The sequence below is a fragment of the Paucilactobacillus kaifaensis genome (assembly GCF_005405145.1).
Lineage (GTDB): Bacteria > Bacillota > Bacilli > Lactobacillales > Lactobacillaceae > Paucilactobacillus > Paucilactobacillus kaifaensis.
The window spans coordinates 57,672-115,342 of sequence record NZ_BJDM01000002.1; the positions used below are offsets into that span (position 1 = coordinate 57,672).

The 57,671-nt window shown below is 38.1% G+C and carries 58 protein-coding genes and 1 other annotated feature (2 of these 59 cut by a window edge); of the genes, 21 read left to right on the top strand and 37 right to left on the bottom strand.

Annotation, left to right across the window (positions count from 1 at the left end; translation table 11 throughout):
• Positions 1-85 carry the final stretch of a class 1b ribonucleoside-diphosphate reductase subunit alpha gene (gene nrdE / locus FFM51_RS01835; protein WP_137596965.1) on the top strand. Its footprint begins 2,081 nt before the window's first position, so only the last 85 of its 2,166 coding nucleotides appear in the window; its start codon lies off the left edge, out of view; the stop codon is at positions 83-85.
• Positions 86-111: 26 nt separating this feature from the next.
• Complete coding sequence (gene nrdF / locus FFM51_RS01840; RefSeq protein ID WP_137596966.1) at positions 112-1,089, top strand: class 1b ribonucleoside-diphosphate reductase subunit beta; 978 nt, start codon at positions 112-114, stop codon at positions 1,087-1,089.
• Positions 1,090-1,203: 114 nt separating this feature from the next.
• Here the strand turns inward: nrdF and rplL are convergent, their stop codons facing one another.
• The 7 genes from rplL to rpmG all read right to left on the bottom strand — a co-directional run bounded on the left by rplL (position 1,204) and on the right by rpmG (position 4,663).
• Entirely contained in the window at positions 1,204-1,572 is a 369-nt protein-coding gene (gene rplL, locus FFM51_RS01845; protein ID WP_137596967.1) for a 50S ribosomal protein L7/L12, read from the bottom strand.
• A gap of 41 nt (positions 1,573-1,613) precedes the next feature.
• The gene (rplJ, locus tag FFM51_RS01850) at positions 1,614-2,114 is read right to left on the bottom strand and encodes a 50S ribosomal protein L10 (RefSeq protein ID WP_137596968.1); all 501 of its coding nucleotides are present in this window, start codon (positions 2,112-2,114) and stop codon (positions 1,614-1,616) included.
• Between the two features lie 37 nt (positions 2,115-2,151).
• Positions 2,152-2,266: a sequence feature (ribosomal protein L10 leader region), on the bottom strand.
• A gap of 36 nt (positions 2,267-2,302) precedes the next feature.
• Positions 2,303-2,995, bottom strand: coding sequence for a 50S ribosomal protein L1 (rplA, locus tag FFM51_RS01855; protein WP_137596969.1), 693 nt, complete (start codon positions 2,993-2,995; stop codon positions 2,303-2,305).
• 92 nt (positions 2,996-3,087) lie between these two features.
• Positions 3,088-3,513 (bottom strand): 50S ribosomal protein L11, encoded by a 426-nt coding sequence (rplK, locus tag FFM51_RS01860; protein ID WP_137596970.1) that lies wholly within the window; start codon positions 3,511-3,513, stop codon positions 3,088-3,090.
• A 141-nt stretch (positions 3,514-3,654) separates the two neighbouring features.
• Positions 3,655-4,203: a transcription termination/antitermination protein NusG gene (gene nusG, locus FFM51_RS01865; protein ID WP_137596971.1), complete on the bottom strand. Its 549-nt coding sequence runs from the start codon at positions 4,201-4,203 to the stop codon at positions 3,655-3,657.
• A 112-nt stretch (positions 4,204-4,315) separates the two neighbouring features.
• Positions 4,316-4,495 carry a preprotein translocase subunit SecE gene (gene secE, locus FFM51_RS01870; protein ID WP_137596972.1) on the bottom strand — a complete coding sequence of 60 codons (180 nt, stop codon included), beginning with the start codon at positions 4,493-4,495 and terminating at the stop codon, positions 4,316-4,318.
• An 18-nt stretch (positions 4,496-4,513) separates the two neighbouring features.
• On the bottom strand, positions 4,514-4,663 hold the full coding sequence (gene rpmG / locus FFM51_RS01875; RefSeq protein ID WP_137597104.1) for a 50S ribosomal protein L33: 150 nt from the start codon (positions 4,661-4,663) through the stop codon (positions 4,514-4,516).
• A gap of 277 nt (positions 4,664-4,940) precedes the next feature.
• On the opposite strand from rpmG, the gene FFM51_RS01880 reads away from it, so the two are divergent.
• From FFM51_RS01880 to FFM51_RS01900, 5 genes are read left to right on the top strand one after another with little or no spacing between them, the layout of a single operon-like run.
• A complete protein-coding gene (locus FFM51_RS01880) occupies positions 4,941-7,751 on the top strand; it encodes an NEAT domain-containing protein (RefSeq protein ID WP_137596973.1) in 2,811 nt (936 codons plus the stop codon).
• 15 nt (positions 7,752-7,766) lie between these two features.
• A complete protein-coding gene (locus FFM51_RS01885; RefSeq protein WP_137596974.1) occupies positions 7,767-8,462 on the top strand; it encodes an NEAT domain-containing protein in 696 nt (231 codons plus the stop codon).
• A 15-nt stretch (positions 8,463-8,477) separates the two neighbouring features.
• Entirely contained in the window at positions 8,478-9,365 is an 888-nt protein-coding gene (isdE, locus tag FFM51_RS01890) for a heme ABC transporter substrate-binding protein IsdE (RefSeq protein WP_137596975.1), read from the top strand.
• Between the two features lie 12 nt (positions 9,366-9,377).
• Positions 9,378-10,340 (top strand): FecCD family ABC transporter permease, encoded by a 963-nt coding sequence (locus FFM51_RS01895; protein WP_137596976.1) that lies wholly within the window; start codon positions 9,378-9,380, stop codon positions 10,338-10,340.
• Entirely contained in the window at positions 10,330-11,088 is a 759-nt protein-coding gene (locus FFM51_RS01900) for an ABC transporter ATP-binding protein (RefSeq protein ID WP_137596977.1), read from the top strand. The genes FFM51_RS01895 and FFM51_RS01900 overlap by 11 nt, the downstream gene beginning before the upstream one ends.
• 413 nt (positions 11,089-11,501) lie before the next feature.
• On the opposite strand, the gene FFM51_RS01905 is transcribed toward FFM51_RS01900, so the two are convergent.
• Positions 11,502-12,686: an ABC transporter substrate-binding protein gene (locus FFM51_RS01905; RefSeq protein WP_137596978.1), complete on the bottom strand. Its 1,185-nt coding sequence runs from the start codon at positions 12,684-12,686 to the stop codon at positions 11,502-11,504.
• Between the two features lie 502 nt (positions 12,687-13,188).
• Between FFM51_RS01905 and FFM51_RS01910 the strand changes: the two genes are divergently transcribed.
• Positions 13,189-13,581, top strand: a complete 393-nt coding sequence (locus FFM51_RS01910) for a DUF1398 family protein (protein ID WP_137596979.1) — start codon at positions 13,189-13,191, stop codon at positions 13,579-13,581.
• Between the two features lie 72 nt (positions 13,582-13,653).
• On the opposite strand, the gene FFM51_RS01915 is transcribed toward FFM51_RS01910, so the two are convergent.
• The 4 genes from FFM51_RS01915 to FFM51_RS01930 all read right to left on the bottom strand — a co-directional run bounded on the left by FFM51_RS01915 (position 13,654) and on the right by FFM51_RS01930 (position 17,169).
• The gene (locus tag FFM51_RS01915) at positions 13,654-14,124 is read right to left on the bottom strand and encodes a glutathione peroxidase (RefSeq protein WP_137597105.1); all 471 of its coding nucleotides are present in this window, start codon (positions 14,122-14,124) and stop codon (positions 13,654-13,656) included.
• A gap of 92 nt (positions 14,125-14,216) precedes the next feature.
• On the bottom strand, positions 14,217-15,125 hold the full coding sequence (locus FFM51_RS01920; protein WP_137596980.1) for a glycine betaine ABC transporter substrate-binding protein: 909 nt from the start codon (positions 15,123-15,125) through the stop codon (positions 14,217-14,219).
• A 2-nt stretch (positions 15,126-15,127) separates the two neighbouring features.
• Positions 15,128-15,976 carry an ABC transporter permease gene (locus FFM51_RS01925; RefSeq protein ID WP_137596981.1) on the bottom strand — a complete coding sequence of 283 codons (849 nt, stop codon included), beginning with the start codon at positions 15,974-15,976 and terminating at the stop codon, positions 15,128-15,130.
• Entirely contained in the window at positions 15,976-17,169 is a 1,194-nt protein-coding gene (locus tag FFM51_RS01930; RefSeq protein WP_137596982.1) for a quaternary amine ABC transporter ATP-binding protein, read from the bottom strand. Before FFM51_RS01930 ends, FFM51_RS01925 begins: the two co-directional genes overlap by 1 nt.
• A 484-nt stretch (positions 17,170-17,653) precedes the next feature.
• Between FFM51_RS01930 and FFM51_RS01935 the strand changes: the two genes are divergently transcribed.
• Positions 17,654-18,799 (top strand): cation:proton antiporter, encoded by a 1,146-nt coding sequence (locus tag FFM51_RS01935; RefSeq protein WP_137596983.1) that lies wholly within the window; start codon positions 17,654-17,656, stop codon positions 18,797-18,799.
• A gap of 56 nt (positions 18,800-18,855) precedes the next feature.
• Here the strand turns inward: FFM51_RS01935 and FFM51_RS01940 are convergent, their stop codons facing one another.
• The 5 genes from FFM51_RS01940 to FFM51_RS01960 all read right to left on the bottom strand — a co-directional run bounded on the left by FFM51_RS01940 (position 18,856) and on the right by FFM51_RS01960 (position 22,414).
• The gene (locus FFM51_RS01940) at positions 18,856-19,959 is read right to left on the bottom strand and encodes an NAD(P)-dependent alcohol dehydrogenase (RefSeq protein WP_137596984.1); all 1,104 of its coding nucleotides are present in this window, start codon (positions 19,957-19,959) and stop codon (positions 18,856-18,858) included.
• A 13-nt stretch (positions 19,960-19,972) separates the two neighbouring features.
• Positions 19,973-20,815, bottom strand: a complete 843-nt coding sequence (locus FFM51_RS01945; RefSeq protein ID WP_137596985.1) for an SDR family oxidoreductase — start codon at positions 20,813-20,815, stop codon at positions 19,973-19,975.
• A 120-nt stretch (positions 20,816-20,935) separates the two neighbouring features.
• Positions 20,936-21,376, bottom strand: a complete 441-nt coding sequence (locus FFM51_RS01950) for a MarR family winged helix-turn-helix transcriptional regulator (RefSeq protein ID WP_137596986.1) — start codon at positions 21,374-21,376, stop codon at positions 20,936-20,938.
• 163 nt (positions 21,377-21,539) lie between these two features.
• Positions 21,540-21,908 carry an iron chaperone gene (locus FFM51_RS01955; RefSeq protein WP_137596987.1) on the bottom strand — a complete coding sequence of 123 codons (369 nt, stop codon included), beginning with the start codon at positions 21,906-21,908 and terminating at the stop codon, positions 21,540-21,542.
• A 104-nt stretch (positions 21,909-22,012) separates the two neighbouring features.
• The gene (locus FFM51_RS01960; RefSeq protein WP_137596988.1) at positions 22,013-22,414 is read right to left on the bottom strand and encodes a VOC family protein; all 402 of its coding nucleotides are present in this window, start codon (positions 22,412-22,414) and stop codon (positions 22,013-22,015) included.
• Positions 22,415-22,616: 202 nt separating this feature from the next.
• On the opposite strand from FFM51_RS01960, the gene FFM51_RS01965 reads away from it, so the two are divergent.
• Positions 22,617-24,110 carry a CPBP family intramembrane glutamic endopeptidase gene (locus FFM51_RS01965; RefSeq protein WP_170999544.1) on the top strand — a complete coding sequence of 498 codons (1,494 nt, stop codon included), beginning with the start codon at positions 22,617-22,619 and terminating at the stop codon, positions 24,108-24,110.
• Here the strand turns inward: FFM51_RS01965 and recQ are convergent.
• On the bottom strand, positions 24,107-25,870 hold the full coding sequence (gene recQ, locus FFM51_RS01970; protein ID WP_137596990.1) for a DNA helicase RecQ: 1,764 nt from the start codon (positions 25,868-25,870) through the stop codon (positions 24,107-24,109). The two genes, FFM51_RS01965 and recQ, sit on opposite strands and share 4 nt — an antisense overlap.
• A 186-nt stretch (positions 25,871-26,056) precedes the next feature.
• Positions 26,057-26,641 carry a peptidylprolyl isomerase gene (locus tag FFM51_RS01975; protein ID WP_137596991.1) on the bottom strand — a complete coding sequence of 195 codons (585 nt, stop codon included), beginning with the start codon at positions 26,639-26,641 and terminating at the stop codon, positions 26,057-26,059.
• A 200-nt stretch (positions 26,642-26,841) separates the two neighbouring features.
• Here FFM51_RS01975 and FFM51_RS01980 point away from each other — a divergent pair, with 200 nt between their 5' ends.
• A complete protein-coding gene (locus FFM51_RS01980; RefSeq protein ID WP_137596992.1) occupies positions 26,842-28,218 on the top strand; it encodes a L,D-transpeptidase family protein in 1,377 nt (458 codons plus the stop codon).
• A gap of 106 nt (positions 28,219-28,324) precedes the next feature.
• Entirely contained in the window at positions 28,325-29,164 is an 840-nt protein-coding gene (locus FFM51_RS01985) for a hypothetical protein (protein ID WP_137596993.1), read from the top strand.
• 109 nt (positions 29,165-29,273) lie between these two features.
• On the opposite strand, the gene FFM51_RS01990 is transcribed toward FFM51_RS01985, so the two are convergent.
• From FFM51_RS01990 to FFM51_RS02005, 4 genes are all read right to left on the bottom strand, one after another.
• Positions 29,274-30,629, bottom strand: coding sequence for an amino acid permease (locus tag FFM51_RS01990; protein ID WP_170999546.1), 1,356 nt, complete (start codon positions 30,627-30,629; stop codon positions 29,274-29,276).
• A 362-nt stretch (positions 30,630-30,991) separates the two neighbouring features.
• Positions 30,992-32,005, bottom strand: coding sequence for an NADP-dependent oxidoreductase (locus FFM51_RS01995; RefSeq protein ID WP_137596995.1), 1,014 nt, complete (start codon positions 32,003-32,005; stop codon positions 30,992-30,994).
• Positions 32,002-32,340, bottom strand: a complete 339-nt coding sequence (locus tag FFM51_RS02000) for an ArsR/SmtB family transcription factor (protein WP_137596996.1) — start codon at positions 32,338-32,340, stop codon at positions 32,002-32,004. The genes FFM51_RS01995 and FFM51_RS02000 overlap by 4 nt, the downstream gene beginning before the upstream one ends.
• 195 nt (positions 32,341-32,535) lie before the next feature.
• Positions 32,536-35,070 (bottom strand): M1 family metallopeptidase, encoded by a 2,535-nt coding sequence (locus FFM51_RS02005; protein ID WP_137596997.1) that lies wholly within the window; start codon positions 35,068-35,070, stop codon positions 32,536-32,538.
• A 182-nt stretch (positions 35,071-35,252) separates the two neighbouring features.
• Here FFM51_RS02005 and scrK point away from each other — a divergent pair, with 182 nt between their 5' ends.
• Positions 35,253-36,128: a fructokinase ScrK gene (gene scrK / locus FFM51_RS02010; protein WP_137596998.1), complete on the top strand. Its 876-nt coding sequence runs from the start codon at positions 35,253-35,255 to the stop codon at positions 36,126-36,128.
• 87 nt (positions 36,129-36,215) lie between these two features.
• Positions 36,216-36,935 (top strand): alpha/beta fold hydrolase, encoded by a 720-nt coding sequence (locus FFM51_RS02015; protein WP_137596999.1) that lies wholly within the window; start codon positions 36,216-36,218, stop codon positions 36,933-36,935.
• A gap of 131 nt (positions 36,936-37,066) precedes the next feature.
• Here the strand turns inward: FFM51_RS02015 and nudC are convergent, their stop codons facing one another.
• The 5 genes from nudC to FFM51_RS02040 form a co-directional block, all read right to left on the bottom strand.
• Entirely contained in the window at positions 37,067-37,915 is an 849-nt protein-coding gene (gene nudC, locus FFM51_RS02020; protein WP_137597000.1) for an NAD(+) diphosphatase, read from the bottom strand.
• Positions 37,916-37,995: 80 nt separating this feature from the next.
• Complete coding sequence (locus FFM51_RS02025; RefSeq protein ID WP_137597001.1) at positions 37,996-38,769, bottom strand: Cof-type HAD-IIB family hydrolase; 774 nt, start codon at positions 38,767-38,769, stop codon at positions 37,996-37,998.
• Positions 38,770-38,916: 147 nt separating this feature from the next.
• Positions 38,917-39,957 carry a zinc-dependent alcohol dehydrogenase family protein gene (locus tag FFM51_RS02030; protein WP_137597002.1) on the bottom strand — a complete coding sequence of 347 codons (1,041 nt, stop codon included), beginning with the start codon at positions 39,955-39,957 and terminating at the stop codon, positions 38,917-38,919.
• Between the two features lie 91 nt (positions 39,958-40,048).
• Entirely contained in the window at positions 40,049-40,795 is a 747-nt protein-coding gene (locus FFM51_RS02035; RefSeq protein WP_137597003.1) for an SDR family oxidoreductase, read from the bottom strand.
• Between the two features lie 4 nt (positions 40,796-40,799).
• Entirely contained in the window at positions 40,800-41,345 is a 546-nt protein-coding gene (locus tag FFM51_RS02040; RefSeq protein ID WP_137597004.1) for a DapH/DapD/GlmU-related protein, read from the bottom strand.
• 119 nt (positions 41,346-41,464) lie between these two features.
• Between FFM51_RS02040 and FFM51_RS02045 the strand changes: the two genes are divergently transcribed.
• The 3 genes from FFM51_RS02045 (at position 41,465) to FFM51_RS02055 (ending at position 43,750) form a co-directional block, all read left to right on the top strand.
• Positions 41,465-42,355, top strand: a complete 891-nt coding sequence (locus tag FFM51_RS02045) for a LysR family transcriptional regulator (protein ID WP_137597005.1) — start codon at positions 41,465-41,467, stop codon at positions 42,353-42,355.
• 95 nt (positions 42,356-42,450) lie between these two features.
• On the top strand, positions 42,451-43,311 hold the full coding sequence (locus FFM51_RS02050; protein ID WP_137597006.1) for an NAD(P)H-binding protein: 861 nt from the start codon (positions 42,451-42,453) through the stop codon (positions 43,309-43,311).
• Between the two features lie 10 nt (positions 43,312-43,321).
• Positions 43,322-43,750 (top strand): Rrf2 family transcriptional regulator, encoded by a 429-nt coding sequence (locus FFM51_RS02055; RefSeq protein WP_137597007.1) that lies wholly within the window; start codon positions 43,322-43,324, stop codon positions 43,748-43,750.
• Between the two features lie 107 nt (positions 43,751-43,857).
• Here FFM51_RS02055 and gap read toward each other — a convergent pair whose 3' ends face one another.
• Together gap and FFM51_RS02065 are read right to left on the bottom strand one after the other, a co-directional pair.
• Entirely contained in the window at positions 43,858-44,868 is a 1,011-nt protein-coding gene (gene gap / locus FFM51_RS02060) for a type I glyceraldehyde-3-phosphate dehydrogenase (RefSeq protein ID WP_137597008.1), read from the bottom strand.
• Between the two features lie 395 nt (positions 44,869-45,263).
• On the bottom strand, positions 45,264-45,770 hold the full coding sequence (locus tag FFM51_RS02065) for a MarR family winged helix-turn-helix transcriptional regulator (RefSeq protein ID WP_137597009.1): 507 nt from the start codon (positions 45,768-45,770) through the stop codon (positions 45,264-45,266).
• Between the two features lie 139 nt (positions 45,771-45,909).
• Between FFM51_RS02065 and FFM51_RS02070 the strand changes: the two genes are divergently transcribed.
• Together FFM51_RS02070 and FFM51_RS02075 are read left to right on the top strand one after the other, a co-directional pair.
• Complete coding sequence (locus tag FFM51_RS02070) at positions 45,910-46,851, top strand: ATP-binding cassette domain-containing protein (RefSeq protein WP_137597010.1); 942 nt, start codon at positions 45,910-45,912, stop codon at positions 46,849-46,851.
• Between the two features lie 13 nt (positions 46,852-46,864).
• Complete coding sequence (locus tag FFM51_RS02075; protein ID WP_137597011.1) at positions 46,865-47,641, top strand: ABC transporter permease; 777 nt, start codon at positions 46,865-46,867, stop codon at positions 47,639-47,641.
• A gap of 175 nt (positions 47,642-47,816) precedes the next feature.
• Here FFM51_RS02075 and FFM51_RS02080 read toward each other — a convergent pair whose 3' ends face one another.
• Positions 47,817-48,620, bottom strand: coding sequence for a fumarylacetoacetate hydrolase family protein (locus FFM51_RS02080; protein ID WP_137597012.1), 804 nt, complete (start codon positions 48,618-48,620; stop codon positions 47,817-47,819).
• 197 nt (positions 48,621-48,817) lie between these two features.
• Here FFM51_RS02080 and FFM51_RS02085 point away from each other — a divergent pair, with 197 nt between their 5' ends.
• Positions 48,818-49,549, top strand: a complete 732-nt coding sequence (locus FFM51_RS02085; protein WP_223875875.1) for a DUF554 domain-containing protein — start codon at positions 48,818-48,820, stop codon at positions 49,547-49,549.
• 543 nt (positions 49,550-50,092) lie between these two features.
• On the opposite strand, the gene FFM51_RS02090 is transcribed toward FFM51_RS02085, so the two are convergent.
• The 4 genes from FFM51_RS02090 to FFM51_RS02105 form a co-directional block, all read right to left on the bottom strand.
• Positions 50,093-52,300 (bottom strand): AAA family ATPase, encoded by a 2,208-nt coding sequence (locus FFM51_RS02090; RefSeq protein ID WP_137597013.1) that lies wholly within the window; start codon positions 52,298-52,300, stop codon positions 50,093-50,095.
• A 453-nt stretch (positions 52,301-52,753) separates the two neighbouring features.
• Positions 52,754-54,052: a tyrosine-type recombinase/integrase gene (locus FFM51_RS02095; RefSeq protein WP_137597014.1), complete on the bottom strand. Its 1,299-nt coding sequence runs from the start codon at positions 54,050-54,052 to the stop codon at positions 52,754-52,756.
• A complete protein-coding gene (locus FFM51_RS02100; protein WP_137597015.1) occupies positions 54,045-54,251 on the bottom strand; it encodes a DUF3173 domain-containing protein in 207 nt (68 codons plus the stop codon). The genes FFM51_RS02095 and FFM51_RS02100 overlap by 8 nt, the downstream gene beginning before the upstream one ends.
• Positions 54,252-54,370: 119 nt before the next feature.
• Positions 54,371-55,591: a replication initiation factor domain-containing protein gene (locus FFM51_RS02105; RefSeq protein ID WP_137597016.1), complete on the bottom strand. Its 1,221-nt coding sequence runs from the start codon at positions 55,589-55,591 to the stop codon at positions 54,371-54,373.
• Positions 55,592-56,027: 436 nt separating this feature from the next.
• On the opposite strand from FFM51_RS02105, the gene FFM51_RS02110 reads away from it, so the two are divergent.
• Positions 56,028-56,576 (top strand): helix-turn-helix transcriptional regulator, encoded by a 549-nt coding sequence (locus FFM51_RS02110; protein ID WP_137597017.1) that lies wholly within the window; start codon positions 56,028-56,030, stop codon positions 56,574-56,576.
• Between the two features lie 92 nt (positions 56,577-56,668).
• On the opposite strand, the gene FFM51_RS02115 is transcribed toward FFM51_RS02110, so the two are convergent.
• Both FFM51_RS02115 and FFM51_RS02120 read right to left on the bottom strand, forming a co-directional pair.
• On the bottom strand, positions 56,669-57,646 hold the full coding sequence (locus tag FFM51_RS02115) for a zinc-binding alcohol dehydrogenase family protein (RefSeq protein WP_137597018.1): 978 nt from the start codon (positions 57,644-57,646) through the stop codon (positions 56,669-56,671).
• A gap of 3 nt (positions 57,647-57,649) precedes the next feature.
• Positions 57,650-57,671, bottom strand: the 3' portion of a protein-coding gene (locus FFM51_RS02120; RefSeq protein WP_137597019.1) for an ABC transporter permease/substrate-binding protein. Its footprint extends 1,511 nt past the window's final position; 22 of the gene's 1,533 nt are visible here — the last part of the coding sequence; its start codon lies beyond the right edge, outside the window; its stop codon occupies positions 57,650-57,652.

The following is a 57,671-nucleotide window of genomic DNA, read 5'->3' on the forward strand; positions in this document are numbered from 1 at the left end:
AATTAAATCAATTTATTACATCAGAACTTTCACGGATGATCAAGACGAAATTGGTGCTAATCAATGTGAAAGCTGTGTAATCTAGTTCAATAGATTATTAAGGAGAGAAACATGGCAAAAAATTATAAAGCAATTAACTGGAACCAAGTCTCAGATGCAATTGATAAAGCAACCTGGGAAAAACTAACCGAACAATTTTGGTTAGATACACGAATCCCAGTTTCTAACGACCTTGGTGACTGGAGAACATTGGACTCTGATCATCAATGGTTAGTGGGCCATGTTTTTGGCGGGTTAACTCTGTTAGATACAGTTCAATCCGAACAAGGAATGGCTGCCTTACGTAAAAATGTTGTCACACAACATGAAACCGCCGTTTTAAACAACATCCAATTCATGGAATCAGTTCACGCCAAAAGTTATTCGACTATTTTTTCAACGTTAAACACACCTGAAGAAATTGATGAAATCTTTACTTGGTCTGATTCTGAAGAATTTTTGCAAAACAAGGCGGTTCGGATTGCTGGGATGTACATGGATGATTCAGTCGATCCGCTTAAGAAAAAAGTTGCCAACGTTTTCTTAGAGACATTCCTTTTCTATTCTGGTTTCTTTACCCCACTGTATTACCTAGGACACAACAAACTCAATAACGTGGCTGAAATCATTAAATTGATTCTCCGCGATGAATCCGTCCATGGAACTTACATTGGTTATAAATTTCAAATAGGACTTAAGCAATTAAGCGAGAAAAAGCAGCAAGACATGAAAGATTGGATGTATAACTTTCTATACGAGTTGTACGACAATGAAGAAAAATATACCCACTTATTGTATGATCAAGTAGGTTGGACAGAAGAAGTTCTGACTTTCATTCGTTACAATGCTAATAAGGCACTGATGAATTTGGGACAAGACCCACTCTTCCCGGACAGTGCAGCAGACGTTAATCCAATCGTTATGAATGGTATTTCAACATCAACTGCTAACCATGACTTCTTCTCACAAGTTGGTAATGGTTATCGTCTGGGTGAGGTTGAAGCAATGGAACCGGGCGATTACAATATTAAAGATCCTAACGAAAAATAAATTTTAAAAAAGAATTCGGATAAAATCGAATTCTTTTTTGTTTATTCATATAGTATGACAACACTAAAAAAGGGATAATGCAATTTAGCATTATCCCTTTTTATAGATATTAAATTACTTAAGAGTAACAACTGCGCCGACTTCTTCAAGTTTTGCCTTGATGTCGTTAGCTTCGTCTTCTTTAGCATCTTCCTTAACAACTGATGGTACGTTGTCAACAAGACCCTTAGCATCCTTAAGGCCTAAACCAGTGATGTCGCGGATAGCCTTAATAGCTTTAACCTTTTGGTCACCTGATTCAGTCAATTCAACTGTATATGAGTCCTTTGCTGCAGCAGCATCGCCACCAGCAGCACCGGCAGCAGCAACTGGAGCTGCAGCAGATACGTCAAATTCTTCTTCGATTGCTTTAACTAGATCACTAAGATCTGAAATTGATGCTTCTTTTAATGAAGCAATGATTGAGTCTTTATCAAAAGCCATGTTTTGTTCCTCCGAATTTTTAAATTAATAGTGTTTTTACATTATGCGGCGTCTTCGCCTTTTTCAATGACTGCATTAATTGCGTAAGCCACATTACGAACTGGAGCTTGCAATACAGATGCCAACATTGACAACAAGTCTTCACGACTTGGTAAGGTAGCAAATTCATTGATCTTATCAATTGTAGCAACTTCTTTTTCAAGAATACCACCCTTGATTTCAAGTGCATCAATTTCATCAGCGTACTTTTTCAATACTTTAGCAGGTGCAATTGCATCTTCATTAGAAAATGCTACAGCACTTGGTCCAGTAAAGACTTCCTTCAAGTCTGAATAACCAGCTTCATCAGCTGCCCGAGTCAAAACTTTATTCTTGATGACAGACATTGATACACCTGCATCACGAAGATCTTTACGTAGATTAGTAACCTGTTCAACTGTTAAACCACGGTAATCAACCACAACGGCTGAAACGGCATTTTTAAATAGATCTGCTGTTTCGGAAACAAGTTGTGCTTTTTTTGCAATAGCTGTTTCACTCATTAGATATTCACCTCCCAAATTTTAAATTAGTTAGGATTTTTTGTTAAAAAAATCCCTATGTCCACCAAGACATAGAGAAAGAATTTTAATTCCTCGGCAGGTATGATTGAGGCTTGCGCCACCTGAGTCTTAGGTGAAATATTCACTTGAACTAAATCAGTATACCAACCTGACGAGAAAAGTCAAGCCTAGAATGAAGCTACATCAACGTTAACACTTGGTCCAAAAGTTGAAGCAACTGATACATGCGTTACATATGTTCCACGAACAGATGCAGGACGTGCTTTAACAATTACTTCTTGAATTGTCTTCAAGTTTTCAACTAACTTAGCAGCATCAAATGATACCTTACCAACTGGTACATGAACGTTACCGTCTCGATCAGTCCGGTAAGTAACCTTACCAGCTTTTGATTCAGAAACAGCTTTTGTAACATCCATTGTAACTGTACCAGTCTTAGGGTTTGGCATTAAACCTTTAGGTCCTAAAACTCGACCTAAACGACCAACTTGGGCCATCATATCAGGAGTTGCAATTGCGACATCAAAGTCTAACCAACCGTCTTGAATCCGGCCAACTAAATCATCGTCACCAACGACATCAGCACCAGCTGCTTGCGCATCCTTAGCCTTGTCACCTTTAGCAAAGACAACAACTGTTTGTTCTTTACCAGTACCGTTAGGTAAAACAACGGCACCTCGTAATTGTTGGTCTGCTTGCTTTGTATCTACATTTAAATTGAATGCAACTTCAACGGTTGCATCAAATTTTGCGAAATCAATATCTTTTACCAAGCTAACGGCGTCTTCAATTGTGTATAGCTTATCACTATCAACTTTCTTTACGGCGTCTTGGTATTTTTTACCTCGTTTTTGAGCCATCTGTGTTTTCCTCCTTGCAAATGTGGTCGAACGGAGTTACCTCCCACTTGGCACATTCATTTTAGTGAAGTGCCCGTCCTGCTACGTTTAGTCTAGCCTTCGACTGTGAAGCCCATACTGCGTGCAGTACCTTCAATCATGCGCATAGCTGATTCTACATTAGCTGCGTTTAGATCTTGCATTTTAGTTTTAGCGATTTCTTCCACTTGTGCTTTTGTAACCTTAGCAACCTTTTTCGTGTTAGGTTCGCCAGAACCGTGTTCAACACCAGCGGCTTTCTTTAACAATATTGAAGCAGGTGGGGTCTTAGTGATGAAATCGAATGAACGATCTTCATAAACACTAATTACAACTGGAATTAACATTCCTGCTTGATCAGCAGTCCGTGCATTAAATTCCTTTGTGAAACCCATAATATTAATTCCTGCTTGACCTAGCGCTGGTCCAACTGGTGGAGCCGGCGTTGCCTTACCGGCAGGAATTTGTAACTTAACAACATTAGCTACTTTTTTTGCCACGAGACATAACCTCCTTAAGTCCGTGTTGTGGTAATGATGGAGCCTTAGATTTGCTCCTCCCACGCATATGCCAATGACATACCAGAAAATTATAGCATAAAAAAAGTGTGAGAACAATATCTCACACGAATTTATTAACATCTAGCCTAGCTTATCAACTTGGTCAAAATCAAGTTCTGTTGCCGTTTCACGACCAAACATTTCAATATTAACTTTTAGCTTCATTTTTTCTTTATCAATTTCAGTGATCTTACCGGTTAAATCGGCAAACGCACCTTCAACAATTTTAACTGTCTCACCAACCTCAACATCCAACTCTTGATGCCGAGCACTCATTCCTAGACGACGTAATACTAATTCAACTTCATCCGGCAGCAATGGTGTTGGTTTTGATCCACCACCGTGAGAGCCAACGAATCCAGTAACTCCGGGAGTATTTCGCACAATGTACCAAGCCTGATCAGTCATTACCATTTCAACTAATACATAGCCTGGGAATGTTTTTTCAACAGTTTCTTTGGCCTTACCATCTTTTACCTGGCGGACCTCTTGTTCAGGAACCACGATCCGGAAAATAAAATCTTCCATTCCCATTGATTGAGCTCGTGACTCCAGATTACTTTTAACTCGGTTTTCGTATCCCGAATATGTATGTAACACATACCATTGTTTTTCCACTGATTCTACCACGATTAAAATCTCCTAAATCATTAACTGACATTTTTTACCAAACAAAAAAACTTCGCACCACACGAAGTTCTAACAAGACTGAGTATATCAAATTTTTACTCTTTTGACCATGCTATTTTGTAAATATTAGCAATCCGGACTGAATTAACCAATCAAACAGCGCGAAAAACAGAATAAAGAAGATAGTCAAAGATAAAACAATTGTAGTGTCTCGGCGATTCTCACTTGCAGTTGGCCACACTACCAATTTCATTTCATGACCAACACTTTTAAAAAATCGAAATAAATGCATGAATAATCCTCCTATAGATTATCGGGTTTCACGATGTAAGGTATATTTTTTACAATGCTTACAAAATTTTTTTACTTCTAGGCGTTCTTGGCGGTTAGGGTTAGCCGCAATAATATAATTACGTGAGCCACAAACCGAACAAGCAAGTGCAACCTTCCTTTGTGCCACCATTAACACCCCCATAAGTTCATTAATAATAGCATGTAATCTCTTTTTTTGTCAAATTATGAAAACGAAATGCTCGTTTTACTTATCAGTGTATAACAACCTAATTTAAGTAGTTATCACTGTATAAACATTATAAAATCCCTGACTAAATACGTTTTTACGTTCATATTATATTGTGAACAATTTGCTTTTCTGATAGAATGTAAGCGAATTGCAAATTGCTTTTGGCTATTATTCATAATTATCCGTTAAATAAGAATTTCTTGGGGGAACTGAAATGAAAAAAAGATTTTTAACATTAATTGCTGCGACAATTTTATGTTTTGGTATTATCATTCCAAGTGTTGGCTCTGTGAGTGCATTAGCTACTGATAATACTGCAGCTACTACGACAAGCCAACAACTAGATCCGGCTAATTTAGCTGATGGTAAATATACAATTAATGCACCATTAATGAAGGAAGGAAAAAATACTGCCTCGCTAGCACAGAGTTATTTTGATAAAAAAGCAGACTTATTAGTTAAAGACGGCAAATACAGTCTCACCTTGCACCTCGTTAAAAATAAAAGCATGGTTTCTGATGTAACTACAGTCGCTGACAATAAACCTGCGACAGTCACCAGTACCGGCGATCAGTCGGAAGACTTAACTTTCGATATTGCTAATTTAACAAATGCAACTACCTTATCACTGGCAATTAGCATTATTCCAACGATGAAAATGTCACAAAAAATGGATGTTAAACCCGATGTATCTACATTAGCATTGGTTCAAGCCACTTCATCAAGTTCTGAGCAATCGTCAACCGCTAGCGAAGTCGAATCAGCTAGCTCTGCATCTAGTAGTGCTACGTCTGAAAACAATGCATCTGCTACAACTACTCAGCCAGTAACCGATGAAACCACTGCAGATGAAACGACAGTGACTCCTCCTACTAACGAAGAAACAAACACAGCAACGCCAGCTTTACCTATTGATCCCATCACACCAACGAATCCCACGACAACTCCTGATGATACAATCGGTGCATCTGACACGGATACTACCCTAACTCAAGCCCCATTGTTTGATCCAGCTAATTTAAGTGATGGCACTTATCAGGTTCCCGTTAGTGTTTTAAAAACAGGGACCGAGACGGTATCAGCGTCCGCCAGCTACTTTAGCGACAATGCTACTGTTGTAGTATCAGATAATGCCGCCAAAGTTAGTGTGACACTTCATGTTATCAAAAACGCTAGCATGATTACTGCATTTTCAATCCGTGATAATGTCGCCACAATCTCAAATAAAACTAACAGTAGCGAAGATTTAACTTTTGCGGTGGATGATCAATTTATTGGGTCAACCGTCACAGCAAATATGGCAATTACCATCCCCGGTTTTAATAAAACAATGAATGAGGCGGCTGACCTTCAATTTGCTAGTGCCCTCTATGTTGCTCCAACTGATAACACAAATAACAGTAACACCACTGGGACAAATAATGAAAGCAATGTACCAACTAATGTCGGCGATTTGCCAACTTTTGATCCAAATAACTTAAAAGACGGCCAATACAAAATTGATGCTTCCATTCTAAAGTCAGATTCCGATGATGCTTCGCTTTCAGCGAGTTTCTTTGATCCATACGCTACTGTGAACGTATCAAATGATACCAAGACAGTCACAGTTACTCTGCATGTTATCAAGAACGCTTCAACTATTGAAAAATTTTCACTTGATGGACAAGAAGCTCAGGTAACTAATCAGACTACTGATAGTGAAGATCTAACATTTACTGTTGATGATACATTTAAAGATGCAATTATGAATGCCTCCATGACAATTAAAGTACCAGTACTGAATACAGAAATGACCCAACAAGCACGGGTAAAGTTTGGAACTGCCCTATTTGTTGGTAAAACTACTGATGATAATTCTTCTAGTACACAAACACCAACAGACAATCCTGATGCTACTCCTAAACAAGATACTGACTATGACGTTAATAATCCAAAAGATGGTAACTACACAATTCAAGCACCAATCATGAGCGCTTCAGATAGCAGTCTCAAGACATCTTCAGCTGCCCAAAAATTTATTTCAAAAACAGCAACTATCATCGTTTCGAATAATGGAGCCAAAGTTCAGCTTTTACTACACATAACTTCAGGTGCAAACTACATTAAACAAATGAGTATTGCCGGTCAAAGCGGTAAGATGATTAACCAAAGTGGTGATACTGCCGATTTAATCTTCAATATTTCTAATGAAACTCTATTGGGTATCGGCAAGGTTGAATTTAATCTAGTTACACCACTAGGTTCAATGAACGAACCTGCTTATATCATTTTCAATCTAAGTAATAAATCATTAGGTACTTACAAAAATCAAGTGTTGGCAAATACGAATGCTGGTAGCAATGTTGAAAAACAATCTCAACACAACATTATTGATCCCAACAAAGACGTCCAATACGTTCCTTACAAAGTGTTGGATAGTTCTAAAACTAGTCTATCAACTGCCAATAATTACTACACTAAATCAGCTAAAGTAGTTAAATCTGGTAGCGGCTATGATGTCTATCTAACCGTAAAGGAAACTGCTGGAATGGTTCAATTTGCACCATTATCAATCAATAACGGTGGCATCTTGAACCAAAGTCATACCACAACTGGTGGTCAAGATGTTTGGTCGTATGCTTTCCATGTTGCAAATGCTGATGGGTTAGATAATCTAATCCCAGCTCAAATTATGATGTCCGTTCCAATTGCTCAAATAACCAACCAACACTTCAATATTTGGTTGTCGTTTGGTAAAGCGCAAGCAGGCGGAATTGACTATCTAAATAGCGATAGCACCAATGCATTACCGGCATCTACTTTAGCTCTTGTAAATAGTAATAATAACTCTCCAACGTTGTTAGCCAATACACCAAACAATCATAAAAAATCGACAGCTAATAACGAAAGCACTAAGAATTCCAATAGTGAAAATGATAAACTAGCATCACTCAAGCAATACCCATTAATTGCTGAAATTGTCGGTTTTAGTGCTCTTGCATTAGGAATTATTGGTTTCACATTTTATAAGAAATATCGGGGATAAGAGAGAGGTTTAATTATGAAGCGCAATTTTTTTAAGTTTATTTTGGGAATACTATTAACCATTGGGATTTTAATTTTACCAAGCAGAGTTTCTGCTGACTCCATTAACTATCAGTGTTTAAAATATGGCACTTCACAGCAATCAATTGCGTCAGGGTACTATGTTAAGCCAGCCCAGATAACTACTAATGGTGACCAGTATCTGGTGACTATGACCATTCAAACGGGGGCAAAGCTCGGCGATTGGCCCGTAACCGTACTTAGTATTAATGGTAGTGGCCCCGCTAATGTTAGTAAAACAAAAAATGGTGATAACTATGATTACACATATTCTTTTCAGACTAACAATCTAAATCGTATCATTAATAGTTCTATTTCCATTAACGTTCCAAATGTTTATACAGCTAAACACGATATCAGTTTTAATTTTGATACAAGCAATCTACCTTCGCTTACTAAAACAAGTAACAACGCTGATAGCCAAAATGCAAATAGTACCTCTAACAACAGTGAATCGGCCACTAGTGATTCACCATCAACCAAAAAAAATCAGACGAAAACTAAAACAACAAACCACAATCAACAGCAAAATAAACAAATTGCGGCACTTAACAAGAAAAACAAACAAACTCAAACTGCTATTATTGTTGGTGGAATTGCAGTAATTGTAATTTTAAGCGTGGCAGCATACTTCTTTATCAAACGTAAATAAGCCAGGTGAAAGAAAATGAATTCAGCACGTAAAATTTTATTTAGTGTCTTGGCTTTTATACTCATAATAGTGATAATCATTGTTGGCGTAGTCGGCTTTAATCGATCACACTCCCGTCAAGAAACTAAGCCAAGGATTGTTGCTACTACGGTTGCCGTCGTTCAAATTGCCGACAAATTAGACTTACCTTTAGTTGGTGTTCCAAAGACACAAAATCAACTACCAGCTAGATACAAAAATGTTGCCAAAGTTGGTAGTCCAATGTCGCCTAACGTTGAAAAAATTGCCTCACTTAAACCTACTGTAGTTTACTCCGTTAGTGTTTTAAAAGATCAGTATGATGCTGCATTTAAAAAACAAAAGTTTAATACTAAATACTTAACACTAGATACCATATCTGATTTAAAAACCGTGCTAAAGTCGATGGGAAAACAGTATCAACGACAAAACCAGGCTGCTAAACAAATTCAAATCATCGATAAAACAATCAAAACTGTCCAGGCACGTGAATCTGTCAATAAACCCAAAGTATTAGTTCTGATGGGTATGCCCGGTGCAGGTTATATGATTGCGACCAATCACTCATATGTGGGAAATTTAGTTCAATTAGCAGGTGGTCAAAACGTCTATACTGATTCTAAACAGCCATATCTGGCGCCAGAAAACGAGTCATTGGCAAGTAAAAACCCAGATGTTATCTTGCGTTTGGAACACGCCATGCCTGAAGTAGTCAAGCCACAATTTGATCAGGAGTTCAAAACAAATTCTATTTGGCCGCAAATGACTGCGGTTAAAGAAAATCGAGTGTATGATCTTCAACAACCTGATTTCAATGCCACAGCTAATATGCATGTTAAACAAGCTTTAACAAAAATTAGCTATTGGCTCTATCCTAGTAAATAAGGAAGCATTTAAATGAACAAACATCCCGCTTGGGCATATTCAATTACAGGATTAATGCTGTTAATCACAATTATCATTGCTCTTTTTGTTGGTGCCAGTAGTTTTTCATTTTCAACTGGCATTCACGCACTAACTAGTGGTCAACCGGCAACCGTCCTCAATACATTGTTAACAATTCGTTTATCTAGAATTGTTGCCGCTCTGATTAGTGGCGCACTGCTTTCCGTTGCAGGCGCCCTTTTTCAGTCCGCATTACGCAATCCAATCGCTGACCCCAGCATCTTGGGGATTTCGGCTGGTGCGGACCTATTCATGCTGTTAGGCGGTATTTTGTTACCGTCCTTGTTCTTAACTAAGTTAATTTTTGCATTAATTGGGGGATTACTTGCATTCACCGCTTTAATTGTCTTTCAAACAAAAGTAAATACTTATCGATTGGTTTTAATTGGCATTGCTATCAATGCTATTTTAGTTAGCATTAAACAAGTCTTCACCCCATCAACTGGATCATCATCCGCAGTCTCACTAACAACAACTACATGGGCTACGACCTCTATCCTCCTAATTTTAGGAATCATCGCACTCATGGTTGCACTACTCGTTGCCCCGCTATCAAACTACTTAAAAATTGGTGATCAGCAGTTACAAACCCTTGGACTTGCCGTCAATAAAATTAAGACGGGACTATTACTGTTGGGTGTCTGCTTAACTTGCTTTGTCACGGCTAATGTAGGAATATTACCATTTCTAGGCATTATTGTCCCTCATCTCAGTCGCTCAATAGTGGGTAATGATTATCGTCAGGTTATTCCATTTTCCATCATCGCTGGTGCGCTGATAATGTTGATAGCAGATACCATCGGACGAACAGTTGTTGTGCCCGCAGAAATACCTGCTGCGGCATTATTAACTATTGTTGGTGGTCCTTACTTAATCTATATTTTGACACGTAAAGGAGCTTACCATGAAAATTAATGACATCTCCTTCTCATACCAAGCAAACCATCAAAATATTATTGATCACCTATCCTACGAGATTAAACCAAACTCAATCACCGCGTTTGTGGGACCAAACGGTTCTGGTAAAACTACTTTGTTACGTATCCTGGCTCGTGAATTAGTTCCTAGCAATGGAAATGTTATCTTGTCAAACCAATCAATAGACTCATACTCAGCAAAAGAATATGCCCAAAAAGTAGCAATTGTTCATCAACACAACCCATTGTATGAAGATATTTCAGTAATTGATTTAGTTCGATTTGGCCAGACTCCATACGGATCCATCTTTAATTCTGCAGATGACAAGACAATTCTACCAATCTTAGAATATTTTGAACTGGCATCACTACAAAATCGATCCATGCTATCTTTATCAGGTGGTCAACAACAACGTGTTTGGTTAGCAATGGCGCTAGCTCAACAACCGGAATATCTACTGCTTGATGAGCCGACAACTTATTTAGATTTACACTTTCAAGATAGCTTGATGAAACTGATTAAACAATTAAATAGTGACTTTAAAATTAGTATCGTCATGATTCTACATGACTTAAACCAAGCACTTCATTTCAGCCAACAAGCCGTCATTATGAACCATGGTAAAATTGTTGACTCTGGTGATCCAGCTGTTGTGCTCACTGCCGAAACTTTAAAGCATGTTTTTCAAATTAATGCTGATGTAATTGACATCGACCATGGAAAATTTATCTTACAGCTTCCCTAAGTTAAACGCGCAAAAAGTCGCAGAAGTCTAGGCACAACTACAAAATTCCCCATGTGATTCACAATTCGAATCACATTTTCTCCTATTTTTTACTTGTTGAAACGCGCAAAAAGTCGCAGAAGTCTAGGCACAACTACAAAATTCCCCATGTGATTCACAGTTCGAATCACATTTTCTCCTATTTTTTACTTGTTGAAACGCGCAAAAAGTCGCAGAAGCCTAGGCACAACTACAAAATTCCCCATGTGATTCACAATTCGAATCACATTCGCTCCTATTTTTTACTTGTTGAAACGCGCAAAAAGTCGCAGAAGTCTAGGCACAACAACAAAATTCTCCATGTGATTCACAGTTCGAATCACATGGAGAATTTTGTTGTTATGCTACGTCTTCTTAGCGCGACTTTTTGCGCTCTATTTTACTGTAAAAGCCTTCGCAACCTTTCCGTCTTTCAGTTGTTCAATTGCGATCGTTTTTTGTGGATTATGCTTTTTATCGATCGTGATGGTTCCACTAACTCCGTGGAAATCTTTGATTTTAGCCAATCCCTTAGCTATTTGAACTGAATTAGCTGATTTTTGTGTTTCAATTGCCTTTTTAACCATGTAAACAGTATCGTAACCAAGTGCTGAGAAAGTTGGCGCATCCTCATTATACTTAGCTTTAAATGACTTCACAAATGCACTTGCTTTTGTATCACTAGCAGCAGCAGTAGTTGAAAATGGTGTTGTGTAGTAAACATTGGTTGCATTGCTCTTACCTGCAATTTGAACTAGTTTAGGATCTGCCATTCCGTCTGTACCGACAATTGGTTGGTTAATTCCCATTTGACGAGCCTGTTTAACAATCAACCCAACTTCTGAATAGTAACCTGGAACGAAGATTGCGTCATATTTTTTCGACTTGATAGATGTCAAAGCAGCATTGAAATCTTTATCACCAGCCTGAAAATATTCAGTTTTAACAATTGTACCAGGATAGTCTTTCTTAAATTCCTTGGCTAATCCAGTCGCATAATCAGTTGATTTATCAGCCATGATTACCACCCGTTTAGCATTTAGGTTTTTACTAATAAAATTAGAAACAATTTTACCTTGGAAATTATTTTGATACTCGGTTCGGAAAACATATGGTTGTACCTTACCACTCTTTTGCAGCGTATAGCTGTAATCGGATGCTGAAGGACTAATTGCTGCTACTTTTGCCTTAGTAATGTTGGGAATAGCAGCTGTTCCTGCGTTAGTGGTTGCCGGTCCAATCACAGCAACTGACTTATCATTATTAACTAATTTAGCTGCTACTGATGAGGATTCGGAACTACTCGTTTTATTGTCACGGTAGACCATTTGAATCTTTTTCTTGGTTTTACCAACTTTAATTCCCCCAGCTTTGTTAATTTCTTGCGCAGCCAATTCAATTCCTTGTTTTTCAGCCTGACCATAAGCGCCAGCAGCACCAGAAAGTTCCATGTTAACTCCGATTTTGATTGTCTTACCAGCATTATTTCCTTCACTTTTAGCCGAGCTACAACCTGCCAACGTAGACCCAATCGTTGCCATTGCCATCATTACTGTTGCGACTTTCATAAACTTCTTCATATGTTCCACTCTCCCAAATTATGTTTTTTATCCTATGAATAATTGCTTCTTGCTATGTGGTAAAAATAAAAATTCGCCTCCCTGTTTAAAAACACTGAGTGTTAATATAACCTTGATTGCACTAACACTTTTCAAATAAAAAACCTCATTCGTTTTAGGAATGAGGTTTGATGAACCTTGTTATTGCCCTCATTACTAAAACAGAAATAAGGGCTTAACAGTTAATTTTTATTTGACAAAAATTAACTTGCTAGGTCCTTCTTCTTTAATAATAAGGCTAAACTTTGAACAGAGAAAATTACTTTAGTTTGCTTAGTTTGTTTTGTCATGTAATCTTCTCCCTTCAAGTTTTTATCTGTTATTTGATGTTGATATTAGGTTATCGAAGTTTTATGAGAATGTCAACATCTTTTTCTAATTATTTTTTAATGTTTTCTAGACTATAAATTATATCTACCGGTTAATGTATAATCCTAGTATAAAATCTAAAAGGAGGTGCCCCATGACTCTTGATCTCAAAGCAATTGAAAATGCGGCAAATAATGAAAAAAATGCTGGTGAGTTTGCACAATTAATGCACGTGTTTCGGTCACTAGGCGTAACTAAATATGACTACTTAGTTGAAGAAGGACTATACCGCTTTTTTGATGATACAACCCATATCGACATTAAACTAAATGGAATCCCAACATCAGTATCACCTGTTAGTGATAGTTTCAAAATCAAGGCCGCAGTTAAACAAGCTCAGGCCGGTCAAATTGACTTTGCAAGATTCACCCAACTAGCTGGTAATGCTGGTGTCCTTAGATGGACATCTGATTTATTAAACAAACGGGTTAGTTATTGGGATAATAACAACAAACCTTTATTAATAGAACCAATTCCCGGATTATAGTTTTAATTGCATTTCCATTTTAATTTCCGCTACGAGCGTACAAAAAAAGCCCAGTAATACTGGACTTTTTTGTTAAACTAATTGTTTAATTTCATCCACCATCTTCAATGGATTCGTTTTAGGTGCATATCGCTTAACAACATTGCCATCGCGATCAACTAGAAACTTGGTGAAATTCCATTTAATTGCCGATCCTATAGCACCCGGTGCCTGTTTTGTCAGATATTCAAATAACGGCAAGGCATCTTTTCCGTTTACGTTATTAATTGTGTGCATTGGAAAACTGACACCATACGTTGTCCGACATGATTGCGCTGCCTCTTCACTACTTGATACTTCCTGCTTGAATTGGTTAGAAGGAAATCCAAGGACAACTAAACCCGCATCATTGAATTGTTGATAAACTTCTTCCAATTGTTTGAACTGGGGCGCAAAGCCACATTTAGTCGCTGTATTGACAATTACTAGAGGCTTGCCACGATACTTTTCAAGCGAGTATTTAGTGCCATCTTCAAACGTAACTTCGTAATCATAAATTGACATCATATAGCCACACCTTTCTGAGTTAATTAATATAATTAACTTCATACTAGCACTTAATTAGACGATGTGTAATTTATTTACTACGTTTGATCTTATTTGTTTTTAAGATCTTCAATTGAATTAATATTCTTCATGTATTTAGGAACCGCTAATCCTGTTTTAGCACCCTTTAGATTAACGCGGACATCGACAAACTGGCCTTTGTATTGACGAGCATAAAGTCCATGAGTAGTTGGTAACCAAGCGGATACCGATGCGTCCGCTGCGCCAGTTGCAATTGACGCCCACATTGGTTGAGCTTCAAGCGACTGAATAGTCGTATCATATCCCTTTTTATCCAACAATTGCTTAACCAGATTGGTTGACGCAATCTCGGAGTCCCAGGCCACGTAAGTCAACTTAACTTTCTTACCATGTCCCGCTGGAACATCCTTCAGCCACTGGGCAACTTGTTTTGGATGTGTTCGCATGTACGTCTTTGCTGCTTTAGCAGGATCTGTACCATTATTGACCTTTAGCATAATCTCTGACATTTGCGACTTACTCCAGTGAAATTGTGATAACATTTTATAAGCTCCTGGATTATCCTTCTTAAATCCAGTCCGTGTAATCGTATGAAGATTTTCGGTCTTACCAAATACATTTTTTGGATCCTTCAAAAATTTAATCGGGTACTTGGTAAACATCCAATGAGGTTGCCAGCCTGTAATGACTATTGCTTGATGGTTATTTATTGCCTTATCAAGGGTACTTGTCATTGCCGCAGTTGAACTGGTTTGTAACTGCCAATTATTACTTTTCAAGCCGTAGGCAGTCAACGCCTTTTGGGCCGCACCCATCTCACCAGCACCGGCATCAATTCCGGTGATTGTATAGTTAATTTGTGGGCCGAGTTTTTCGTGTGGATTATAGGCAGCTGGTTTGCTCCCGCACGCTGCTAGCCCAATAGTTAACAAACACAGTGCTAAAGCAACCATTAAATTTCTTAGTTTATGCGTCATGGTTACCCCCTTTTCGAACGGTTAAATGCTTGGGTAATCCGATCCAAAATAATCGCTAAAATAACAATCGATAAACCAGCGGTAAAACCATTCCCAGCATTATTACGACCAACTGCAAAGTAAACCTGTGTTCCGAGTCCCAACGCTCCAATCATGGACGCAATCACGACCATCGACAACGAAAGCATCATACTTTGGTTGACGCCAGCCATTAGTGTTGATTTTGCCAATGGTAATTGAACTTTAAATAATTTCTGCCAACTAGTAGAACCATATGAATCAGCAGCTTCAATTAGTTCAACCGGAACTTGTCGAATCCCTAAGTTAGTCATTCTAACTGTTGGTGGCATTGCGAAAATTACTGATGAGATTACACCAGGAACCATTCCAATACCAAAAAAGGCTACCGCCGGAATTAAGTAAACAAAGGCTGGCATTGTCTGCATAAAATCAAGAATTGGTTTCATGATTGCTTCAAATGTATGATTTTTAGCCATCAATATCCCAAGCGGAATTCCAATCACTAGTGCGATTAAGCTAGACGTTAAAACCAATGTCAGTGTTTGGGTCATGTCCCGCCAATAATCCAAATTCCAGATTAAAAGCAGCCCAATCAATTCAAACAGTAATAGGCTCCATTTTTTACCATGCCTGGTGGCGTAGTATGTAATCCCTAAAACGATCACAATAAATAACCAAACAGGTAACAAATCAAATAACCATTGAAATCCATTAACAATTCCGCCGATAAAGTTTGTGATGCCATTGAAAAAACCAGTAAATTGAGTGAGCCAGTTAACGAATGAATTAACCCAGTCAGACAATGGTAATTTATCAATCAAAACTAACATTATTGAGTCACCTCATTTCCTGCAATAGCGCCAAGCACGGCGCCCCGCACGATGATGCCAACTAATTGCCGTTCATCGTCTAACACTGCAAATGGAATTGGTGTACTAGATAATTGATCCATCAAATCATTCACGGCAACATCAGGATGCGTGATTGGTACATCAGTCTGCACCACTGATTTAAGATCACGACTCCCCTGTTGAATCAGCTTGATTACATCCTTGGCATCAGCGAAACCGACAAATTTACGTTCACTATCGACCACATAAACTGACGAAATTTCATTTTCCTGCATGCGTCGTAGTGCCAATCGAGGACCGTCTTTATCAATATTGACAGTATTAGGTCTGATCATCACATTTGCAACCGTCAAAACACGAGTTCGATCAACATCTTCGATAAATCGTTTAACATAATCGTCGGCCGGATGAGTTAAGATATCTTCTGGTGTGCCGGTTTGTACAACAACTCCATCCTTCATAATCATAATTCGATCACCAATTCTTAGCGCTTCATTCAGATCATGACTGATAAAGATAATTGTTTTATGCATTTTTGCCTGTAAGTCCAACAGCTCATCTTGCATGTCCTTACGGTTTAATGGATCCAGTGCCGAGAAAGCCTCATCCATTAGCAATATTTCGGCATCATTGGCTAAGCCGCGAGCCAGACCAACTCTTTGCTGCATCCCACCGGATAATTGTGATGGAAATTGATCATCATACCCGTGTAAGCCAACCAACTCAAGGGCTTCGTGAGCTTTTTGCTCTCGAACTGCTTTTGTGATTCCCTTAATCTCGAGACCGTACGCTGTATTTTCGAGAATCGTTCGGTTAGGAAACAGCGCAAAGTTTTGAAAAATCATGCTCATTTTTTGTCGCCGTACTTCACGTAACCCCTTTTTATCGAGTCCCATTAAATCTTGATTATCAATCAAAATGGTTCCTCTAGTTGGTTCAATCAAGCGGTTAATCATTCGAATTAACGTCGATTTACCACTACCGGAGAGACCCATAATGACAAAAATTTCACCTTCATTAACTTCAAAGTTAGCCTGATTAACACCAACCGTGGCTCCTGTTTCTTCTAAAATCTCCGCTTTGGATTTCCCTTGTTCAATTAGTTCCTTTACGCGTGGACCGCGCTTACCATAGATTTTAGTTAAGTTTTTTACTTCTACTTTTTTTACCATGTATCCTCCTTGCATGAAAATAGTATTCCTACAACCACAACACTCTTAAGTCAAGGAACCCTGCTTTAGTTCCCGGTTTAGTGAATCAAAACAAACTGCCATAACATTAGTAAGTTGGTCGTATGAACAAGAATCAGTTGTATGTTTAGCACAACCTTTTTTAAAAATGCCCGTCCCAATTTCTGGCGCATTAAGATTATTATTACAAGAAGAGTCAAGGTTAGTCAAATAAACTGAATTAGTTAAGCCCAGGTTATAATCGCTACAAGTACTATTATTATTGACCTAAGGGACAATTCATAAAAATAGTTATAAATTGTTTGAACTGACATCCTTTGTTAACTGTGATAAGCTAATAAAGATAGAAAAATGAATAGTACAAATCGGTTGGCGCAAGCTTCAAGGACTTTACTTTCTCAGGGGTGTGAGAAAGTCTTGAAGATTGGGCTTTTTTATTTTTTTAAAACGAAAGGAATGATCATCAATGCATGCAATCGCAGAACTCTTTTTAATCCTTATAGCAACTACAATTGCTGGCCATTATAGCGCCAGGATTGGGCTTCCTGCCGTTGTCGGCCAGTTATTGGTCGGAGTTGTCGTGGGACCTGCTATCTTTGGCTGGATCAAGGGAGACGAATTCACTCAACTTTTTTCAGAAATTGGTGTCATTATTTTAATGTTCAGTGCTGGGATGGAAAGTGATCTTGGATTACTAAAGAAGTACCTGCGCCCTAGCGTTCTAGTTGCAATGTTGGGAGTTATCATTCCGGTAATTAGTGTTTATGGCTTAAGTATCGTATTTCAGCTTAACCAAGTTGAAAGTATTTTTATCGGTGTTATTTTTGCAGCCACCTCTGTATCAATCTCAGTGGCTGTTCTAAAGGAGTTAGACGTTTTACACGGGAAAGCCGGTGCAACCATTCTAGGTGCAGCCGTGGTCGATGACGTTTTGGCTGTCGTTATTTTAAGTGTGATGGTTAGCTTGCTGGGAACTGATTCTGCAAAGGGCAGTAACTTATGGCTAACCTTTGTAAGTCAAATCATCTTTTTTATCGCCATTTACTTTGTGGTCAAATTTTTAGCTCCAATTTTAGCTCGGTTAGGTCGACACTTGTTTATCACAGGTGGTTCCACCATCATCGCGCTAATATTATGTTTAGGAATGGCCTTGGCCGCGGATTCAATTGGTTTAAGCTCTGTTGTCGGTGCATTTTTTGCCGGTATTGCTATTTCACAAACTAGCGTTAAGCGTGAAGTGGAACAAAATATTGAGCCAATCGGTTATGCAATTTTTATTCCCGTTTTCTTCGTAAGTATTGGACTATCAATGTCATTTGATGGTTTTATGAATGATTTTATCTTCATTGCCTCGTTAACAATTCTCGCAATTATTACAAAACTAATCGGTGCTGGCCTAGGTGCTAAACTATCCCACTTCAGTTTTAAAGATTCCTATATTGTTGGTGCCGGAATGGTTTCTCGTGGTGAGATGGCATTGATCATTGCTCAAATTGGGTATCGTGCACACTTGCTGTCTTCTGAATATTATTCAGCGATCATCACAGCAATTATCATAACTACTTTAGTAGCACCGCTACTACTTAAACATGCTTATTCGTTAAAAAATTAATTCTTACTCAATTAAAAACAACTCGGAATTTTTATTCCAAGTTGTTTTACTCATTTTTATTCAATCATCAAAATCGGTTTAATAGTTGAACCTGCTAAGGAGTCTTCCATCGCCTGATTGATATCGGACAGCGGATAGAATTTAACTAACCGATCAAATGGAAACAAACCTTTTTGATATGCTTTAATCAATTTTGGAATAAACAATTGTGGGATTGAATCTCCTTGAGTAATCGCAATCAACCGTCGATTATCTGCCAACATATCGGCAGTGAAATTGAATGTTAATTCTTGAGTAGCTGCAATAACACCAGCAGTTCCCATAATATCCAACGCCTTGATGGCTGCATGCGTAATCATACCAATCCCGGTCGTGTCTAACGAATAATTAACACCTTTGCCATCAGTAACTTTTTTAATGGCTTCAGCAATATCACCAGCCTCAGTTAACTTACGTGAATTAATGACATCTGTGGCTCCTAATTCTTTTGCTAGTTCCAACCGATTATCATGGATGTCAATTGCAATAATTTTATCCAGATTGATCATTTTAGCAGCCATAATTGCGGCTAACCCAACGGCACCAGTGCCAAATACTGCAATTGAGGAGCCTACTCCTGGTTTAAACACATTTAAAACTGCACCGGCACCGGTACTAAAACCGCACCCTAGTGGACCAAACCATTTAAGGTCTAATTTAGGATCAACTTTAACAACTGAACGTTTATTAACAATTGCATGAGTGGCAAATGATGCCTGCCCAAAATAATTGCTTAAATCTTGTTTACCTTGATGTAATCTTTTAGTGCCATCTTGATAAGCACCACCAAAGTTTAATTCATTGACCCGACGACATTCAGCCGGATGCCCCGACAAACATAAATCACATTCGCCACAAGAAGCAACTGTCAAAACAACGTGATCACCAACAGAGATATTGTTGACACCAGGACCAACTTCTTCAACAACTCCAGCACCTTCATGGCCCAAAACTGCTGGGAGTGGAACCATTTGAAATTTGGTGGCAATAATATCAGCATGACACATCCCCGTGGCCACCATTTTAACTAACACTTCGTCATTTTTGGGCGCATCCAATTCTACATCTTCAATTGCAATTGGTTGATTGAATTCATGAGCTACTACTGCTTTTATTTTCATAATTTAAAATCCCCTATTGATTGACCTTTTCAGCGACATATTGTTTAAATGTGGTCGGCTTGCGCCCTAATAGCCACTTACCAGCTAAGCCCCATTTGGAGTAAGTATGGGCCAAATGAATTACTGCATCACGACTATAAACATTCATGAAACCTGCTGCATCCAAAAACTCTTCAAGGTTAACTTCCTTCGCAACTGCATTTTCACCGGTAACTTCGTTATATTGCAACGCCAATTCACTCGGTGAAAGAAAATCAGGTCCTACCAACTCATAAGTGGCTCGATTATGATGTGCTGGATCTGCTAAAACTTTGGCTAGCACTTCTCCGACGTCATCCGAGTCAACATATGATAAGCGGGTATTAATATCATAAAAAATTGAATATACTCCCGTTTCATGAACTGTTTTAGGATCAAAATTGTGCATATAATGCATCGGCTGCAAAATTGTATAGTTAAAATGATGTTCCAATTCTTGATACATTAAGTATTCTTCAACCTCACGCTTAGCAGTGTGCTGTAATAAAGTACTCATAATTGGATGCGTCACAGAAACCATGACAAACTGATTCACATGTTGTTTCACACACTCGTCAATCAGATATTTTCCAACTAAGGCTTCTTCCGCGATAAACAATGGTGGGATGTAAACCACCTGATCGACTCCCTTTATGGCTTCCCTAATTGTAGCCAAGTTTGTTAAGTCTCCAACAATTGTTTCTTTAACACCTAATTGTTGTTTCAACTCAGCTGTTGCCGGCGAAATATCTGTTGCTCGTACGTCTAGACCTTGTTTGACTAGTTGTCGAATAATACTTTGGCCTGTATGACCGTTTGCTGATGTAACTAAAATCATAACCATGAACTCCCTTCATGTGAACTATTGATCATCACTAGTGTAGTTCATTCAGCAACAAAAGTAAAACAATATGTGTGCGCATACATATTTATAACTAAAAAAATACTGATACCTCAATTAAGGGTTATCAGTACCTGCTTGAATCTCATTAAAAATCGTTTCACCAACAGATTTTAAATTCTGCGAAAATTGGTCCCGCTCAGTTATCGGGATGTTTTGTAATAACAATTCATTTTGTGCATCAATTTCTTGTTTAACTTTTTGGTAAATTTCTTTACCAGCCACCGTTAAATATAAATTGGCAGTTCGCTTATCCTGTTGATTTTTAACTTTATTTACGTAACCTAACCCAACTAGTTGCTGAATACCACGGGCAATGCCACTCTGGTCTAAATAGATATAGTTTCCTAGTTCAAGCTGTGAAATTCCGTCGTGCTCATAAATCTTCAAAATGAAATAATAAAGACTCGCACCTAGTTGATATTGTCTCAATTTTCGATCAATGTTGAGTCCAGCATACTTTGCGGCAACTGCAAGCCACATGTTTACGTTTTCCATGAAAATCACCTACTTAATATGTTGCCTACTATCATAGCACATAATATACAACACTAGATCAAACTGCCTATGCCGCTCGTTAATACTCCCCAATCAAATTAAGTATTTAATGAAGTCACCTTTAACCAAATACTTTGAAGCCGGTCTATTATAATCAGACAAGTTAGCGCCAAAATTTATCGTGGCCAGCTTTATCATCAATATTGAACTGAATCATTTTTTTCAATATGTCGTAGTTAACCGGTTGATTCCAGGGCATCCGAATAATCCCCTTAGTGTGATCAATGCCGGCTGCCTCGATTTCTTTCACAAAATGTGCAATTCCTGCTTCTTCAGGTGTGGCTGCCATATGCTTTTTGGACACACTAAAACCAATAATGAATGTTCCGTGATCGGTAAACATTGGCTGATTCCATGCTAATCTGGGCTTTAAACTAGGAAATGTATCCAGTACCCACTGTAAAACCTCAATTGCTCGAGCTTTATTTTCCGGATCTTCAATCTTATCAATAAATTCTTGAAATGTATTCATTTGGTTTCACTTCCTTACAGCAAAATTTCATTTGATTATATCTTGTTAATCAATAAAAGGCCAACCATTATAGTTGGCCCATTAATTAATTTTATTTCAACATTCTAACCCATATTCATCCATGACGCTGATAACATATTGCCATCTGGATCAACGACCTCTAGTTCATACATCTGATCTTCTGGAATATCCAATTCGACATGGTAGAAATCACCGCCGTTGTCTTTTGCAGTTTGTGCAAATTGCTTTACGGCTTCGATACTATCCATACTAAAAGCAGTCATGGCACCATTGACAACTTTTGTATCTGCCAGTTGGTGATCCTTCAAAAATGAATTGTAAAAATCATGGGTTAATAGCATCACCCAAATATTATCATCCCACATCATGCCAGATCCATTATCATCAGAAAAATCTTTATTTTGTTTGAATCCAAGTGCCTCATAAAACTTGATTGATCGCTGCATATCTGAAACTGGTAAGTTAACAAACACCATTTTATCCATCATTAGTCTCCTTTGTGAAGTTCACTTGTCATACATTATCAAAACAATAAGTTTTACCTTGGTAATAGTATTACATTCTTTGAAATTAATCTCAATTAATTTTACTTGTATCAAAAAAAAACAATGTACAATACTTACTTTGCACATTATCTAAAGCATGGTATATTCATCAATATCAAATCAATTAATCGAGGTAATTAAATTGAAACGAAATTCATCATTATTACTTTTTTCAACCATTATTTTAGTAATTATTAGTTTAACTGTAGCCAATATAGTAACCAACTTAGCTTTTCACTTTCTACCGCTAGCATCCATTACGACCTATAAGGGTGTTGTTACAGAATTAATTGCACTGCTATTTTGGTGGTTACTAAACAAAACTTACCTAAAAACAACTATTGATTGGCATATTAAAACGAAAACTCGCCACTGGCTATTCATATTACCAGTCGCTGTAGTTCTGGTCGGAGACGCTACCTTAAATCCCAGTTTTGATTTTACATTCAACAACGTTTCAGCGGCCATTTTATTGGGCTTAACTGTCGGGATCTTTGAAGAATACGTATTTCGTGGAATATTAGTTAATTACTTATATCGTCATTTTAGATTAAGTGCCTTTCTAACCGCCATTTTAAGTGCCCTAGCATTTAGTTTAGTCCATTTAGTAAATGCTCTTGACGGTAATTTAACCAACACAGTCGCTCAAGTATTAATGGCGTTTTCTCTAGGTCTCTTTTTTGCTATCATTTATCTGATCACCAACAATCTCTGGCTCGTAATAATAGCCCACACCATCATCGACGCTTTTGATCAATTGGCGTTCGGCACACTCAGTAATACTGCTGGAACAAGTATGATTACAAGTTTAATTTACACGATCTTCTTTATTCTCTTAGGAATTTTCCTTTTGCATCATTTCAGTGTCGACAACACTTTCAGTCGAGAATTTATATCTACGTCTATCAAAAATAGTAATTCACTTAATTTTTCTACTCCTATTAGCAACACAAAAATGACCATCAGCCCTACCAAAACATTAATAGCAATCTTAATTCCACCATTGGAAATTCTACTTGGCACTCAGTTAATTAAGCTTGTAAATGGCCAACTAGCTAAGTCAATCATCATGGATTTAGTATTTTTGATTGGATTTCTAGCTGCCATTTGGATGTATAGAGATGTTTTAAAAACTGACTGGCGTCAATTCAAACATCACTGGTTTATTAAACTATTGCTAGCAATTGGTGGGGTCGTTATTTCATATGCCATTTTAATTGGTGTTAGAGTTTTAATTAGATCGCTTGGACTAAACATATCCGTTGGCAATTCTATCGACTTATTAAGCATTCAAAGTGCAACAGTCTCCCTAATTGCTAGCTTAACAGTCTTAATGGCTCCATTTACAGAAGAAATTATCTTTAGACACGCCCTCTTCTATCAATGGAAAAAGCGAGGCGCATTGACTTGGATCATGTTTATCATTTCAGCAATTTTATTTGGGCTGGCACATTGGAACAACTTTGACGGCAATGTCATTGCAATGATGCCATATATGGTCGTTGGAGCTTGGTACGCTCTCATTTACTATTTTTCTAAAAATATTTGGCAAAATATTTTAACTCATTTTTTGTTCGATATAGTTCAATTTCTAAGTGCGGTGTTATTGTTCGTGGTAGCCTTAATTCAAGGTTAATCTTCGACTTCCGAAAGTGGTGATTGTAATGCGGTTAAAAATTGTTGGCCGTATTTATCTAGCTTGCTTTGACCAACACCCTTAACCGCCAGCATTTCATCAAGTGTCTGTGGCAGCATTGAACACATTTCGTGCAGCGTTTGATCTGAAAAAATAACGAATGGCGGGACACTTTGCTGTTCAGCCAGTTGACGACGAAGTGCACGCAAGTGTTCAAACAGTTCATCATTAACTGGTAATGATTGTTTTGCTTGAATCGCCATCTTACGGTTAACGGTTTGTTTTCCCTGCAAGACTTCTAATCCTGCTCTTGTAACCTGTAAAACTGGATACTGCCCTCCAGCCGCTTGCAGATAACCAGAGGCGGTTAGATAATCAATTAATTCAGACACTGACTTTTGTGATTGATTTTTCATTAAGCCATAGGTACTTAGTTGATCAAAATGAAACTGTTTTACCCGTTGCACTTTAGACGCAGTCAGCACTTGTGCAACCAATACTTTACCAAACCGTTCATCCATCCGTTTGACACATGACAACACCTTTTGGGCATCGACTGTAATATCTTGTAGCTGACGATCATCCAAACAGTTGCTACAACTACCACACTCAGGACCATCTTCCCCAAAATAATTCAAAATATACTGTTGTAAACACTGCTGTGTATTTGCATACTGCGTCATTTCTTGCAGTTTCAAATACTCGCGGCGTTTATTTTGTGTATCCATTTCAGATTGATCAATGAAAAAATGTTGAATCTGAACATCATGGAGCTTAAATAACAAGATTACATCACTTGGCAACCCGTCGCGCCCAGCACGACCAACTTCTTGATAATAAGCTTCTAAACTACCTGGTACCTGATCATGAATGACAAACCGAACATTACTTTTATCTATTCCCATGCCAAAGGCATTGGTCGCTACCATGACTGGTAATCGATCATATAAAAAGTCTTCTTGATTTTGCTGACGCTGCTGCTTTGACAGACCGCCATGATACATAGTGACTGGTACTTTGTGCTTTTGCAGTAATTTCGCTAATCGTTCCACTTCCTTGCGCGTACTAGCATAAATAATTCCTGACTGACCCGGATTCATTTTTAAATAATCTAACAAAAATCGATCACTATCTTGATCCTTGATCACTTTAAAAGATAAATTGGGGCGTGAAAAGTCTGTTTTCACCTCTGCAGAAATTGATAAGCGTTGCATAATATCTTGTGCTACCTTAGGGGTGGCCGTTGCCGTTAGCGCAATAATAGTTGGCTTGCTAGGAAGTTGCTGAATGATTTTTGTTAGCCGTAAATAGCTCGGCCTGAAGTCATGTCCCCACTGAGAAATACAGTGTGCTTCATCAATGGCAACTAATTGGATTGGTAACTGAGCTAACTCATCAAAGTAACTGGAGTCGAGACGTTCTGGGGAAACATACAATAATTGCACTTCACCAGCTGCCGCCTGATCGAACCGTTCCTGAATTTCAAAATGATCTAAACTACTGTTTATGAACGTTGCTGAAATCCCATTTTCATTAAGTGCATCAACCTGATCCTTCATTAAAGAAATCAATGGTGAAATCACTAGTGTGACCCCGGATAAAATCAAGGCAGGAATTTGATAGCACAATGATTTACCACCACCGGTGGGCATAATTGCCAGTACGTTGTTACCTTTGAGTGTATTACTGATTACCTCTTCTTGTCCCGTTCGAAAAGTATCATACCCAAATTTAGTTTTTAAAATTGTTTGCGGATCCATTTTCTCATTCCTTTATTTTGCTTCCATTCAATCTTAGCTGAATTAGAAATGAAAAGATATCATTTCACAAAAAATTTTTGTTGCAAAATTTAAATTAAATCTAGCATATTTTGCGTAAACAAAAAGCAACTTAAGTGTGGCCAATCAATGCGCTTACTTAAATTGCTTGCAATAATTAATTTGGTGCTAGTCAGAAATCTTAACAGAATCCATAATAACATCTTCATTTGGTTTGTCAGATGCATCTCTGGCAACTGAACTGATTTCTTTAACCACATCCATGCCAGTAATCACTTGACCAAACACTGTATGACGAAAATCTAACCATGGTGTTCCACCATTTTTGTACTTCTCAATGATTTCTGCTGGATAGCCAGCATCTTCCATTTGGCCGAGCATTCCGTCATCAACGTGTTCATTGGTGACAATAAAAAATTGGCTACCATTAGTATTTGGGCCAGCGTTAGCCATTGAAAGAGCACCATTAATGTTAAATGCTTCTGGTGAAAATTCATCTTCAAATGGAGCCCCAAAACTACTTTCACCACCAGCACCAGTTCCCGTTGGATCACCGCCTTGTATCATAAAATCAGGAATGACACGATGGAATGAAACCCCATCATAGTATCCTTGCTTGGCAAGCGCAACAAAATTTTCAACCGTTTTGGGTGCTTGTTCCGGAAAAAGCTGCACTTTGATTTCACCGTGATTGGTTGTAATCGTCGCTTGTGGTCCCTTAACACTGTTTAAATCTACTTGTGGTAATGTCATCTTATTTTCCTCCAAATCTAAATCTTACAAGACATAACGATACCATAATTACATTAGAAATACATAACACAACGTTTCTTAAATTTCACTTAATCTCACTTAAAAGCTTTTATTAAGCTTGAACCCTCTCACATTGTCGCTTAATTTATTCATGGTATACTTACAGGGATTAAGAGCAGGAGATTACTAGGGGGATTATCGTGAGAACAAAACGAGTTAAACAGTCGAGACATATTTGGCTATGGCTCATTCCAATTATATTAATTGTTATTTACGCTGGTGGCTCAATATATTATCAGCATCACTTCTTACCAAAAACTGAAGTATTTGGTATTAAAGTTGCTGGTAAAACGAATTCAGGTGCTACTGACGCCCTAAAACAACGTATCAAAACAACTAAGTATACGTTTAAAGACGGCAACAAGACTGTTTTGACAGCTACTGGTTCGCAACTTGGTATCAATCGGAATTTTAACCAAATCCTGACTAACATTAAAAAACAGCAAAATGCATGGAGTTGGCCGGTTCATCTTTTTGCTAAACCCACCATCAATTTGACTAAATCAACTGCCATTATTGATGACACTACTTTAAACCAGTTTAGTAGGCAAGCAACAATCACTTTAAACAAACATCGGACTGCTACTCAAAACGCTAGTTTATCATTTAAACATGGAAAGTTAATTACTGCTAAGGAAGTTGCTGGTAACCAGATTTCTAATACCAAACTAGCCGCATTAATTAAATCAGATGTGCAAGCAAACAAAAACTCAATTAATTTGAAGCATGCTTATGTAAAACCTAGCATCACTACTAACATGCAAAAGTTCCAACAATTAAAAGCTAAACTAACTAAAATTAGTAAAGTTTCGGGCATTATCCGCATTCAACAACATAAAGTTAAGATTACTAAAAACGAAGTTCAAGGATGGATTGATATTAATGGAACTTCAATGTCAATTTCCCAGGCCAAAGTTGGTAAAACACTCGATAAACTAAATGATAAGTACGCTACTTACAACAAAACTCGCCATTTCCAGTCAACTGCTAGTGGTACCGTGAGTGTTCCTGCTGGAATTTACGGTTGGTCGATCAACCAAAAAAAGCAAATACCAGTGCTTGTCGCAGCAGTTAAAGATGGTAAAACATTTGATACAAAAGTAATTACTAAAGGAAGCGGATATCATGCTGATGGTACTGACATTGGTAACACCTACATCGAAGTAGATAAACAAAATCAAATGGAATACTACTATAAAGATGGCAAGCTGGAGATGAGTTCTGCCGTTGTCACCGGTAATCCCACTAAGGGTAAAGCAACTCCATCTGGTGTCTATGACATTTGGAGTAAACAGCGCGATGCAACACTACGTGGGGAGAATTATGCTACCAAGGTTAGCTATTGGATGCCAGTCGACGACACTGGAGTAGGTCTTCACGACTCCCCTTGGCAACCAAAATATGGTGGTGACTGGTATTTGAGTCATGGTAGTCATGGCTGTGTCAATAATCCGCCAGAATTCATCGCTAAGTTATATGATGCCGTGAGTGTTGGAACACCAGTTATTATTTTTTAACCACTAACTTAATTAAAACTTTAACTACATTTATAGTGTTTTTCACACCTATGCACTAGTAATAATGTACAATGTCAGTAAAATAAATTTCATTGGAGTTGTAATAATGGAAAATAATAATGATTCCACTATGGGGCGTGAGGAATTACGCAACCGTAAGAAGAAGCAACGACAACCTGAACAAATCAACTCAGATCCAAATAACAAAACAAATAAAAAGAAAAAACGTCGACGTCACCGCAAACTTTGGTTATGGCTACTTGGAATTATTGTGATCCTATTTGCTATTTTTTATTGGATCGGTTCTCGATCTGCGCTAACTGGTTCTTGGGTGGCGATTAGCAACAGTAATGGTACAACTTATAGTTCCGTTGATGACATTGATGACTTAAGCACCCTTACCATCAAGCATGGTAAATACACGTATACACCAAACAATGATCAAAACAGCGCCTCAACTGGTACTTTTGAAGATGATAGTTCTAATAACCAGGCAACCTTTGACGCACAGTCCGTCAGTTACACATTATCAGCTGACAATGATCAGGTTACTTTTAGCTCCAGTGGTGGCTCGATTGCCGGTCTAGGTAATAACTCCACCATTACATTGGTTCGTGTTAACTCATCTGAATATGATCAAATTAAGGAAGCAATTGAGGACCAAGCTGAAAGTAGCTCAAGTAGTACAAGCTCCAGTTCAGTCGCTGATTCTAGTTCTAGTAAATTGAACAGTACTATCTCCGGTATTAAAGATAAAATCAGTGGTAATTCGTCTTCAAGCGAAAATTCCAATTCAGCTGAGAGCTCCAGCACTCCTAGTTCTACATCAGGTAGCTCAGTAGACTCTACTTCTAGTAATGATGGTATCGATGAAGCTGATATTTGGGATCGTGTTCAGAGCCAAATTCAAAGTTGGCTCAATGGATTAGGAATCCAATCCAACTAAAATAATCACAAAAAAACTAAATGATCCGAAATAAATTAATCTAGTTTATTTCGGATCATTTAGTTTTTTTGATTCTTAAATATTTAAATTAGCCCAAATAAATCAAACCTTAATTAGCCTTATTAACCCTGTCGCCCCAATGCCGCAGTAAGTAAACTAATGTTGCAACGACTAGTACTGCCGCTCCCACAATGACAGAAATCCGCGTGTCTGGATTGATAAACATAAAAACTACAATGACAATTAACATGATAAAAGCAAAGTAATTCGAATAAGGATAAAGTGGCAGTTTGAATGGATGAGAAACCATCAGGTCAGAATTATTTTGGCGGAACCGAAACTCAGCTAACAAAATGACAAACCACGGAATCATACCCGGTAACACCGAAGAACTAAACACAACAACAAACATATTTGTTGTTGACTTACTATAGATGGTAGCCAAAATATCAATAATAAACCCGATTAAAATTCCTCCAGAAATTCCCATAATCGCGGCATCTGGCACCACTCGTTTGGATAGCCGCCCGAATAACTTAGGGGCGTCCCCTTCATGTGCTAACTTAAAGAGCATTCGACTAGATGAGTAAATCCCTGAATTAGCACCAGACAATGCAGCCGTCAAAACAACAAAGTTAATCACCGAAGCCGCGGCCGTAATTCCAACTTTAGCAAAGGTTGATACAAATGGTGAACCAATTGAACTCAACTGATTCCACGGATAAATAGTTACAATTACAAAAATCGCGCCTACATAAAAAATCAAAATCCGAAATAGAACTGATTTGACCGATTTAACAATTGCTTGTTGGGGATTAGCAACTTCTCCTGCTGAAATACCCAACAATTCAATTCCTTGATAGGAACCAACAATGATTGACATGGAGAAAAAGAATCCCTTAAATCCACCAGTGAAAAAGCCACCGTGACTCCAAAGATTGCTAAAACCAAGTGGGTGTCCCCCATTACCAAAGCCAAAGAGGATCACCATAAATCCTAGAATAATCATCATAATAATTGTAATCACTTTGATCATTGCAAACCAAAATTCCAGCGAGCCATAAGCCTTGGCACTCGCTAAATTGGCAAGTACTAAAAATAAAATAATGACAATTCCAGCTATAAAGGGGCTAACATCACCCCACCAATATTTAAGATACTCTGTTGCTGCCACTACTTCTGACATACCAACGACGATGTACTCAAAAACATTAGCCCATTTTGCCAAATATCCAGCCAATGGATGTACATATTGAGTGGCGTAATCTGCAAATGATCCGGTACCAGGATTAACATAGATCATCTCACCAAGTGCGCGCATAACAACATACAAGATTAGGCCCACAAACATGTAGGCCAAGAGCACAGATGGTCCTGTCCACTTAATTGTCGATGACGATCCCATAAACAAACCGACTCCAATTGCGCCACCTAAAGAAATCATTTCCATTTGTCCAGCTGTCATTGAGCGTCGTAATTCAGGCGCTACGTTCAATTTTCGTTTCACTTATTTTTCCTCCAAAAAAATTGGCAAGTTATTTTATCATTAACTTGCCAACTACTGCTATTTTCATATAATCTTTCACTTTAGTAAGGAAAAACTCCGTAAAATAACTACAAAAGTTATTATATCAAAATACTTTATACTAAATCTTTTACTAATTATAAGAAACCGTACTGAAAAGTTCAACTACTGATTAGCGAAATAACATAGTACTAAATACACTAAACTTTTGTATAATTTCAACGCAAATAAAAATCTGTAAAAGTTTCGCTCAGGCTTACAATGACTTTAACAAAAAAGTTGCTTATTTATTACCTTTATCGTTATTCATCAACTGCAATAATTATTTTCCCATGGGCGTGCCCTGTTTCGGAATATTCTAATGCTGCCTGTGCGTCTGTAAGTGAAAATGTTCGATCAATGATCGGTATTAATTTTTCCTGTTCAATCAATTTGGTCAATTGCTCAAGTTCTTTTCCATTAGGTTGCATGAACAAAAAATGATACGAAACATCATACTTGCGCTCTAACCGTGATAGTTTAAGCGTTGCTAGGCCAAATAACCATGTCTTTAGCCACCCTAATTTTCGTGCACGCCCAAATTTAGCATCAGGTAAGCCAGATACTGAGACAATCTTGCCACCCGGTTTTAAGATCTTAAATGATTTATCGAGTTGACTGCCGCCCAATGTATCAAAGACCATATCATAGTCATGCAAAACATCTTCAAACTGCGCAGTGTGATAATCAATTACTTGATCTGCACCCAAATCTCTAACTTGTTGTTCATTTTTAGCACTTGCAGTAGTTGCTACATATGCTCCTAAGTTCTTTGCTAGTTGAATTGCAATTGAACCTACGCCACCAGCGCCCGCTTGAATAAAGACTTTTTGACCGGGTTTCACATTTGCGATATCAACTAAGGCTTGATAACCGGTCAACCCAACTAAAGGAATCGCAGTTGCTTGCTCAAATGATAAATTGACCGGTTTAAGTGCAATATCAGCTTCATCAACCGCCAAATAATCTGCAAAAGTGCCAATTCTTGCATCGCGGGGCCGACCATAGACTTCATCGCCCACTTTAAATTTTGCTACCTGTGCACCAACTTTTACAATTACACCAGCAAAATCCTGACCTAAAGTAAGTGGCATGGTGTGCTTCACCAGTAACTTAACTTCTCCGTCGCGAGTCTTAGAATCAATTGGATTCACACTTGCAGTTTTGATTGCTACAAGTACATCATTGGCACCAATTTCTGGCATTGGTACTTGTTTTAAAACAAGTTTAGTGTGACCATATTTTTCAATTTGCATTGCTCTCATTGTTGTATTCATTTACTCTCATTCTCCTCCGCTAGTCGTTCAATAATTGCTGCAGTTTGTTGCATAATCGCAAAATTTTTACTTGGCCGAACTGCATAGTAATGTTTAGTTCCATCCTTTCGAATCGAAACTAGCTGTGCCTCTTTTAAAATTTTTAAATGATGTGACACTGCCGGTCGTGATAAGTGTGTTTGCTCAGTCAGTTGGCCAACTCGTAAACCATCACAACCAGCCTTCAATAGCGAAACGATAATTGACTGCCGATTTTCGTCCCCTAATGCAACCAAAATCGCTTGGGTTTGTACAAACCCGCGTTCAATCATTTGAAAGTCTTCCATTTTCGTCATCTTAACGTTCCTCCGTTGAAACATTTAAACCTTTTCGATCATTTTACCGTGTTACTTTCAAAATAGCTACATTGATAAGCAAATCGAGACAGAGTAATTTTTTTGATAATTAAACCTTTATAGTAAAAAAATGTACTAGCTAAAATTTGCCAGTACATTTTTTATTGTTTTGAGTTTACTATTTAACGCCAAAGACTATTCAACAACGGCTGTAATTGCATCATTGACAGCTTGTTTTTCACTTTCAATCAGATCAACTCGACTCTCAATTACTTTAATGTCCATTGTAATTTCGCGAGTTAATCCCGGCGTATTTACCTTAGGCTCAAAGAAAGCTTTAAACTCTGCTAAACGTGTTGGTGTGCGGAAAATACCCGCAATTACTGTAATATAAGTGGTAAATTCCATGTCACCACCGACAGTATTTTCGAGCCATTGCCAATCATTACGGATCCAATCCCAGGCGGCCTGTTGACCATCATTGTTAGCCAAGACCCCACGGAACCAAGCTCGCAAATCTTGTGGCTTAATAGTATCCGCGTCTTCAAACTTTTCAATTAATTGTACAATCAACGCATGATCGCTGGTACTAGTTAATGCAGTGGCAATGTCAGCTTTAAAACTGGCATCCGATGATTGGCGGTGTGCCGTCAACAATTGATCAAATAATTCAGCACTACCAAAATTTTTAACTTCATTAGTCAAAATAAAGACCCGAATATCGGCAGGTAAAGCAGCTAGATGATCACTGTTAGTGGTAAATAAATCATGGGCGGCTTTAATCGCTTTAGCATTTTTAGCATACAGAGCAGCATTTAAAACATATGGACGCGTCAATTGATCATCATTTGATTCACCATTTCGTGGCATCCAGCCTAACCGTTCAACTTGCGGAGCACTTAATTGGTCAAAGAATGCTCGCAATTGTTTTTCTTCAACAGAATTCGGTTCGACAAACTTTCTCAAATTTAATGCAACCTGATATAACGCCGCATTAACAATATTTGAGTGACTATTAGCGAAACGTGGTAATAATGGAACAACTGCTGCATACGATATTTGCCGTCCCTCAGCTAATAATCGCAAATCTTGTAGCATTTGTAACTGCGCAATTGCATCTAACGAATCAATATTAGCTAAAATATCATCAAGTAATGTTTGATCGTATTTGACGATAAAGTGGGAATCATTACCTACATTTAGCCGAAATGGTTTGTCAGCATCTTTTCGCAACCATTCATAGTTACCTAAGGTTACATTTTGGTCACTAAAGATTGCTGGTGCCTGTTCATAATTACTATTCAGCGGAATCTGCCACTGCCGCCCAACTTCCTTTCCTGCACCAATAAAGAACTGTTGTTGCGACAATGTTAATTGGCCATCAATAACTGATGCAGTCACTACTGGATACCCAGGTTGTTCGAGCCATGAATTCATAATAGCACCTACATCAAGATTAGATGCAGCCCCTAAAGCCGCCCATAAATCAGTCCCAGTAGCATTACCATATTGATGAATGGAAAAGTAATTCTTCAGTCCGGTCCGTAAAGCATCATCCCCGATTAAGGCTCGCACCATTACTAGCATTCGAGCACCCTTAGCATACACAATTGCACCGTCAAACAGTGCATCGATTTCTGCTGGATTTTCCACCTGAACATGAACTGACTGAACTCCATCAGTTGCATCGCGTTGCAATGCCATCGAGGCTTCAGACGTCTGGAACATTTCCCAGATATGCCAATCAGGTTCAATGGCGTCAATGGCCACGTATTCCATCATATTAGCAAAACTTTCATTCAACCATAAGTCATCCCACCACTTCATTGTAACTAGATCGCCAAACCATTGGTGCGCTAATTCGTGGGCAATCACAGTGGCAACTAACTGTTTCGTTTCAAGTGCTGTATTATCAGGATCCAATAACAAGTATGCTTCACGATAAGTTACTAAACCCCAGTTTTCCATTGCGCCGGCTGAAAAGTCAGGCAATGCCAATTGCCAAGAGTGTGGTAATGGGTATGGTGTTTGGTAGAAATCCTCGTAAAACTCAATCGAACGCTTAGCAATATCCAATGCAAAATCAAGCTCATTTGCTTTATGTGCTTTAGTACCGAAGACACCAACTTTAACACCACTTTTAGTCGTGGTCTGCTTACTTTGCAAATCGCCAAAAGCAAAGGCAATTAAGTATGTTGACATCCGAACAGTTGTATCAAAATAGTGCACACCGTCTTCGGTCCGAACTTCAGGCATATTGCTGATAATCGTCTCACCTGGCTGCTCATCAAACTTAATTGCCAAATCAAATGTAGCCTTGGCCTCTGGTTCATCCACAGATGGAAATGCCTGGCGTGCTGCAGTCGTTTCAAACTGCGTCCCGATAATCTGCTTTTTAACGCCATTTTCTTCATAATATGACGGATAGATTCCCATCATCGTATCGGTTAATGGGGCGGTATATTTAATAGTAACGTTTATATCTTCAGCTTTATCAAGCTCAATTCGAATTGCCTCAGTAGCAGAATCAGTTGTAAAGGGAACATCAGCACCATCTGTTTGAACGGATTTGATGTTTAAATCTTTTTGATGGATCAAAATCTGATTAGTCTTAGCCTGACCAGTAATAGTTGTGGTACCACTAATTTGCTTAGTTGCGCGGTTAATATCTAAGAAAATATCATAGTGATTTGGTTGGAAAGTATCATAAAAATGCGTTGATTCAGTCATGAGCTGCCCCTTTCGTTTTCTAACATAAATACATTATACGACTTTGTATCAAAAAAGCAGCTTATTAACAACCATACAATCTGCTCGCTTTTATTTTAGCAGGGATCAACCCAAAACTGAATTTTTATATGCTATCATATTCTATGTAAGCTTTTCATAACAACATTAAGGCGATGATTCTAATGTTACTAGGTAGTATTGAAGCTGGCGGAACAAAGTTCGTTTGTGCCGTTGGTAATGATAGTTATCAAATAATTGATAAAATTCAATTCAAAACAACGACTCCAACAGAAACATTACAAAAGGCAGTTGACTATTTCAAAAAATTTGCTGATTTAAAGGCAATTTCAATTGCTTCATTTGGACCAATTGAAATCAGAAAGCATGCCCCAAAATATGGCTACATTACAGATACACCTAAGAAAAAGTGGCAAAACATTGATTTTTTAGGCACCTTAAAACAAAATTTTAATTTACCCATTTATTGGACAACAGATGTTAACGGTTCAGCCTATGGTGAGTACACAATGGCAGTCTTGTTCAATAAACAAATCAATTCTCTCACCTATTACACAATTGGAACCGGTGTAGGAGCAGGTACAGTTATTAATGGTCAATTTTTAGGTGATACCGGTCATCCCGAAGTTGGTCACATTCGTTTAAAACGCCATCCGGACGACCTCGACTTTCCAGGAATTTGTCCTTATCACGGCGATTGTCTTGAAGGACTCGTTTGTGGACCAACTTTTGAAGCCCGCACTGGGCACAAAGGACAAGACGTTCCACTACAAAATCACACTTGGGATATTATGGCCTATTACGTTGCACAAGCAGCATTGCAAACGACATTAGGAATTCGTCCAGCTAAAATTATATTCGGTGGTGGGGTTGTATCTGAAGCGTTTTTAGATAAAGTTAGATCACAATTTGACAAATTAATGAACGGTTACATCGACGTTGGTAATTTAAATGACTACATCACAATGCCCAGTGTTAAAGAAAATGGTTCTGCGACAGTAGGTAATTTTGCTTTGGCACTACGTGAATTAAATAAATAATTTGCGCTAACTTTTATGCAGGGTTAGTGATTAACAAAAAACATATAGATATAATTTAAGTTCAAGTTCTTTTAATAGGAGCATCACATGAAAAAACGTACTAAAATATTACTGACGACATTTGCAACATTGCTCGCAGTCTTATTTGTTGGCTGGATATATTTGCGTACCCAAATCTACCAGCCATCGCAGGAGGCAGAAAAGATTGCCAAACAAGCAAAAGACACACGCACTGGTTTGTATTTCAAGAGTGATTCGGCAAAAAAATCAACCATCATCTTTTATCCGGGGGCATTAGTTGAACCTGCTAGCTATAGTATTTGGGCAAAAAAATTAGCCAATGCCGGCTATCCCGTTTACATTATCAAGTTTCCCATGGATTTAGCTGTCTTATCACCAAACAAAGCTAATCAAATTGTAAATAAATCAAATCGTAAATATATTATTGGTGGTCATTCACTTGGCGGTGTGATGGCAAGCCGCTATGCTAAGCAGCATCCCCAAAAAATTACAGGAATCTTCTTTTTAGCTAGCTATCCGGATAAGAAAGGTAGTTTGAAGTCAATATCTATGCCAGCTTTATCCATTACTGCTAGTCGCGATGGTGTTTTGAATCAATCCGCTTATCAAAAAGCAAAGAACCTGTTACCACGAACAACTAAATATGCGCAAATTGCTGGTGGCAACCATGCTGGCTTTGGAAGTTATGGTACCCAAAAAGGAGACCGCAGCGCTACCATCAGTAACCAAAAACAACAAAATGAAGTAGCTAAGCAGTTAATTAGCTGGTTAAATAAACTAAATTAGTATGCTTAGTATTTACCGCTTCTGCTAATACAGATAAACAGTAGGATTAATTGTTAGACAACAATAAAAGCATGACTACAACTATTAACCATAATAATTGTAATCATGCTTTTTATATTACTTGCAACAAATTATTTAACTTCGCCGTTTCTAAATGCTGCAATCATGCTCCAAGTTAAGCTCAGCGTGGTATCGTCGGCTGGAATTTCTTGGCGGTCAAACCACTTTGCTAACGCAAGCTCTGCCTCATCAGAATGATATTCTTCAGTTGTATAAGTATTTTCACCCGTCACATCAGCAAAAAAGCCCATCAAAACAGATTGGGAGAATGCCCACGGCTGGCTCTTATAATACCGAATATTTTTAACTTCTAGCCCCGTCTCTTCATAGACTTCTCTTCTGACTGCATCTTCGAGTGTTTCACCAATCTCAACAAATCCTGCAATTAAGGCAAATCGATCATATCCTTGTGCGTACTTTGTCAGTAAGAGCCGATCATCGTTTCTCACCCCAACAATAATGACTGGTGAAATTTTGGGAAAAACTTCCATCCCACAATTCGGACACACTAGTTTGCGTTCATCCGTTGCCTTTACCAACTGATGTGCACAGTGACCACAGAAACGATTTTGTAAATACCAGTTGGCCAAATGGGTGGCAGTTGCCATCGCAAACGCAATCCATTTTGGTTCGAGTGTTCGCAAAACATTTAAATCCTCAAACGTAAACTGATCCTTTTCGACCAATTCAACATCAAAGGCAAAAAAGTTATTATTTTCGATTGATAATAAGTAATTTGCTTGATCAATAGCAATGTCATAATGTTGACGCATTACTGTGATTGTAGGAACTTTGACTTCATTTTTATCATGCAGCATCAAAATTTGCCCATTTTTAATAATTACGGCAAAGTCTGAACCTTGGACCGCTTTAACGCTGTACTGAATATTTAATACATGTGGTGAAATATCTTGAAACATTGCCTCGACCTCTTTTCACTTAATAAGATACCGCACAATTCGTACTTAAGACAATTTATTCAAAAAAATCCTCAATCATGTTAAATTAAATTGTAATATTGTAATCCTCGAATAATGCCATGGTCAATGTTACGAGAAGTAATATATTCTGCATACTGTTTAACCTCATCTGATCCATTTTCCATTACCACAGGATGATCAACATATTTCAACATTGAAATATCATTAGGTCCATCACCAAATGCATATGTTGGCAACTTAGTTAGCTGAGCTTGATGCAATATTTTAGCTATTCCGTCACGCTTTGAATTCTCCCTACCGATTACATCAAAACTATACGGTGTGTTGTGATAAAACGAAAGTGTCTCAGAAAATTTACCATAACGAGCGTCTGCTGATGTATTATATACGATCATCATTTGAACATCTCGATTTTCGATAAACTCTCTGACTCCTACTTTGGGTAATGCTTCATTAATATATTTATAATTTTTAACAGCTAGATCGGTTACACGATTAATTCTATAATCTTGATAATTTAATACCGCCACGGCATCCCCAACTTCTTCAGCAGTTTCAACTAGTTGTGTACACAAAGTTCGTTCCAAATTATGAACATATATTGGTGAACCATCTAAAACAACATATGAGCCATTCGCTGAAACAATTGTGTTAATTTTAGTTTTATTCAGCACCTCTGGAATTTCATACAAACTCCGCCCGGTTGCAATCACTGGCAACACGTCGTTTTGTCTCAACTTTTCAATTGCCGCCACCACTTCGTCATCTACTTTAGTTTCATCATTTAGCAACGTATGATCCAAGTCAAAAAATACTGCCGCTTTGTATTTCATTTATTTTCTCCCCATCTTGTTGCAACCACAATTAAAGCAATTAGAAATTGTGATAATTACTTACCTAATTATCAATATAGTACCAAAAAAAATGAATCACAACATTGAATTTATCAATCAATGTTGTGATTCATTCTATTTATACTTTTAAATTTCACTAACCTTCAACAATGACTTAATTGCTGTCCGTTGATCCATAGCCTCATAGGCATCTTGGATATGATCAAGATCAAAGCTCTTTGTAAATACCTTGCCGGGGTTGATTTTTCCACTTAAGACGGCATCTAATAAAATTGCACGGTCATGAGTTGTAACGGCTGCAATTCCACCACGTAAACCGGTATTACGCCAGAATAAATTGTTTGTATTCATTTCGGGATCTTGTGGAATCCCAACTCGGCCGATCACGGCACCAGGGCGACCAACTTTAACAGCAGTATCAACTGACTGCTCGTTACCAACACATTCAAGAACAGCATCAGCACCACCATCAGTTAATTCCATGACACGCTTAACCGCATCATCCCCTCGTTCAGCAACAATATCAGTTGCACCAAACTCACGAGCTAGTTTTTGTCGATCCTCGTGACGACTCATAGCAATAATTCGCTTAGCGCCACGAAGTTTAGCAGCAATGACACCACATAAACCAACCGCGCCATCTCCCATGACGACAACTGTATCGCCCTCCTTAACTTCAGCAGTGGCAGCAGCGTGGTAGCCAGTGGCCATTACATCAGACAGAGTTAATAACGAATTTAGTTGTTCCTCTGAGTAAGACTTAGGGTCACCAGGGATCTTAACGAGCGCCCAGTCCGCATTGATATAACGTAAATACTCAGCTTGGTAACCATTATTAACATTTTCACCGACGTTCATGCAGTCACCATCAAAACCTGCTAGACACGCTGCACAGTGGCCACATCCATGTGTAAATGGAGCAATCACAAAGTCGCCTGCTTTAACATTCGTTACCTCACTGCCAACTTCTTCAACAATTCCAATTGCTTCGTGACCCACCAGTGAATCTTTAGGCATCTTTTGAATGCCACGGAAGAACCACAAGTCTGAACCACAAACACATGCTCGAACAATTCGAATTACAGCATCTGTTGGTTGTTTAATAGTTGGCTTATCAACATCATGAATCTCAACTTTTCCTGGTTCAATAAAGGCTGTTGCTTTCATTTATCACATCTCCAAATTCTATTTGTTAATTTGTACACATGATTATCATACACCTTAAAGTACATTCCAGGGCAAATCTATTTGTTAATTATTACCAAGGTTGATCGGTTGGTCCAACCGTAAACTCGCTAACATTCATATTGTCAGGTTGATCAATTGCAAAAGCGACAATATTTGCAATACTTTCCGGTCCAATTTGGTAAGTATCGTAAAGTTGTGCCATGCCCTCTTTAGATTCCTGATCAGTAATCGTATTGAGTAGTTCTGTTTTGATTGCTGCCGGGTAAATGGTCGCCGTACGAATATGTGAACCTTCTTGTGCTGACTCCATTCGCAATACTTCCATCAAATCACGGACAGCCCATTTGGTTGCACCATAAACGGCACCACCGGGATATGCCTTTAACCCCGCCACAGATGAAGTCGCAATAATATGACCAGACTTTTGTCCTTCGAACGTTGGGAGCACCGCAGCAATTCCATTCAAAACACCCTTAATATTAACGTCGACCATCTGGTTCCATTCGTTTGTTTTTAAATCAGAAAGAGGTGAATTTGGCATCAATCCGGCATTTAAGAAGATAACATCAACGCGTCCAAAAGAGTCCTTAGCTAACTGAACTAGTTGTTCATTATCCTCAGACTTTGTAACATCTGTAACCTGATAGACAGCTTTTCCACCGGCATTCTTGATTTCATCAGTTAATGCCTGCAATTTATCTTCCCTACGTGCACCTAAAACTAACTGTGCTCCTTTTTTTGCCAATAACTTTGCCGTTGCTGCACCAATACCGCTTGATGCTCCAGTGATTAAAACAACTTTATTTTGAATACTCATTATTTTATTCTCCTTTAGATTTAATAACTTTAATAAGTCGAGCTGGGACCCCACCTACAATTGTATTGGGTGACACATTACGTGTAACCACAGCACCAGCAGCAACAATTGCATTTGCACCAATTGTTACACCAGGTGTTACCGTAACATTTGCTCCCAACCAAGCATTGTCGTGAATGTACACAGGTTGTAACTCTAAATTACGCCGTTTCCCTGGTTCAACTCGATGGTTAACTGACGCAATAGTTACATTAGGGCCAATCAAAACTTGGTCACCAATGTAAATCCCACCTAAATCGGTGAACATCGTCCCGCTGTTGATGAAGACTTTTTTACCAATGTGTAAGTTACGGCCAAAATCCGAGTAAAATGGTAATCGAATTTCAGTTGTCGGATCTATCCGCTCATTAGTAACTTGACTAATAATTTCTCTAATTTCCTCTTGGTTGTAAACACCTGAGTTTAATCGTTGAATCAATGGTTGGTTAATTGAGTTAATTTCTTCAACTTGATCATAAGTGGCAGTTCCTAAATCCATCTTTGTTCCCACTGAATCACTCCATTTCTTTTTTTGATTGACTATAGTATAAATGGTAACTATTATGATGTTAAATACTTATACAGTATCACTAGCTATAATAAATAGTTATGATAGAAAGGATCAATTTAATGGACATTCGTGTACTACGTTACTTTGTTGCTATTGCGCAAGAACAAAACATTTCTCATGCCGCACAGGTATTACATGTATCACAGCCTGCGTTATCACGCCAAATTGCTGATCTCGAAACCGAACTGAATATTAAATTATTTGATCGTGGTCACCGACAACTTAAATTGACACAAGAAGGTTATTATTTACTAGACCGTGCTCGCGAAATTATTGGAATGGTCGATAAGACAACCTATAACTTGCAAAAACAGGATGTAATTAGTGGAACACTCGACATTGGTGGCGGTGAAAGTGTCGCTATGAAATACGTCATGCAAACAATTCAACAAATCGTTCATCAATATCCAGAGGTTCACGTAAATTTACGGAGTGGTGACGCAGGCTTGATTCAATCCCAGTTAGATAATGGTGTCTTAGAATTTGGCATCATCATGGGGCAGCGCCAGTTGAATAATTACAACTCACTCACCTTACCAGAAGAAAATCATTGGGGGGTTTTAATGCGAGCTGACGAGCAACTCGCCCAAAATGATTCAATACATCCCCGAGATCTGATCGGGCGGCCTTTACTTGTCTCCGCCCAAGCAAACCAACGTGGCTTGTTTAAGGAATGGAGTAACGATCTTTTTGAACAATTCAACTTCATCGGCACCTATAATCTTATTTTCAATGCGAGCCTATTAATTAAAACGGGTGCTTGCATGGCGTTAACCTACGAGAATCTGATTGAAACAACTGAAAATAGTGAACTAACATTTCGGCCGCTAGCCCCGCAACTAAGCGATACTAATACACTGATCTGGAGTAAAAACCGCCGTTTACCAAACGTGAGCCAACTCTTTATCGATACTCTGCAAAAAAACATTAATCAAATATCGCATAAATAAAAAATAAATTACCTATTGACTTTAAAACAACACGTGTTAACATATAGTTGTTATTAATAAAACAACAGGTCAATTTGAAAGGATGTCTTTTATTTATGAAATATGCTATTACCGCTGCAACTGGTAACTTCGGTCAAACTGCTGTTAAGGAACTTTTAAACTTAACAAATAACGACGATGATATTATTGCTATCGTTCGCAATACTGATAAAGCAAAAGATTTGTTACCAGATGAAATCGAAATTCGCCAAGGTAATTACGCGGATGAAGCTTCAATGGAAGCTGCGTTGCAAGGAGTCGATCGTCTCCTATTTATTTCATCGCAACCAGGCGCTGAGGTTGCCCGTGTCGTTCAACACCAAAATGTTGTCAAAGCCTTAACTGCTGCCAAAGTTAATTTTGTCGCTTACACTAGCTTTCCTAACGCTCAAGCATCAACTAGTGCACTCGCAAGTGACCATAAATTAACTGAAGATGCGATCAAACAAAGCAACGTTGCCCATTCTTTTATTCGCAACAATTGGTACATTGAAAACGAAATGGGTTTGATCCAAAATGGAGTCGCTAACCACACTGTTTCTTATTGGGCCAGCAATAATGCCGGTTGGGCGTTGGAACGAGAATTTGCCGCAGCGGCTGCTAAAGTGTTAACATTAAGCAATCCAAAAGAAGTTTATGAATTCGCTGGTCCAGCCCGTTCCTATGCAGAACTGGGTACCGCTATCAAACAAGCAACTGGCAATGATTTTGCTGTTCATCAAGTTTCCGCACAAGAATATCAGTCAGAGTTAGAATCTACCGGATTAGATAAAGATACAGCTGCTCTTTTCAGTTCTTTCCAAGCACCCATTAATGACGGTTCTTTGAACGAAGATACTACTGATCTTCCGGATGTTCTTGGGCATGATCTAACCAGCTTGCCTGTGGCAATCAAGGAAATTATTAATAGAAAATAGGTGTAATGCCATGAAATACTCCCACAAGTTAAGTGATGCAATTCATATTTTGGCTTATTTAGTTATTTATCAGGATGCCGATCTATCCAGCAAGGCTATTGCCGCTAGCATTGAATCAAATGCTAGTGTTGTTCGTAATCTAATGTCGGACTTACGCAAGGCTGGTCTAATTACTACTCAACCGGGCAGTGCCACCACAACACTTAGTGTGGAGCCAAGCAAAATCACAATTTTTGATGTCTTTCGGGCAATTAATATGGATCATGATTTGTTACATGTTGATCCTAAAACCAATCCGCAGTGTATTGTTGGTGGTAATATTCAAGATGCATTAAACATATATTATGACGATATCCAGCAAGCCGCATTTCACCGGATGAAAGAAATTACGATTCAAAATATCACAGACGATATTTTGAGTCGACATCGTGCAAAATAAAAAGGGATTTGAAAAAGAAAATTGATTTCTTTTTCAAATCCTTATTTTATTTCAAATCAGTAGTTGCTTAAATCCTTGTTTTAACATTTAACTTATTGAAGTCTCCACTACAGTTCTGCAAAATGTGATGCCGTTCGAACCATGTTGGAAATGAAACCATATTCATTGTCAAACCAAGTAGCAGTTTTGACAACCTGATAATCTCCATTAGTAGTAACTTCAGTTAAGGTTGGATCAAATACCCCACCGTGGGTATCGCCAATAATATCTGACGATACAATTTCATCGTCATTCCAACCAAACGATGGATTATTATCAGTATGTGGTTTAATGGCATTATTAATCTGGTCTGCAGTGACCCCTTTGGCATCAAGAACTGACACTAACTCACAAACAGAACCATCAATCACTGCCACTCGTTGGGCGTGACCTTGAAGATGACCATCCAATTCCGGAATAACTAGACCAATTGCTTTTGCAGCACCAGTGGAATGTGGAATTGTGTTAGCTGAAGCCGTTCTATTTGGTCTTAGCTTAGATCCTTTTGGCCCATCAAGAATCATCTGTGAACTAGTGAAGGCATGGATTACAGTCATCGTACCAACCTCTAGACCAAACTCTTTATTAAGCCAATATGCCATTGGCGCCAAAGCATTAGTCGTACATGAGCCGGCCGAAATAATCTGATCACCAGCATCAAGGCTATCCTGATTAACACCATAAACGATAGTTTTAATTGGCCCTGCCGGTGCTGAAATGAGTACTTTTTTGACACCTGCATCCAAATGAGCCTGTGACTTTTCTTTGGAGGTGTAAAAACCAGTACACTCAAGTACTAATTCAACTCCATCTTTTGTTGCCCATGGAATATCACGTGCATCCCGTTGTGCGTAAACTCGGTATGCTTTTCCATCAATGACCAGTGAATCATCCGTTGCACTAACATCATATGGCGCTGTTCCATGCGTAGTATCGTACTTAAACAGGTAAGCAAGCATCGACGGAGTTGTTAAATCATTAATTGCAACAACTTCAATATTGGGATCATTGAGTTCCAAAATCCGACGAAGAGTAAGTCTTCCAATCCGACCAAATCCATTAATACCAATCTTTACCATTTTGATTCCTCCTATCGCAGAGTGTTAATTCAGCCACCTAAATCTAGGCATTTGGTTAAATTAGCACGTTTCAAACAAACAATAGCAAACCAACATCAAATCAGAGTAAAAACGTGTGCTATTGCACCTCCTTAAATGTTGCACCTGAAAAGTATGATAAAACAAAACCATTTAGGATTTATTAACTATCCCAATAGTGATATTAGTCTTGATTGAGAGAAAAAGTCAATCAATCGATATTGGTAAATGTAAGAGTTTTTTATTTGCTATAAGATGATTATTAATAATTTGAATTTGAGTGCGCGTAATAAAAATAAGAAAAAAAGCGAAGAATCTCTTCTTCACTGGCTAAACGCAAATTTTTTAGATTTACTACAATCATTTGTAAATTAAAGCTATTTTTTAAACTGCTTTAAGTACCGACTGGCGAATAGTTTATGAAACTTAACTCCTAGGGTTGGATTGGCTGCATCTATATCGGCGTACATAGCCACCGTAATTTTATTAAGTAAGAATGACAGCTGATCAAGTTCGTCATCCGAAAGTAATTTCACAAATGGTGGCACTTCCTGATCAGCAGATTCAATTGCTTGGCGACCCGCAGTTGTTAAATTAACTAAGTTGATCCGTCGATCACTCTGTGATTTGGTTAAAGTTACTAGGTCGCGTTTAACAAGTTTATAGACAAATTCACTCGTAGATTGAGGTGACATTCCTAGTCGTGTCGCGAGTTGTCGTTGTGATAAATGATCTTCATCAGCTAATGCCAGTAAAATTTTGCCTTGTCCCTCAACCGTCAAGTGTGGGCGTGCTTGCTTGACGATATCATCATAAATTTTACTGAGTTGCTCATACTCAGCTAATTTTCCTGCGGCCAATTCTGCCTTAATCTCGTTTGCCACTACTAATCATCCCATTCATTTCGTTATTTGCTTAAGTATACAACATTCCAAAAATTCAGGCGACAGCTGCTTGACAATTTAATCAGGTGCCCTTATTATATATTTGATCAGGTGGCCTGATCAAATGGAGGCTAAAGATATGAATAACGATAATGTCATTAAAGTAACGAAGATTCAGAAACAATTTGGCAGCAAAGCAGCAGTGAAAGATGTCTCGTTTGATATCAAGAAAGGAGAAATTTTTGGGCTATTAGGTCCAAACGGAGCTGGAAAGACAACGCTAATCAGGATGATGACAACTTTGTTGCGTCAAGATGCGGGAGAAATTTTATTGAATGGCTATAATACACTGACACAAAGTCGCCTGACCCGGCAGCAGTTTAGTGTAACTGGTCAAACTGCAGCGATAGATCAAGATTTGACTGCTCGGGAAAATTTAATAATTTTCGGTAAGTTAAACGGACTAACTCGCGCAGATGCCCGTAACCGAGCTAGCGAATTATTAGCAGACTTTGACCTAATTAATTCAGCCGATCAAACGTTAGCCACATTCTCTGGGGGCATGCGTCGTCGCTTGGATTTAGCTATTAGTTTGATTGGTAAACCGTCTATTCTTTTTTTAGATGAGCCAACCACCGGATTAGATCCACGAACACGGACACAAATGTGGCGAGCCATTCAAAAACTAGTTGCCAAAGGATCAACAGTTCTGTTAACAACTCAATATTTGGAAGAAGCAGATTACCTAGCTGATCGAATTGCCCTTATCGACCATGGCCAGATGATCACAATGGGAACCCCGAGTGAATTAAAAAAACAAGTTGGGGGAATGCAACTCCGAATTGAAGTAACAGATTTACAATCAGTGCCCCAAGCCCAGACAATTGTCCACGATGCTTTGTCACTGCCCGTTAGTACAAATGACCAGACACTAACGGTATTAATTGATAGCACAAAAATGCAGCTAGTCGCGAAAATTTTAAATCAACTTCATGATATGAAAATTTCAATCAATAATTTTGCAATTGAAGCTCCATCATTGGATGACGTTTTCTTGAAAATGACAGTTGGTAAAAATTAAGGAGAGACAAATTATGAAATTAGCTATCACAAAAAATCATATTGGTTCTAATATACTTACTATGACGCATCGCAACCTACTCAAGACTTTGCACAATCCAGACAGTCTCAGTGACGTCATCATTGAACCAATAATTTTTACATTGCTGTTTGGGTATCTATTCGGTGGCGTAATTGCCGGTAGTGTCCACGCCTACTTACCAATGTTAGTATCTGGAATTATGGTTCAAAGTATTCTAAATGCTGCTTCAGGTTCAGGACAACAATTGCGTGAAGATATTAACGCTGGGGTCTTTGATCGGTTTAAAACTTTACCGATTTCACCAATTGCACCGTTAGCCGGCCAGTTAGTCGGTGACATTTTTCGTCTGTTTCTTTCAGGAGTAATTACTCTAATAACGGCTTTCTTGATGGGCTGGCGATCAACAGTTAACTTACCAACACTTGTCGCAGCACTGCTGTTGGCTATCTTTATTGGTTGGTCTACCTCATGGATTTTTGCTTTGGTTGGCTTAGTGGCAAAGAATGCTGAATTAATTGGCAGTTTATCAATGATTATCATCTTAGTGATGACATTTTTATCCAATGCCTTTATTCCAACGAATACGTTACCACGATTTATCCAGACCATAGTTAAGATTAATCCTGTTACCTTGACCATCACAGCAATCAGAACAATCCTGCAAACTGGTAGTTGGGGTAGTAATGCCACAATGGTACTTATTAGTGGCGGAATCATCATCTTGATTTTTATGCCATTAACTGTTTTTGTTTACCAACGGCGAGACTGAGCTGATTGTATTACTTAAAAAACAACACATGTTGAGGAAAAAATTATGGTCATTATGTCCCCCTTATTGCTTAGCTCTGGCAACAAAAAAATGATGTGATATCTAAAAGTGTCTCGCGAATTGATTCCCAATTAGCGAGACACTTTTAATCAAATTAATCTGAAAAAACCACTAGTTAATTAATGATATTCATAGTCAACTTACCCAATTGGCTAATTTCACCAGTAAGCAGATCACCCTTTTTAAGGTACACCTCTGGATCATGTCCTACTCCCGTACCACTTGGAGTTCCAGTAAATATCAAGTCACCTGGTCGTAATTCAACAATTGATGAAAAATAGCTGATTAAAGCTGCAGGGCTGAAAACCATTTGCTCCAACAATGATTGTTGCATAGTTTGATCATTCACCTGGGTAGTAATTTCTAGTTTTGCTAAATCATCAATTTCATCCGGGGTAGTCAGCCATGGACCAGTGGGCGAATAGTGTTCAAATGATTTGCCCAGTGAAAACTGAGCTGGCTGGTTTGCAAACTGAACATCGCGGTCAGAAATATCTTCACCAACCATATAACCTGCTAGATATGACGGTGCATTATGCTCACTAATATCTCTACCAGCTTTACCAATCACTAATACTAACTCTGTTTCCCAATCAGTACGTGGACCATGCCGCTTAACTTCAGTATTAGGGTCAGCCAATGAACTAGCAAACTTAGTAAATGTGCTGGGCGTTTTTGGTAGATCCAATTGAATTTCCTTTGAATGATCAACGTAGTTCATTCCCACTGCCAGGATTTGAGTTGGTTCTGCCACTGGTGCTTGTAACTGCTTAACATTAAATTCTACTAGCTCACCTAGATCTAAGTCATCTCTTGATTGTAGTGCTGCTGCTTCGACCGTTTTAAAGTTCTTGATTGTCCGACCATGTTGGCTATCTTCAATCAAAAAAGGTTGGTTAGCTAATCTTGCAATTTTCATAAAATGCACCCTCTTAAATTTTTACTAACTAATCACAATAGCTAGTTTGTAAATCTTAAACTGATTTTATTTTAGTTGGTAAGCGATTAATTATCAAATGCATTTGGTGTCGCTTTACATCAAAAATGGAAGCTATTTTGAAAATAGATCTAATTTTCACATCAGTATAGTATAATAGTCGCTATCAGCCGAGGGGAGTGAGCATTATCTACATAGTAGGAACAGGAACATTTGTCAACACAGTTGCAGTTGTTGTTGGCGGCATCATTGGGTACATATTTCAACGCTTATTGAATGAAAAACTCAAAACAGCAATCATGCAGGCTATTGGTGTGGCCGTTATTTTCATTGGCTTTGCTGGTGCTTTGGCCCAAATTCTAGTTATTCATGACAATCATATTAGTACCACCGGAACGATCATGGCAACCATCTCACTGGTTTTAGGAACCTTGGTCGGTGAAATAATTGATATTGACCATCAATTCGTTAAATTTGGTAAATGGCTGCGTCGTCGTATTGGTTCTCCCGACGACTCCAAATTTGTTGATGGCTTTGTCAGTGCTTCGCTAACGGTCTGTGTGGGTGCCATGGCAGTCATTGGCCCACTACAAGATGCACTACAACATGATCCCACCATGTTATTTACAAAGGCCATCTTGGATGCAGTTGTTGTAGCCATCTACGCATCCGCTTTTGGCCTAGGAGCAGTATTTAGTGCATTACCCGTCTTTATTTTTCAAATGGTAATCACATTACTAGCCGTACTGATTAATCAATTTTTATCGACCGCAATGACTAATGGTATTTCTTTAGTGGGTTCAATGATGATTTTTTGCATCGGGGTAAATTTGTTGTTTAATATGGAAATTCGCGTGGCTAATATGTTACCAGCGTTGATTGTGGTTGTGTTATATGTGGCATACATTTAAGTAAAAAAGTTTCACAAATATCTTTACCTATGGAATACTTCGTCACTTTGCTTACAACAATATATAAATTAGATCGTTAATTTATTCTTATAAACACTAAACCCCGATAATTTGAAGTATTTTCAAATTATCGGGTATTTTATTATCAGTGATGTAAGTAGTTAGTGTACGATCAGCTGTAACTTATTTGTTACTAGCGCCTATAAGACTAAAAAACATTTACTAGAAATATCAATAAACTTCCTTAATTAGCAATATTTTAAAAATGAAATCAAGAACTGTATCTCGTCAATTAAACCAAAATAAATAACATAGAATACCGGAATTTAGCGATAAAACTAGCTAAGTATTCTCCAATACTTAGCTTTATATTTAAACTAAATACCGTTAAATTAATTATTGAGTTTTAAATTTTATATCTAAATAACTGTCGAAAAATAACCGCTTTCTTTGTGGGATAATTCGAAACATAAATAAATTTCAAGATGCAAAGTGCAGCCGTAATAGTTTTAATTGTCATCGCGAAGAAGTTAACCTGCATGTTTAGTCTACATCTTCACTCCAATGTGCTTCAAAATGCTCACCGCCACCGAGTGTTTCCATTACAAATTTAAAAGCATCACAGATTTGTTCCTTGCTCCATGGGGATAGGTCTTGCATCAGATCATCAATACTGTGCGAATTAGCCTGAGTAATTTTAACAAGCTGTAATGCAATCAATTTCCTTTCATTATCATTTGTCGATATTATTTTATTCCTGACTGCTTTTTCTAAACTGCCCGACCAATTATTAAACTTAACGTAGGTTTCAAGTATTCGACGAATCTGGTTCCAAAGTGCCTGTTTTTGATTTTCATCAAAGCTAAAACGTGCTTCTCGCCATAATTCATCATAATTATTGATGATATCCTCTTCTTTTTTAGTTATCTCTTTAATAGTGCTACCGTTTGGCGTAGATAATAAATGAAAACTACGATTTGTTTTTGTGTAAGGGTTTTGCGTCCATTCCTTTAAATTTATATAAAAACTTGAGTTATGTGTTAGCACAAATATTTGTAGTCTCCTATTCCCCCTTGTATTCAATTCTTTGGATTTAAAAAGTAAGTTTTGAATCATTGTTACGATTAAAAACATTGATTGATCATCATTACTTGTGACTGGATCATCAATAACGACTGTAACCGGTGCTCCATCAGAAAGTTTAGCCTCAACTAAATAAAAAAAGTAAAGAAACGCAATAAGATTCTCTTCACCAGTACTAAGTTCCGAAACTGTCCGCTGCTCACCATCTTGCCCTTCAATGGTGTAATATCCACTAACCTCTTTATTTGTAGCTGGAAGCATCAACTTAAATCGCTTGTTATCAAGTAAACCAAGAAGATAATTAATTCGATTAACAGCCTCTTCTTCAGATTGTGTCTGTGCCTTCAACATAGCCATTTCAGTATCAATATTATTGACTGCCATCAATTTTTCATTTTTATCATTTTTGGCATCTCTTAGGCTATTCTGGAAGCCTTTAACATTGGACTGACAGGCACGAACATCAGATTGACCGCAACGAATTCTCATGAGTTCAAGAACATTGGCATGCAGTTTTTCTTTCGATTCAGTAGCATTTGCTACCAGCTGATTATTCGTTGAAATTTTCTCGTTAACTTCCTTAATCTTTGAAGATAACTCTTCTAGAGCCAGATTCAGAGAATTGAGTACATCATCAATTTCAATCGGCTGTTGAGCGTTCTTTCTTTTAGATTCAACAGTTTTTGATAGCAACTTAAGAACTGTTTTTACCGAAGCAACCTCCTTCGATACAGCAACCTTAAATGTGGTATCACTTTTCTCGGATTGCATCTCTGTATTTTCTTGCCATGTTTGTAGTTGATATTGCATTTGTTGTATACCATTTAGAGAAGTATCAATGTCATTTTGAAAATTATTATATGCACTATCAATAATTTCTGAGAATCCCGCTTCAAGAATATCATAGTGAACTTGAGTAATTTCTTGTCCACAGAATGGACAAGGTTTATTCGGGCCCAAGTATTTTTGTCCCTGCCGAACCCATCCCTCAAGTTTTCTCGCTGAAATTTTATTAGCAATTTCACTCTTCGCAACATTGCTCAACGTCTTAACCATTACTTCTTTTATTTTTTCGGTATCAAGTGTTGAGGAAAAGCCAACAAACCTATCTAAGCTCACTCCTGCTTGGATTAAATTGTGTTTAGACAAAATGTCTTCTTCACTTTGCTGTGATGCTGATTCAATTGGTTGATTATTTCCAAGTTGCTTTAGCTTTTCTGCAAATATCTTCTTGCTACCACCCCAGCCAGATAAATCTTCAGGAAATTTATCATGAAAATGTCGATATATATTATCCCACACAAAATCTTGATACTGTTGAACTGCTGCGTCAAAATTCTTTTGTTGCTTTTCCAAAGTCTTTGAGGAATACTCGAGGGCAGTTTGAATTTCTACTCTAGAAATGGTGATCTCTGTGATTTTCTTCTCTATTTCAAGGTTTTTCGTTCCCAATAAGATCGCATTGAGTTGTTTATCTTCTCTAATAAATCGCTCCATACCATCAAATATGACACAATGGTCTGGGTCGTTAAGCTGCTGAGCGATAGCTTTAGCCATGGTAGACTTTCCAGTACCGTTTTTTCCATATACCATATTTGTGTCTGTCAATTCGATAGATGAATTATTTACAAATAATGGTATATCCTTTAGATTCAACAAATTAAGCAATTAATACACCTCCCAATTTTTTTGAATAAGATTTAATGGGCCTATACCAACTCATATGAATCATGTAACCTATAAAATCTGTAATCCTCATCTAAGGTTACCATTAATAATTTTCGAAAAAATTTTATTAACTTATCAATCATTAATCACCTATTAATCTGACTCAATAAGCTTAATTCTATTAGTCATTTTTATAAAAGAAAACTTATTGTTTAGATCTTTGTAATTATAGCATCAAAGTGAAAAGTGAAAATATTTAGTTCATATTTTAATTACGAAAAAATCCAGCCCAGATTTATCCAGACTGGATCTTTTCGTAATGAATTCAGTGAAAAATTATCTAATTAATCCACCAAAATTTAAGATTATATCCCAACCAAATACTAAAAATTAATATTTTAGCCTTAGATTTTATATTTTACTTATTCCCACTCGATAAGCAAGTAGCATGTTCTAACTCGCGGTATGAGTGGCTTTATGCTCAATTTTTACCATTTTGGCGGTGTTCTTGGCGGGGGTTAACTTATCGAACTTCACTGTTTGATTTCCAACGAACCGTACCTGATTTTCATTAGCTGTTTTAATCCTGATATTACCTGTCATTTGTTCAGCAATATCCGCATCTAATCCACTCCACAAATGTGAGTAATGCTTTAACGTAATCTCTGGTGAAGAGTGACCTAATCGTTTGGACAGCACCAACACCGATACATTAAATTCATTAATCAGATAAGAAGCATGGCTATGACGCAATCCTTTGCCTTCAATTGCTTGAACACCTGCCAGCTTAGCATAACGATGGATAATGTTAGCAATAGTTGATTTTATCATTGGTAGTCCGTCATAAGTCATAATAAAATCATCGTTTTCACCCAGTCCAAATTTACGTTGAACCGCACGCCATTTTTTCAAAATAGCCACTGTATCATCATCTAACGATAAGATTCGTCTACCGCTATCTGTTTTCGTATAGTTATGCCGTTCCCAGCTCTGTCGGTTTTTCAATACTAACATATGATCAACATGCATCAATTTTTTACCAAGATCGACATCACGCCACCATAATGCTGTTCCTTCATTGACGCGAACACCAGTAGTAAAGTAAATCCATAACATAATGAAATTAAGATGGCTGTAGACGTCATCAATACATATCTGGGCAATTACTTTTTCAAAATCATTTTTCGTCCAATAAGCAACGTTAGCTCGTCCTTTAGGAATTGCCTTGGCCTGCTTTGAGACATTAGTCGATAAGTATTGCGATTGCACAGCGTAATCTAGTGACTTTCTAAAGCAACCAAAAACTAAACCAGCGTAGCCTTGCGAATACCCAGCACCACCATCATCTACTGATGACAGCAACCATGTTCGAAAACTTTGTACATCCGTAATATCAATATCGCGTAGCATCATTTTACCAAAGCGTGCAATACAAATTTCAAAGCTTCGATTCCTAACTAAGAAGGTACTCTCTTCCACATCAGTTTTATAAGCAGGAACATAGGTGTCATGCATGAACTGTGCATAGGTCATCCGGTAATTTGCATAGCCATGGGCTTCATGGTACTCACGCTTAACTCTGACTAATTCCGTGTACGCCTGACGTGCTGATGAAAATGGCTTACCATTACCATCCTTTCTTCCTTTTTTTCGAATCCGCTTGCCCGTTATTTTGTCAGTACCTAATTCTGTTTCGTAATAAAACTTACCTTTAGTGTCGGTAAAAACACCTGCATATTTTGTTTTACTCATTCTCAACATCTCCATTTAGTGGTGAACCAATAATGGATTCAACGGCCTCACGTGGAACCGTTCCAAGGCGTTGGTTGAGATACAAAGCATACCCCTTTTGTACCATACTTGCTTTAGCTTGTCGAATGATATTTCGTGCGGTGTGCTGCTTAAAACCACATTTAATTAAATCGTGGTAAGTTACAAACCCGTTTTCCATTCTTTCACTTCCTAATTTCTTGATGAAGTGAGATAATAACCGTGGATAGATTGCTTATTTTATCTATTTTAAGGTGTAACTACTTGCTTTGGTCGGCGTAGTTGCACCTTTTTATTACCTCAATCGCCATTATTTTCTGGTTGCTTGATCATTATTTCTTCAGGACTAGCCAACATTTGCTGGATCATCACTTGTTGATTTTCACTTAACTTGGCCTCAGCAATGATCGTCATTAAAGTATCCTCGCTTTTGGCCGAATCAATTGCCATTAACATTTTTAAACTAGGCGCCACTTGTTTTTTGATCCATTGAATAGTTTGGTCTAAAGTGACCGGTTCCGGTGAAACTGCCAAACGTAACTTATCCGCATACTTACCAATAAACTGCGCCCACCGATTGTCTAACGGCCATTTTGACGTTGGCTTGTTGGCAATCGGCTTCACAAAACGTAAGTAATTATTGATAATACCGAACACGGTTCGCTGTGGATCACGGTAAGATAACAAGTCGGCAATCGTTTGCTCGGCCCGTTCGTCAAATACGCGGATTTCAAACCGATTCTTGATTTTAGTTTGCGCCAACGCCTTACCTAATTTGAAATATTGCTCAACATCTTTCTGATAAATACAAAAATAAATGGCACTTTTACGTGAGCCAAAATAGAGGCTTTCTCCTTTTAAATTGTCTTTGTCGCGGACAAAGTATTTACACTCCCTGAACTTTGTAATGTATTCATGATGTATACTCTTTTCAATCAAGTAATGAACCGGGAGCACATCTAAATAATCATTGATGGCTAGATCAATGCGTTTAACGACGCCATCAAGGGCCAGTGCCTGCCGTAGAAAGTCATACCAGCTCTGTTCACTAGCCACTAAGATACCTTCCAACTCGCGACAGCCTTTTCCTTTTAATTCAATCAATGAACCGCGATTATCGTCTTCCGGTGAAATAAAAATTTCCATATCACCATGCCGAAATTTTCCACTGTAGCCGTAACGGCCATAAGGTTCATACACAAAATAAATCGGCTTGATGCAGAAAAGTGCCACAATTATTTCGTCAACATCATGGGTTGGAAATCTGATCCGGACATAGTCGAAACAAATGTTTAATGCGGTGATGCCACTCATTTCGCGAAAGGCTGCGGTTAATCGTTGGCGCATGGCTTCGGTCAATGGTCGTTTACTGTTCAATAGTTGATTGAGATAAGAACGACTGATGCCCATCGACTTAGCTAGCTGACTTTGTTTAATCTTTTTGTCCTCCAGCTGTTGCCAAAAAATATTTAGCCAATTGGCTTGAACTTGGTAATCAATTAGAGTTAAATCTTCATTCAAGTACGCTCACCTCCAAAAATTGCTATTCTTGGTCACGGTTAACAGCAACTATGTTGCTTGAATGCCTAGAAATTGGCATTTCTTGCTGCTGGATTACCTAATCGTTTATACTTTCTACCCCCCTATTAGAACTTGGGGGTTGAGGCGGCCGGCTAAAGCCGACCGCCACCGCTCACGCTAGCGGCTTTCGCGTTGCACGCCGCGCGTGGCGGCGGCTAATCTTTTTTCCTCCTTTATTCTGTTTTCAAGGAACAATTATGATCAATGCCAGCAAAACTTTGTAAGAATATTTCACTTGGCTTAGATCATATAAACATGATAGCGTAGGCGTTTAGAGCTGGTCAATCACCTTATGCCACCTACTCAAAGACCGTGAGTAGTCGTTGTAGTTGTCTACTTTAAGTAACTAAGTTAAGATACTGATGAGGTGATGATAATGATCGAAAACTTTGGTCAAAACATAAAAAGATTGCGGCAAAAACACCAGATCACGCAAGAAGACTTAGCCATTGCCATCGAAGTTCAAAAACAAGCAATTTCAAATATTGAACGCGGTAAAAGTTATCCTAGTTTTGAAAACTTGGACCGAATTGCCAGATTTTTCAATGTTTCCGCCGTCGACTTATTTGGCACACCGGCTGAAATTGAAATCAGTAGCACTACTGCTATTCTTGATCGCATTGATGAATATACTGACAAAACTGAGCACCTCTTTCGCTTAATGCACCGCATAGATGATTTCTCACCGCGTCAAATTGATGGTCTTAGTGATCAAGTTCATGAAATTATGAGCTATTTTCAACCCTACACAGAACTGAATGAGGACGGAACGCCAGAAACTGATCAGAATGACCGGCCAATTATCCGACAATCAAGGTATCGGCAATTGCCAATTAAAGAGATCAATGCTTTATACAATAAAATCAATACCATCAATACTTATAAAGAAAACGCAAAAAGCCATCCTCAAACAAAGGATGACTGATGGTCGTATTCAAAGAATTTAATCAATAATAAACTAAGCAATCATACTTAGGTGTTTAAGCACAGTATTAATAAACTAAAATTTCAAGTTTACTAGTGATGTATTTGCGTGCTAAATGTCACAACAACTTTACCTAGACCATGTTGTGTCTCCAAAAATTGATGTGCTTGCACAACTTGTGAAAAATCAAATACCTTGCTTGGCTGAACATTAACGTGGTGATTTTCAATAAAGGTGAACATTTCTTGAATTGCACTGGCTGAAACATCTCCTGAGTAAAAACCAGTTAAATAACAATTATTAGGGATTGCCATAATTGGATCAAAATCATTTAAGGCCCAGACACCACCGAGCTCTCCAGTGGCACTGACAATGCCGTATTCGTTCAGATGTTGTAGTGTATCCGGCACGCTTTGTGGGCCAATTAGATCAATAATTTTATCGAAATTCCCTGTGTTGGCAGGTAACTTTGTACTGCTCGATGCCACGATAACTTCGTCAAAACCAGCACGTAATAACTCTTGTTTTTTACTCTTCGATCGGGTTGTTCCGACTACTGTGATTGCTTTATCAAACGCTTTGATTAAATTGAAGTCTGCAATGCCAACACCACTAGTGGCGGCACGAATCAAGATACGATCATTTGCCTTGATTTGCAAACTTTTAAAGATACCGTATGCAGTGTAGTAGGTTTCTGGTATTGCGGCCAATTCTGTAATCGGTAAATTCGAAGTGATTGGATAAATTTGTTTGTTGGGCAACAAAACATATTCGGCGTAACTGCCATTAAAAGCGCGTCCCATTTCGCCCATAATTGAAACCACTTTTTGTCCCGGTTTAAAAGTGGTCTCATCTGATGTTGCATCGACTTCTCCAACAACTTCAATACCTAAAATTCGTGTAAATTCGACACTGGGTGATTTGCCTTCACGCGTAAATATTTCTGAATGATTGATGCCAAAGCCAAGTACCTTGACCCTAGTCCAGCCTGCTTTCAAAGCTGGTGTAGACACATCGGTTAATTCGAGAACTTCTGGTCCACCAGGATGATTCACAACATATGCTTTCATGATTTATTTTCCTTTCTTGTCCAAT

Excerpts from the sequence above, each read along its gene's own strand:
- FFM51_RS01885 (WP_137596974.1), top strand. The coding sequence starts at position 7,767 with ATGAAGCGCAATTTTTTTAAGTTTATTTTGGGAATACTATTAACCATT.
- FFM51_RS02030 (WP_137597002.1), bottom strand. The coding sequence starts at position 39,957 with ATGAAAGCAACAGCCTTTATTGAACCAGGAAAAGTTGAGATTCATGAT.
- FFM51_RS01995 (WP_137596995.1), bottom strand. The coding sequence starts at position 32,005 with ATGAATACAACAATGAGAGCAATGCAAATTGAAAAATATGGTCACACT.
- FFM51_RS02000 (WP_137596996.1), bottom strand. The coding sequence starts at position 32,340 with ATGACGAAAATGGAAGACTTTCAAATGATTGAACGCGGGTTTGTACAA.
- FFM51_RS01985 (WP_137596993.1), top strand. The coding sequence starts at position 28,325 with ATGGAAAATAATAATGATTCCACTATGGGGCGTGAGGAATTACGCAAC.
- FFM51_RS02055 (WP_137597007.1), top strand. The coding sequence starts at position 43,322 with ATGAAATACTCCCACAAGTTAAGTGATGCAATTCATATTTTGGCTTAT.
- nudC (WP_137597000.1), bottom strand. The coding sequence starts at position 37,915 with ATGTTTCAAGATATTTCACCACATGTATTAAATATTCAGTACAGCGTT.
- FFM51_RS01945 (WP_137596985.1), bottom strand. The coding sequence starts at position 20,815 with ATGATTTTAGTTACATCAGCAAACGGTCATACAGGCCAAAGTATTATT.
- FFM51_RS01960 (WP_137596988.1), bottom strand. The coding sequence starts at position 22,414 with ATGGATAAAATGGTGTTTGTTAACTTACCAGTTTCAGATATGCAGCGA.
- FFM51_RS01930 (WP_137596982.1), bottom strand. The coding sequence starts at position 17,169 with ATGGTAAAAAAAGTAGAAGTAAAAAACTTAACTAAAATCTATGGTAAG.
- FFM51_RS02075 (WP_137597011.1), top strand. The coding sequence starts at position 46,865 with ATGAAATTAGCTATCACAAAAAATCATATTGGTTCTAATATACTTACT.
- isdE (WP_137596975.1), top strand. The coding sequence starts at position 8,478 with ATGAATTCAGCACGTAAAATTTTATTTAGTGTCTTGGCTTTTATACTC.
- FFM51_RS02095 (WP_137597014.1), bottom strand. The coding sequence starts at position 54,052 with ATGAGTAAAACAAAATATGCAGGTGTTTTTACCGACACTAAAGGTAAG.
- FFM51_RS02045 (WP_137597005.1), top strand. The coding sequence starts at position 41,465 with ATGGACATTCGTGTACTACGTTACTTTGTTGCTATTGCGCAAGAACAA.
- FFM51_RS01880 (WP_137596973.1), top strand. The coding sequence starts at position 4,941 with ATGAAAAAAAGATTTTTAACATTAATTGCTGCGACAATTTTATGTTTT.
- FFM51_RS01950 (WP_137596986.1), bottom strand. The coding sequence starts at position 21,376 with ATGGAAAACGTAAACATGTGGCTTGCAGTTGCCGCAAAGTATGCTGGA.
- FFM51_RS01895 (WP_137596976.1), top strand. The coding sequence starts at position 9,378 with ATGAACAAACATCCCGCTTGGGCATATTCAATTACAGGATTAATGCTG.
- FFM51_RS01975 (WP_137596991.1), bottom strand. The coding sequence starts at position 26,641 with ATGACATTACCACAAGTAGATTTAAACAGTGTTAAGGGACCACAAGCG.
- gap (WP_137597008.1), bottom strand. The coding sequence starts at position 44,868 with ATGGTAAAGATTGGTATTAATGGATTTGGTCGGATTGGAAGACTTACT.
- rplL (WP_137596967.1), bottom strand. The coding sequence starts at position 1,572 with ATGGCTTTTGATAAAGACTCAATCATTGCTTCATTAAAAGAAGCATCA.
- FFM51_RS02070 (WP_137597010.1), top strand. The coding sequence starts at position 45,910 with ATGAATAACGATAATGTCATTAAAGTAACGAAGATTCAGAAACAATTT.
- FFM51_RS01955 (WP_137596987.1), bottom strand. The coding sequence starts at position 21,908 with ATGAATACATTTCAAGAATTTATTGATAAGATTGAAGATCCGGAAAAT.
- scrK (WP_137596998.1), top strand. The coding sequence starts at position 35,253 with ATGTTACTAGGTAGTATTGAAGCTGGCGGAACAAAGTTCGTTTGTGCC.
- FFM51_RS02015 (WP_137596999.1), top strand. The coding sequence starts at position 36,216 with ATGAAAAAACGTACTAAAATATTACTGACGACATTTGCAACATTGCTC.
- FFM51_RS02050 (WP_137597006.1), top strand. The coding sequence starts at position 42,451 with ATGAAATATGCTATTACCGCTGCAACTGGTAACTTCGGTCAAACTGCT.
- FFM51_RS02025 (WP_137597001.1), bottom strand. The coding sequence starts at position 38,769 with ATGAAATACAAAGCGGCAGTATTTTTTGACTTGGATCATACGTTGCTA.
- recQ (WP_137596990.1), bottom strand. The coding sequence starts at position 25,870 with ATGGATCCGCAAACAATTTTAAAAACTAAATTTGGGTATGATACTTTT.
- FFM51_RS02115 (WP_137597018.1), bottom strand. The coding sequence starts at position 57,646 with ATGAAAGCATATGTTGTGAATCATCCTGGTGGACCAGAAGTTCTCGAA.
- FFM51_RS01900 (WP_137596977.1), top strand. The coding sequence starts at position 10,330 with ATGAAAATTAATGACATCTCCTTCTCATACCAAGCAAACCATCAAAAT.
- rplA (WP_137596969.1), bottom strand. The coding sequence starts at position 2,995 with ATGGCTCAAAAACGAGGTAAAAAATACCAAGACGCCGTAAAGAAAGTT.
- FFM51_RS02100 (WP_137597015.1), bottom strand. The coding sequence starts at position 54,251 with ATGGAAAACGGGTTTGTAACTTACCACGATTTAATTAAATGTGGTTTT.
- FFM51_RS01990 (WP_170999546.1), bottom strand. The coding sequence starts at position 30,629 with ATGACAGCTGGACAAATGGAAATGATTTCTTTAGGTGGCGCAATTGGA.
- FFM51_RS01905 (WP_137596978.1), bottom strand. The coding sequence starts at position 12,686 with ATGAAGAAGTTTATGAAAGTCGCAACAGTAATGATGGCAATGGCAACG.
- FFM51_RS02005 (WP_137596997.1), bottom strand. The coding sequence starts at position 35,070 with ATGACTGAATCAACGCATTTTTATGATACTTTCCAACCAAATCACTAT.
- FFM51_RS01940 (WP_137596984.1), bottom strand. The coding sequence starts at position 19,959 with ATGAAAATAAAAGCAGTAGTAGCTCATGAATTCAATCAACCAATTGCA.
- FFM51_RS01915 (WP_137597105.1), bottom strand. The coding sequence starts at position 14,124 with ATGTCAATTTATGATTACGAAGTTACGTTTGAAGATGGCACTAAATAC.
- nrdF (WP_137596966.1), top strand. The coding sequence starts at position 112 with ATGGCAAAAAATTATAAAGCAATTAACTGGAACCAAGTCTCAGATGCA.
- FFM51_RS01935 (WP_137596983.1), top strand. The coding sequence starts at position 17,654 with ATGCATGCAATCGCAGAACTCTTTTTAATCCTTATAGCAACTACAATT.
- FFM51_RS02035 (WP_137597003.1), bottom strand. The coding sequence starts at position 40,795 with ATGAGTATTCAAAATAAAGTTGTTTTAATCACTGGAGCATCAAGCGGT.
- FFM51_RS02110 (WP_137597017.1), top strand. The coding sequence starts at position 56,028 with ATGATCGAAAACTTTGGTCAAAACATAAAAAGATTGCGGCAAAAACAC.
- FFM51_RS01910 (WP_137596979.1), top strand. The coding sequence starts at position 13,189 with ATGACTCTTGATCTCAAAGCAATTGAAAATGCGGCAAATAATGAAAAA.
- FFM51_RS01920 (WP_137596980.1), bottom strand. The coding sequence starts at position 15,125 with ATGACGCATAAACTAAGAAATTTAATGGTTGCTTTAGCACTGTGTTTG.
- secE (WP_137596972.1), bottom strand. The coding sequence starts at position 4,495 with ATGCATTTATTTCGATTTTTTAAAAGTGTTGGTCATGAAATGAAATTG.
- rplJ (WP_137596968.1), bottom strand. The coding sequence starts at position 2,114 with ATGAGTGAAACAGCTATTGCAAAAAAAGCACAACTTGTTTCCGAAACA.
- FFM51_RS01925 (WP_137596981.1), bottom strand. The coding sequence starts at position 15,976 with ATGTTAGTTTTGATTGATAAATTACCATTGTCTGACTGGGTTAATTCA.
- FFM51_RS02080 (WP_137597012.1), bottom strand. The coding sequence starts at position 48,620 with ATGAAAATTGCAAGATTAGCTAACCAACCTTTTTTGATTGAAGATAGC.